Annotated in this window: 49 protein-coding genes, 2 tRNA genes and 1 pseudogene (1 of these 52 cut by a window edge); 18 read left to right on the forward strand and 34 right to left on the reverse strand. The window is 66.2% G+C overall.

All coding sequences use genetic code 11. From position 1 onward, the window contains the following. The 4 genes in view from BM052_RS02645 to BM052_RS02660 are tightly spaced (at most 46 nt apart) and all read left to right on the forward strand, a layout consistent with a single transcriptional unit that may run on beyond the window. On the forward strand, positions 1-316 hold the 3' portion of the coding sequence (locus tag BM052_RS02645) for a TonB-dependent receptor (RefSeq protein WP_177198292.1). It extends 1931 nt beyond the left edge of the window; only the last 316 of its 2247 coding nucleotides appear in the window; the start codon falls outside the window, past its left edge; its stop codon occupies positions 314-316. A 46-nt stretch (positions 317-362) separates the two neighbouring features. Continuing rightward, positions 363-1985 (forward strand): carboxylesterase/lipase family protein, encoded by a 1623-nt coding sequence (locus tag BM052_RS02650; protein WP_091142845.1) that lies wholly within the window; start codon positions 363-365, stop codon positions 1983-1985. A gap of 23 nt (positions 1986-2008) precedes the next feature. After that, positions 2009-3226, forward strand: a complete 1218-nt coding sequence (locus BM052_RS02655; RefSeq protein ID WP_143084727.1) for an MFS transporter — start codon at positions 2009-2011, stop codon at positions 3224-3226. Further along, entirely contained in the window at positions 3223-3999 is a 777-nt protein-coding gene (locus BM052_RS02660) for an N-acyl homoserine lactonase family protein (protein WP_091142852.1), read from the forward strand. Before BM052_RS02655 ends, BM052_RS02660 begins: the two co-directional genes overlap by 4 nt. A gap of 63 nt (positions 4000-4062) precedes the next feature. Here BM052_RS02660 and BM052_RS02665 read toward each other — a convergent pair whose 3' ends face one another. From BM052_RS02665 to BM052_RS02695, 7 genes are all read right to left on the reverse strand, one after another. Next, the gene (locus tag BM052_RS02665; RefSeq protein WP_008995147.1) at positions 4063-4710 is read right to left on the reverse strand and encodes a helix-turn-helix domain-containing protein; all 648 of its coding nucleotides are present in this window, start codon (positions 4708-4710) and stop codon (positions 4063-4065) included. 18 nt (positions 4711-4728) lie between these two features. After that, on the reverse strand, positions 4729-5247 hold the full coding sequence (locus BM052_RS02670) for a helix-turn-helix domain-containing protein (protein WP_177198293.1): 519 nt from the start codon (positions 5245-5247) through the stop codon (positions 4729-4731). An 11-nt stretch (positions 5248-5258) separates the two neighbouring features. Then, positions 5259-5334 (reverse strand) — tRNA-Val (locus BM052_RS02675). A 129-nt stretch (positions 5335-5463) separates the two neighbouring features. Next, positions 5464-6018, reverse strand: coding sequence for a dCTP deaminase (gene dcd, locus BM052_RS02680; protein WP_091142858.1), 555 nt, complete (start codon positions 6016-6018; stop codon positions 5464-5466). 89 nt (positions 6019-6107) lie between these two features. Continuing rightward, on the reverse strand, positions 6108-7901 hold the full coding sequence (locus tag BM052_RS02685; RefSeq protein ID WP_091142859.1) for a bifunctional metallophosphatase/5'-nucleotidase: 1794 nt from the start codon (positions 7899-7901) through the stop codon (positions 6108-6110). A gap of 66 nt (positions 7902-7967) precedes the next feature. Further along, positions 7968-8369 carry a metallopeptidase family protein gene (locus tag BM052_RS02690; RefSeq protein WP_091143056.1) on the reverse strand — a complete coding sequence of 134 codons (402 nt, stop codon included), beginning with the start codon at positions 8367-8369 and terminating at the stop codon, positions 7968-7970. Between the two features lie 209 nt (positions 8370-8578). Then, positions 8579-9187 (reverse strand): HNH endonuclease, encoded by a 609-nt coding sequence (locus tag BM052_RS02695; protein ID WP_091142862.1) that lies wholly within the window; start codon positions 9185-9187, stop codon positions 8579-8581. 230 nt (positions 9188-9417) lie between these two features. On the opposite strand from BM052_RS02695, the gene gluQRS reads away from it, so the two are divergent. From gluQRS to BM052_RS02715, 4 genes are read left to right on the forward strand one after another with little or no spacing between them, the layout of a single operon-like run. Beyond that, positions 9418-10278: a tRNA glutamyl-Q(34) synthetase GluQRS gene (gluQRS, locus tag BM052_RS02700; protein ID WP_091142864.1), complete on the forward strand. Its 861-nt coding sequence runs from the start codon at positions 9418-9420 to the stop codon at positions 10276-10278. Then, positions 10275-10508 (forward strand): HIG1 domain-containing protein, encoded by a 234-nt coding sequence (locus BM052_RS02705; RefSeq protein ID WP_091142867.1) that lies wholly within the window; start codon positions 10275-10277, stop codon positions 10506-10508. The genes gluQRS and BM052_RS02705 overlap by 4 nt, the downstream gene beginning before the upstream one ends. Positions 10509-10512: 4 nt before the next feature. Next, complete coding sequence (locus BM052_RS02710; protein WP_091142869.1) at positions 10513-11109, forward strand: cob(I)yrinic acid a,c-diamide adenosyltransferase; 597 nt, start codon at positions 10513-10515, stop codon at positions 11107-11109. Positions 11110-11125: 16 nt separating this feature from the next. Continuing rightward, entirely contained in the window at positions 11126-11995 is an 870-nt protein-coding gene (locus BM052_RS02715; RefSeq protein ID WP_091142871.1) for a 3-hydroxyacyl-CoA dehydrogenase family protein, read from the forward strand. A gap of 13 nt (positions 11996-12008) precedes the next feature. Here the strand turns inward: BM052_RS02715 and polA are convergent, their stop codons facing one another. Then, the gene (gene polA / locus BM052_RS02720; protein WP_091142874.1) at positions 12009-14864 is read right to left on the reverse strand and encodes a DNA polymerase I; all 2856 of its coding nucleotides are present in this window, start codon (positions 14862-14864) and stop codon (positions 12009-12011) included. Positions 14865-15090: 226 nt separating this feature from the next. Here polA and BM052_RS02725 point away from each other — a divergent pair, with 226 nt between their 5' ends. Beyond that, on the forward strand, positions 15091-15408 hold the full coding sequence (locus BM052_RS02725; protein ID WP_091142877.1) for a hypothetical protein: 318 nt from the start codon (positions 15091-15093) through the stop codon (positions 15406-15408). 216 nt (positions 15409-15624) lie between these two features. Here BM052_RS02725 and bla read toward each other — a convergent pair whose 3' ends face one another. From bla to BM052_RS02745, 4 genes are all read right to left on the reverse strand, one after another. Further along, positions 15625-16695 (reverse strand): class A beta-lactamase, encoded by a 1071-nt coding sequence (bla, locus tag BM052_RS02730; RefSeq protein ID WP_091142879.1) that lies wholly within the window; start codon positions 16693-16695, stop codon positions 15625-15627. Positions 16696-17192: 497 nt separating this feature from the next. Next, the gene (groL, locus tag BM052_RS02735) at positions 17193-18836 is read right to left on the reverse strand and encodes a chaperonin GroEL (protein WP_091142881.1); all 1644 of its coding nucleotides are present in this window, start codon (positions 18834-18836) and stop codon (positions 17193-17195) included. A gap of 59 nt (positions 18837-18895) precedes the next feature. Beyond that, positions 18896-19183 carry a co-chaperone GroES gene (groES, locus tag BM052_RS02740; protein WP_091142884.1) on the reverse strand — a complete coding sequence of 96 codons (288 nt, stop codon included), beginning with the start codon at positions 19181-19183 and terminating at the stop codon, positions 18896-18898. Positions 19184-19350: 167 nt separating this feature from the next. After that, positions 19351-20742, reverse strand: a complete 1392-nt coding sequence (locus tag BM052_RS02745) for an MATE family efflux transporter (protein ID WP_091142885.1) — start codon at positions 20740-20742, stop codon at positions 19351-19353. 136 nt (positions 20743-20878) lie between these two features. Between BM052_RS02745 and BM052_RS02750 the strand changes: the two genes are divergently transcribed. Next, a complete protein-coding gene (locus tag BM052_RS02750) occupies positions 20879-21382 on the forward strand; it encodes a c-type cytochrome (protein ID WP_091142888.1) in 504 nt (167 codons plus the stop codon). A gap of 65 nt (positions 21383-21447) precedes the next feature. On the opposite strand, the gene BM052_RS02755 is transcribed toward BM052_RS02750, so the two are convergent. From BM052_RS02755 to rplJ, 5 genes are all read right to left on the reverse strand, one after another. Further along, the gene (locus BM052_RS02755; RefSeq protein WP_091142889.1) at positions 21448-22470 is read right to left on the reverse strand and encodes a methyl-accepting chemotaxis protein; all 1023 of its coding nucleotides are present in this window, start codon (positions 22468-22470) and stop codon (positions 21448-21450) included. Positions 22471-22658: 188 nt separating this feature from the next. Next, positions 22659-23147 (reverse strand): CYTH domain-containing protein, encoded by a 489-nt coding sequence (locus tag BM052_RS02760; protein ID WP_091142892.1) that lies wholly within the window; start codon positions 23145-23147, stop codon positions 22659-22661. Further along, complete coding sequence (locus BM052_RS02765; RefSeq protein WP_091143059.1) at positions 23144-24079, reverse strand: CHAD domain-containing protein; 936 nt, start codon at positions 24077-24079, stop codon at positions 23144-23146. Before BM052_RS02765 ends, BM052_RS02760 begins: the two co-directional genes overlap by 4 nt. 135 nt (positions 24080-24214) lie before the next feature. Beyond that, a complete protein-coding gene (gene rplL, locus BM052_RS02770; RefSeq protein ID WP_091142893.1) occupies positions 24215-24592 on the reverse strand; it encodes a 50S ribosomal protein L7/L12 in 378 nt (125 codons plus the stop codon). 89 nt (positions 24593-24681) lie between these two features. Further along, complete coding sequence (gene rplJ / locus BM052_RS02775) at positions 24682-25197, reverse strand: 50S ribosomal protein L10 (protein ID WP_091142896.1); 516 nt, start codon at positions 25195-25197, stop codon at positions 24682-24684. A gap of 423 nt (positions 25198-25620) precedes the next feature. Here rplJ and BM052_RS02780 point away from each other — a divergent pair, with 423 nt between their 5' ends. After that, positions 25621-25926, forward strand: a complete 306-nt coding sequence (locus BM052_RS02780) for a hypothetical protein (protein ID WP_143084728.1) — start codon at positions 25621-25623, stop codon at positions 25924-25926. A 28-nt stretch (positions 25927-25954) separates the two neighbouring features. Here the strand turns inward: BM052_RS02780 and BM052_RS02785 are convergent, their stop codons facing one another. From BM052_RS02785 to BM052_RS02800, 4 genes are all read right to left on the reverse strand, one after another. Beyond that, positions 25955-26200 carry a helix-turn-helix domain-containing protein gene (locus BM052_RS02785; protein WP_091142901.1) on the reverse strand — a complete coding sequence of 82 codons (246 nt, stop codon included), beginning with the start codon at positions 26198-26200 and terminating at the stop codon, positions 25955-25957. Next, positions 26200-26742 (reverse strand): DUF2975 domain-containing protein, encoded by a 543-nt coding sequence (locus BM052_RS02790; RefSeq protein WP_091142903.1) that lies wholly within the window; start codon positions 26740-26742, stop codon positions 26200-26202. Before BM052_RS02790 ends, BM052_RS02785 begins: the two co-directional genes overlap by 1 nt. 21 nt (positions 26743-26763) lie before the next feature. Then, positions 26764-26940 carry a hypothetical protein gene (locus BM052_RS19795; RefSeq protein ID WP_177198294.1) on the reverse strand — a complete coding sequence of 59 codons (177 nt, stop codon included), beginning with the start codon at positions 26938-26940 and terminating at the stop codon, positions 26764-26766. Positions 26941-27174: 234 nt separating this feature from the next. Then, positions 27175-28224, reverse strand: coding sequence for a hypothetical protein (locus tag BM052_RS02800; RefSeq protein ID WP_091142907.1), 1050 nt, complete (start codon positions 28222-28224; stop codon positions 27175-27177). A 518-nt stretch (positions 28225-28742) separates the two neighbouring features. On the opposite strand from BM052_RS02800, the gene rpoB reads away from it, so the two are divergent. The 4 genes from rpoB to BM052_RS02815 all read left to right on the forward strand — a co-directional run bounded on the left by rpoB (position 28743) and on the right by BM052_RS02815 (position 38533). Next, positions 28743-32900, forward strand: coding sequence for a DNA-directed RNA polymerase subunit beta (rpoB, locus tag BM052_RS02805; RefSeq protein ID WP_091142909.1), 4158 nt, complete (start codon positions 28743-28745; stop codon positions 32898-32900). A gap of 3 nt (positions 32901-32903) precedes the next feature. Then, the gene (locus tag BM052_RS19800; RefSeq protein WP_177198295.1) at positions 32904-33074 is read left to right on the forward strand and encodes a hypothetical protein; all 171 of its coding nucleotides are present in this window, start codon (positions 32904-32906) and stop codon (positions 33072-33074) included. 26 nt (positions 33075-33100) lie between these two features. Then, positions 33101-37387: a DNA-directed RNA polymerase subunit beta' gene (gene rpoC / locus BM052_RS02810; protein ID WP_091142911.1), complete on the forward strand. Its 4287-nt coding sequence runs from the start codon at positions 33101-33103 to the stop codon at positions 37385-37387. Positions 37388-37579: 192 nt separating this feature from the next. After that, on the forward strand, positions 37580-38533 hold the full coding sequence (locus BM052_RS02815; RefSeq protein WP_091142913.1) for an SDR family NAD(P)-dependent oxidoreductase: 954 nt from the start codon (positions 37580-37582) through the stop codon (positions 38531-38533). 20 nt (positions 38534-38553) lie between these two features. Here BM052_RS02815 and ispG read toward each other — a convergent pair whose 3' ends face one another. From ispG to BM052_RS02865, 10 genes are all read right to left on the reverse strand, one after another. Next, the gene (gene ispG, locus BM052_RS02820; protein ID WP_091142915.1) at positions 38554-39681 is read right to left on the reverse strand and encodes a flavodoxin-dependent (E)-4-hydroxy-3-methylbut-2-enyl-diphosphate synthase; all 1128 of its coding nucleotides are present in this window, start codon (positions 39679-39681) and stop codon (positions 38554-38556) included. A 71-nt stretch (positions 39682-39752) separates the two neighbouring features. Next, positions 39753-40265: a GNAT family N-acetyltransferase gene (locus BM052_RS02825; RefSeq protein ID WP_091142918.1), complete on the reverse strand. Its 513-nt coding sequence runs from the start codon at positions 40263-40265 to the stop codon at positions 39753-39755. Next, positions 40265-40732, reverse strand: coding sequence for a GNAT family N-acetyltransferase (locus tag BM052_RS02830; RefSeq protein WP_091142919.1), 468 nt, complete (start codon positions 40730-40732; stop codon positions 40265-40267). The genes BM052_RS02825 and BM052_RS02830 overlap by 1 nt, the downstream gene beginning before the upstream one ends. Before the next feature lie 25 nt (positions 40733-40757). Further along, positions 40758-41678 (reverse strand): RDD family protein, encoded by a 921-nt coding sequence (locus tag BM052_RS02835; RefSeq protein WP_091142922.1) that lies wholly within the window; start codon positions 41676-41678, stop codon positions 40758-40760. After that, positions 41675-42730: a stage II sporulation protein M gene (locus tag BM052_RS02840; protein WP_091142925.1), complete on the reverse strand. Its 1056-nt coding sequence runs from the start codon at positions 42728-42730 to the stop codon at positions 41675-41677. The genes BM052_RS02835 and BM052_RS02840 overlap by 4 nt, the downstream gene beginning before the upstream one ends. Then, on the reverse strand, positions 42727-44055 hold the full coding sequence (locus BM052_RS02845) for a DUF58 domain-containing protein (protein WP_091142928.1): 1329 nt from the start codon (positions 44053-44055) through the stop codon (positions 42727-42729). Before BM052_RS02845 ends, BM052_RS02840 begins: the two co-directional genes overlap by 4 nt. A gap of 14 nt (positions 44056-44069) precedes the next feature. Continuing rightward, complete coding sequence (locus BM052_RS02850) at positions 44070-45044, reverse strand: AAA family ATPase (RefSeq protein ID WP_091142930.1); 975 nt, start codon at positions 45042-45044, stop codon at positions 44070-44072. Beyond that, positions 45041-46312, reverse strand: coding sequence for a hypothetical protein (locus BM052_RS02855; RefSeq protein WP_091142932.1), 1272 nt, complete (start codon positions 46310-46312; stop codon positions 45041-45043). The genes BM052_RS02850 and BM052_RS02855 overlap by 4 nt, the downstream gene beginning before the upstream one ends. After that, positions 46309-47019 (reverse strand): hypothetical protein, encoded by a 711-nt coding sequence (locus BM052_RS02860; protein WP_091142933.1) that lies wholly within the window; start codon positions 47017-47019, stop codon positions 46309-46311. Before BM052_RS02860 ends, BM052_RS02855 begins: the two co-directional genes overlap by 4 nt. Positions 47020-47078: 59 nt before the next feature. Then, a complete protein-coding gene (locus BM052_RS02865; RefSeq protein WP_091143061.1) occupies positions 47079-47987 on the reverse strand; it encodes a prephenate dehydratase in 909 nt (302 codons plus the stop codon). Positions 47988-48127: 140 nt separating this feature from the next. On the opposite strand from BM052_RS02865, the gene BM052_RS02870 reads away from it, so the two are divergent. After that, positions 48128-48742 carry a c-type cytochrome gene (locus BM052_RS02870; protein WP_091142935.1) on the forward strand — a complete coding sequence of 205 codons (615 nt, stop codon included), beginning with the start codon at positions 48128-48130 and terminating at the stop codon, positions 48740-48742. Between the two features lie 115 nt (positions 48743-48857). On the opposite strand, the gene BM052_RS20400 is transcribed toward BM052_RS02870, so the two are convergent. The 3 genes from BM052_RS20400 to BM052_RS02885 all read right to left on the reverse strand — a co-directional run bounded on the left by BM052_RS20400 (position 48858) and on the right by BM052_RS02885 (position 51099). Further along, positions 48858-49001 (reverse strand): cupin-like domain-containing protein, encoded by a 144-nt coding sequence (locus BM052_RS20400; protein WP_218151502.1) that lies wholly within the window; start codon positions 48999-49001, stop codon positions 48858-48860. Positions 49002-49117: 116 nt separating this feature from the next. Continuing rightward, positions 49118-49777 carry an RlmE family RNA methyltransferase gene (locus tag BM052_RS02880; protein WP_091142940.1) on the reverse strand — a complete coding sequence of 220 codons (660 nt, stop codon included), beginning with the start codon at positions 49775-49777 and terminating at the stop codon, positions 49118-49120. After that, positions 49774-51099: a Ppx/GppA phosphatase family protein gene (locus tag BM052_RS02885; RefSeq protein WP_091142943.1), complete on the reverse strand. Its 1326-nt coding sequence runs from the start codon at positions 51097-51099 to the stop codon at positions 49774-49776. Before BM052_RS02885 ends, BM052_RS02880 begins: the two co-directional genes overlap by 4 nt. 199 nt (positions 51100-51298) lie before the next feature. Between BM052_RS02885 and BM052_RS02890 the strand changes: the two are divergent. Then, positions 51299-52130, forward strand: a pseudogene (locus BM052_RS02890) (ISAs1 family transposase); the annotation flags it as partial. A gap of 41 nt (positions 52131-52171) precedes the next feature. Then, positions 52172-52245, forward strand: a tRNA-Gln gene (locus tag BM052_RS02895). The last annotated feature ends 652 nt before the right edge of the window (positions 52246-52897 follow it).

The raw sequence follows: 52897 nt of genomic DNA on the forward strand, positions 1-52897 counted from the left end.
GCAGGTAGACTTCCCCGTCACCCAGGAGGTGGACGCGTATTTCCGCGCCGACACCACGTTCCGCAGCCGCGGACCTGCACTCGATCCGAAAACCTACAGCTTCGACGCGGGGCTGACGCCCACCGAATCCAGCGCGGTTGTCTCGGCCAGGCTGGGCGCGAAGCTGGCGGCGTTCGATTTGTCGGTGTTCGCCAACAACATCTTCAACGACAGCAAGCCCTTGTCGCGTACGCACGACTTGGCCGGATCGTCGCTTTACTACGTCTACGTGAACCGACCGCGCACGATCGGCCTGACGCTGACCTATCGTCAGTAGAAGACGCACAAGTCCGGAACCGAAAACGAGCCACGACGGGAAGCCAATGAACAAACCGAAACTTACCCGTCGTGGCTTTGTCGCCAGTACCGCTGCTCTTGCGGTTGCATCGACTGTCCGCGCTGCCGGTTCCTCGCTCCTGGTGGAAACGGCGGCGGGGAAGGTCGCCGGTGACGTACTCCCCGGCAGCGGCGTTCGGCGCTGGCTGGGGATACCTTACGCGCAGCCGGCATCCGGCCCCTTGCGGTGGCGTCCACCGCAGGCCGTGATGCCGTGGAAAGGCACTTTGCGCGCGGATCGGTTTTCCGCCAGCCCCTGGGCCACGCCCGAGGCTGGCAAAAGCGCCTTCAGCGTGCGCGGCCCCCGTTCGATGGGGGAAGACTGCCTGTCGGTGAACGTGTGGTCCCCAGCGGAACCTTCCGAAAAGCCGTATCCAGTCATGGTGTGGATATACGGCGGGGCGTTCGTTGCCGGCTCGTCCGACAATCCGCTCTACGAAGGCGAAGCGCTTGCGCGGGAGGGCGTGGTCTTCGTCTCGATCAATTACCGCGTGGGTATCCTGGGGTTCTTCGCCCATCCCGAGCTGGCTGCGGAATCGCCTGACAGGATTTCGGGTAACTATGGCCTGATGGACCAGATCGCCGCCTTGCGCTGGGTGCAGCAGAACATCGCAGGGTTTGGCGGCGATCCCGGCAACGTGACGATCCTGGGCCAGTCGGCTGGGGCGTTCAGCGTCGGTTTTCACCTGGTGATGCCGCAATCGCGGGGGCTTTTCCACCGCGCCATCGCGCAGAGCGGCGCGCCGATGGGCAAGCCGTCCAGTTTCATCCTGCTCGGCGAGCGCGAGCCGATGGAGCGCGCCGGGCTGGATTTCGCCAAGGAAGTCGGCGCGTCCGGTATCGCCGACATGCGGGCGATGAAAGCGCCCGCGCTGGTCGAGGCCAATGCCAGTTCGTGGCGTTTCTACCCTCAGATCGACGGGCATCATGTGCCCGATCATCCTTTCGCCATGGTCATGGCGGGGCGCCATGCCGCCGTTCCCGTCATCGTCGGGCGCAATCGCGATGAAGGGACGCTGTTTCCCCCGCTGGGGGGCGGCACGGTCAAAGGCCTTCAAGCGGAAATCAGCGCGGAATACGCCGAACACGCAGCACAGGCCTTGCGGTTCTTCGATGCCGCCGATGATACCGCAGCTACGCGGCAAGGCCATGAGGCCATGGGCGACATCATCTTCAATTGGAATGCAGCCGCGCTTGCCATCGCCTTGGCGACGTCGGGGCGCTCTGCGGTCTATTCCTACCAGTTCGAATACGTCGGCACGGTCCCCGCCAGCGCCACTTTCAACGAAGGGTCGGGTGCCGATCTGGGGGCGTTCCACGGTTCGGAGATCGGCTTTGCCTTGCGCACCCAGTCCGTACGCGGGTTCGGTTTGAGCCGCGAGCAGAGCGGCCTGATGGACCGGATGAGCGGCTGGTGGGCCCAGTTCGCGCGGACCGGCGATCCCAATGCGGTTCCCGGCGCACATGGCAATTGGCCGCGCTACCTGCCCGGCAAGAAAACCGTATGGTACATCGGCGCCCAAGGCGGAAGGCGAGGCCCGGTGCCGCAACGCGATCGGCTTGCGGTGTTGGGTCGCGCCATGAATAACACCATTCTCGAACGCGCCTGAACGGCAAGGCCGTGGAGACCAAGATGGCAACTCTCTCCGAACCGCGCATCGGCGCCATGAATGCCGATACGCCGCAAATCGGCTGGCTGTTGATCGCGCTGACCTATCTCGCCACCGCCGCGAGCATGGGGATGGTGGGCGTAGCGGCTGCGCTGACGGCAGATTTGGGCGTGGCGATGCACGTTGCGCGCAACGACGTCGGCCTGGCGCTGGCGATGTTCTCGTTGCCCTCGGCGATCGGCGGGGTGTTTTGCGGCGGATTGGTGGATCGTGCCGGCGCCAAGCGGGTCATTGTCGTTTCCGCCTTCGTTTGTGCGCTGGGCGCCGGGTTAGCCGCATGGGGAGCAAGCCTCAGCTTGCTGATGCTGGCGCTCGCCGTCAGCGGTGTCGGTTTCACCGGGATTAGCGTGGCTGCACCGGCATTGTTGGTCGGCGCGACGGCAGGCAGGCGGCAGGTGCGGGCCATGTCGCTATGGTCGACGTATGCGCCTACCGGCTTTGCGATGGGACTGCTGCTGGCAGCGCCGTTTGCCGGGACGGGGCGGTGGCAGCCTGCGTTCTTGATCTATGGCGCGATCATGCTGGTGTTGTTCGCAGCTCTCATGGCACTGCCGCATGTGAAGACCGCCGCCGCACCCCATTGGAAAAAGCAACTCAGCAGCTTCGCCAGCGTCTTTCGCGAGCGCGATGTCATCCTGCTCACCGTGGCGGTAGCAGTGCCGTCCGCTCTTTCCTATGGCACCAGCCTGATCGCGCCGTTATACTTGGCGCAAGTGCATGGGACGTCGATGGGCGCTTCGGCAACCACGGTGGCAGCCATCAAGGGGGTGGCGATGGTGCTGTGCGGCCTCATGACCGGAGCGCTGCTGACCCGCCGTCTGAACCGCAAGCTGCTGTTCGCCGGCCTGGCGGGTCTGGGCATGGCCTCGCAGGCCTTGTTGTTCTGGCCCGGCTCGGGTTTTGCGTTGGCCTCGCTCGGGCTGTTCGGATGGCTTGTCGCGTTCAGCGGTATGGGCGCTGTGGCAATGGCGCAATTGCCCGTGGTTGTGGCCAGCCCGTCCCGAAGCGGCGCGGCCTCGGGTCTGATCGGGCAGGGCATCTCGGTGCTTTCGTTCCTGGCGCCTTCGATCTACTTCGGGATGAACGGGTGGATGGGCTTTGTGGCCATCGCCTGCGTCGGGCTGATAGTGGCCGGTCTTGCGCTGCCTATCGCGCGGGGCAGGAGGCCGATCTTATCATGACCGATATCAAACGCTTGTTCGTGCTGCTGTGCGGCTTTGAGATCCTGCCAAAGACGATCTCGACGCGAGACTTTGGCGGACGCTTCATTCTGAGCGAGCCGGTATGCGCCTACTTGCTGGATACGACTTCGGGCTGGGTCTTGCTCGACGCCGGGTTGAACCCCGACAACATCGACGATCCAGCGCGACGTGAGGCTTGCTTCACACGCCACGGCATGACGGCGCCGATCGTAAGAGCTGCGCACCGCATCGAGGCCCAGCTCGAACAGATCGGCATTGGGTTTCAGGACATAGACTGGGTGATCCTGTCGCACCTGCATTTCGATCATTGCGGCTACCTGGGGCGCCTGCAGCACGCCCGGATCAGCGTGCAGCAAGCCGAATACGACGTGGCGTTCGGAGGCGATCCGGGACTGGCCTACATCCGCTCCGACTACGACATGGCCGGGCTGCAATGGGATCTACGGCGTGGAGACTGGACGGCGATGCCCGGCCTGACTTTGCTCGATACGCGCGGACATACCGCAGGGCATCAGTCCGCAGTGGTGAAACTACCAGGCAGTGGACCGATTATCCTGCCGTTCGATGCCGGCGATCTGGCGGAAAATTTCGAGCATGAAGTCCTGCCCGGAGAATGCTGTGACGATGCCGCCGCCTTGCGCGCCATTCGCCGCCTGAATGCGCTGCAGCAAGATCTGGACGCCCGGATGCTGCTGTTCCACGATCCCGTCGCGATCCAGCACATGCGGCTCGCACCCGAATACTACGACTGAGCGCGCCGCTGCCGGAGGCGCGTTTTCCTATAGGAAAGTGCGCCTGGAGTTCCGGCGTGGTGATTAGCGGGTCGAGGGATGCATATAGGTCGATACCGGGCGTGCCTCTGCCGCGCTGGGATCGTAGGAAACCGACAGTACTCGCGCATCATCGTCGCCCACGGACACGTACAAGTGCTTCATGCTGCTATCGAAATACGCGCTTTCACCCTGGTTGAGGCGCAACGGCGTGTAATGTTCGGTGTGGATATCGATCGCACCGGCCAGCACGTAGACGAATTCTTCGCCATTGTGCTGGCTCCAATGGTCGAACTCGTCGACTGAACGCGCGCGGATCACCATTTCGAAGGGGATCATCGCCTTCTTCGAAATCTCGCTGGAATGGACGCGGTAATCGTACTGGTCGCTGGTGAACAGTTCGCCTTCGTTGGCCCGCGTCGTCGTCTTGCGGCCAGAAAGCTGGCTTTTTTCGCCAGATGAGACGATGTCCTCGATGCCGATGTCCAAAGCATCGCACACGCGCTTGAGGATGTCGTAAGAAACCGAAATCTGCGCATTCTCGATCTTGGAAAGCGCGGAGACGGAAATTCGTGCGCGCGCGCTGACGTCTGCCAGGGTGGAGTTACGCTCCCTGCGGATGACGCGCAGCCGCCGTCCCATCGTTTCGGCATCGTTGACTTGCTGGGTTCGCGCCACGAATTCGTCATCCATTCCTGGAAAATTTCTTTCCTAGAGGCTCATTGCACGGGTTTTCCGGTCGCGCAAAGACTCAATGCGGGCAAGTTCTTGGTCTGGGATGGCCGTCACGGCTGCCTTGTGGGCCTTCCAGTGCCTGGGCGAAACCGCATAGCTCTGTTTGAAAGCGCGGGAGAAATGGCTGGCTGAAGCGAAGCCGCACGCGAGGGCCACGGCGGTGACCGACTGCCCGGTCGATTTCAGGAGGTGGGCAGCATGGTCCAGGCGGATCGCCTCTCCCGCTTCCCGTACCGACATGCCCAGTTCGGCGCGGAACAACCGTTCGATCTGCCGCACGCAAACGCCAGCAGCATGGGCCAGTTCGCTGCGCGTGGGCGGCGTATCGATCGTGTCGTGAAGCAGCACCAGCACTTTCAGGACACGCGGGTTGTGGGTACCAAAGCGCTCGGCAAAGTCCTGTCGCTGCCGAGCGTCCGATTGCCTGGGCGCGCTACGGATGAACCATTCCGATACTTTGACGGCCAGCGGGTGGCCGTGATCCTTGGCGATCAACACCGAGGTCCTGGTGGGCGGTGAGGGGCTCGAACCCCCGACCCTCTCGGTGTAAACGAGATGCTCTACCAACTGAGCTAACCGCCCGGCACGCCGGAAACCGCGCATTTAGGGCAATTTTCGGCGCGGTCAACCTTCGCTTTCAAGGGGGACGGACGGGGTCCAACCGGGGTCTGGAGGGGGGACAACGGGGGGACAGATGAGCCCCCAGGCGGACTACAGCCGGGGCAATGTCACGCCGCGCTGGCCCATGTACTTGCCGGCGCGGTCGGCGTAGCTGATCTCGCAGGGTTCGTTGCCCTGCAGGAACAGGAACTGGCAGGCGCCCTCGTTGGCATAGATCTTTGCCGGCAGCGGCGTGGTATTCGAGAATTCGAGCGTGACATGCCCTTCCCAGCCCGGTTCGAGCGGCGTGACGTTCACGATGATCCCGCAGCGCGCATAAGTCGATTTGCCCAGGCAGATCACCAGCACGTCGCGCGGGACGCGAAAGTATTCGACCGTGCGGGCAAGCGCGAAGGAGTTCGGCGGGATCACGCAGATGTCGGTCTTGCGATCGACGAAGGAGTTGGACGCGAAATCCTTGGGATCGACCACCGCCGAATCGACATTGGTGAAGATCTTGAACTCGTCCGCCACCCTGGCGTCATAGCCGTAGGAGGACAGGCCGTAGGAAATGCACCCATCGCGGCGCTGGGCCTCCACGAAAGGTTCGATCATGCCGCTTTCCATCGCCTGGCCGCGGATCCACTTGTCGCTCAGAATCGCCATGCCTTGCGTGATTCCCCAGCCGCGCCGCAGGGGCAAGTGCGATCGCGCGATTTGTCCACCGGGCCGAGCAGGGGCGCGCGGGGCGCCCTCTACCCGCCGACTTTCGCCGCCCGCTGTTCCTGCGGCACCTGCCGCACCGGCACGCCGGCGATCCATTGCTGGAAGGCTTCGTTGTCGATCGGCCCGCGCACTTCGTCGGTTCCCTGGGTGAAGGTGGAGAAGCCGTCGCCCCCCTCGGCAAGGAAGTTGGCCACGGTCACGCGGTAGCTCGCCGCCGGATCGATCGGCTTGCCTTCCAGCGTCAGCAAGACCAGCCGGCTGCCCGAAGGGCGGCGCATGTCGAACGCGAACCGCAGCCCGGCCGAAGGCGCCAGCACCTGCCGCGTTCCCTGGTCGTCGAGCCCTTCCTCGATCACCGCGCGCACTTGCGCGCCGGTCAGGGTCATCGTCACCAGGCTGTTGTTGAACGGCTCCACCGCATAGACCTGCCCGAACGTCACCCCGCCGTCCGGCGCCGGATCGAGCGGGGCGCGAAGGCCGAGGGGGTTGACGAAGGCGATCCGCGCGCCCGCGTCCCTGCCGGCGTTCAGTTGCGAATCGGCGACCAGGTTGCCCAGCGTGCCCCCTTCCTCGCTTTCGGTCGAAGGCTTGGCCGCGGGGCCGGAGATCTTGCCCACCGGCCGCGCGATCAGCGCCGCCGCGCCCCGCACATAGCCGGCGACATAGGCGGCCACGTCGGCGCGCGGGTTGAACCGCGGGTAGAGCGCGGTGTTCGGCACATCTCCCCGGCCGCCGGAATAGCCGGGCGACTGCACGATCACGTTGTGCGCCTGCTTGGAAATGACGCGGTGCGTCGCCGGGTCGATTTTCAGCGTGATGTCGGTCACCAGCTTGCCATAGACCCCGGCGCTGGTGAGCAGGATCGGGGTGCCGTCGCCGCTCTGGCCGTAGTGGCACACATATTGCCAGTGGGTGTGGCCCGAAACCACGAGATCGACCCCGGGGCCGAGCCGGTCGAGGATCGGCCTGATCCCGTCGGTCAGGTCGTTGCAGCTGTCCGGATCGCCCTCCCTGGTCTTGCCGCCCTGGTGGATCAGCACCACGACCGCGTCGGCGCCTTCGGCCTTGAGCGCCGGCACCGCCTTGTTGATCGCCTCGGCCTCGTCGCCGAAAGTCAGGCCCGCGACCTGGTCGGGAGAGACCAGCATCGGCACGGCGCGCAGCGACAGGCCGACGAAACCGACCGTCACCTTGCCCGCGCCGGTGCCGAACGTCTTGAGGCCGGTCGCCGGGAACAGCGTGGAGCCGTCGGCCTTGAACGTGCTGGCAGACAGGTACTGGTAATTCGCGCCCTCGAACTGTTCGAGCTGGCAGGGCTGGAGCCGGGTATTCTTCTCGCAGCCGCCGTTCTGGAGGCGCAGCAGCTCCTTCCAGCCACGGTCGAACTCATGGTTGCCCACCGCGTTGAAATCCAGCCCGATGCGATTCATGACGCCCACCGCCGGCTCGTCCAGGTGAAGCGAGGAGGCGAGCTGCGAGGCGCTGGTAAGGTCGCCGGCGCCCACCACCACATGGTTGGGATGCCCGGCCTTGATCGTATCCACCGCCGAGGCCAGCCAGGCCGCGCCGCCCGCCGGCACGGGGATCGACCCGCCCTTGCCGTCGGGCGCCGACACCGATGCCCTGGGCGGTTCGAGCGTGCCGTGAAAATCGTTGATGGCGATGATCCCCACTTCGACGGGGGCCACGGGCGTGAGCGAAGCCCGATGCGCCACCTGCGGCGCGGCGCAGGCGGCGAGCAGGGAAAGGACGGCGAACGGAACGGTGCGAGTCAGGACGGTGCGAGGTGTGAGGGCGGTGCGAGTCAGGGCCGTGAAAGTCATGGCCCGCTCTATCGCATCGCATCATGACGCTCCAACGACCAATTTGCGCGCGGGGCGCGCGCTTTTTCAATGCACGCTGTCTTCCAGCCCATGCATCTGGTCGTCGCTCAGACCGAAGTGATGGCCGACCTCGTGGATCACGACATGGATCACCAGCTCTTCCAGCGTCACTTCGGTTTCGCACCATTCGGCAAGCAGCGGCTGGCGGTACAGCGTGATGCGGGGCGGCAGTTCGCCCGCGACCCAGACCGATTCCGCATCCATCGGCCGCCCCTGGTAGAGCCCGGTCAGTTCGAACGGATCCTCGATGCCGAGGTCGGCCAGCGTCTCCGCATCGGCGTATTCCTCGACATGGACGGTAATGCCCTGGAGATGATCGGCAAACGGCTGCGGGATGCGCGCGAAGGCGGCATGGGCAAGCGCCTCGAAATCGGCGGCGGCGGGGGGCTGGCCGAAAGTGCGGGTCATGCCGGACCTTGTGCCATCGATCGACGGCGATGCGAACTCCAAATTCGCCGGACCGCACCACATTGGGGGAAGAAACGGCAGATATGGATCATGCCGCCATGCGTTGCGCATGCCTGAAACGAGGTCCATCCCCCCTTTCGACAATTGCGAAGGGGGAGGGAGGCAGGAGGTCCAATCACCGCGGACTGGAGCAGAATATTCCCCGCACCCTACTCTTCCAGCTCGACATCCCAGTAGAGCCAGTCACGCCAGGTCTCGTGAAGGTGGTTGGGCGGGAAGCCCCGGCCGCGTTCCTGCAGCTGCCAGCTGGTGGGGCGGATCGGCGGGACCAGCGGGGGCATCCTGGCCTGCTTGGGGGTGCGCCCGCCCTTCTTGAGATTGCACGGCGAGCAGGCGGTCAGGATGTTTTCCCAGCTCGTCCGCCCGCCGAGGCGGCGCGGAATCACGTGGTCGAAGGTCAGGTTATGCGGGTTGCCGCAATACTGGCAGGAAAACCGATCGCGCAGGAACACGTTGAAGCGCGTGAAGGCGGGGAATTCGGAAGGCCGCACATATTGCCTGAGCGCGATCACCGAGGGGATCTGCATGGTCCAGCTGGGCGAGTGCACCGCGCGGTCATAGCTGGAGACGATGTCCACCCGTTCCAGCACCACCGCCTTGATCGCGGTCTGCCAGGGCCACAGGCTGAGCGGATAATAGGACAGCGGCGTGTAGTCCGCGTTCAGCACCAAGGCGGGACAGTCGGAAAGACTGCGGGAGGGGTCCCCCTCCGCGCTGCGGAACCGGGCCGCGCGCTCGATCAGCTCCGATCTGAGCATGGCCTCCTGTCGCAGGCCGTCATTGCGATTTGATGGCAATGCATGGGCGCATATGCAGCATTTGCGGGACTCGCCGTCAAGATGGCAAGAGACCGGCGCCGGCGGAGAATCCACAGGCGGCATCGCGGCGCGGACGCGCGCAGGCCGCACAGGCATCGCCGCGATCGCAGGGTGCGCCGGGATGACGATGACGATTCCCGTTTCGCCCCGTTCGCTCTACGAAGGCGGCGATGATCGTGACCCGCTTCGCTCCCGGCCCCAACGGTCCGCTGCACCTTGGCCATGCCTATGCCGCCGTTGTCGCGCACGATCTGGCGCGGGCGCGGGGCGGCCGGTTCGTGCTGCGTATCGAGGATATCGACGGCGAGCGCAGCCGGCCCGCGTTCGCCGAGGCGTTCCTGCGCGATCTCGAATGGCTGGGCCTCGCGTGGGATGGGGAGCCGGTGTTCCAGTCCCGGCGCCTTGCCAGCCATGCCGAGGCCGGCGCGCGGCTCAAGGCCATGGGCCTGCTCTACCCCTGCCGCTGCACCCGCGCCGAGATCGCCGCCGCCGCGACCGGGGCGGGACCCGACGGCCCGGTCTATCCTGGCACCTGCCGCGGCCGCAACGTCGATCCGCGGGGCGCCGCCTGGCGGCTGGACGTCGCCAGGGCCATGGAGATCGCCGGACCGCTCGAATGGATCGACGAGATCGCCGGCGCTCGACCGGCGACACCGGCGATATTCGGCGACGTGGTGCTGCTGCGGAAGGACCTGCCCGCCAGCTACCACCTTGCCGCCACGCTGGACGACGCGGCGGACGGGATCACCCTCGTCACCCGGGGCATGGACCTGTTCCCGGCCAGCCACGTCCACCGCCTGCTGCAGGCGCTGCTGCACCTGCCCGTGCCCATCTGGCACCATCACGGCCTGCTGGTCGAAGCGGACGGGCGCAAGCTTGCCAAGCGGCGCGGTTCGCCCTCCCTGGCGGACCGGCGGCGCGCCGGCGAGGACGGCCGGGCGATCGCGGAAGCCCTGCGCGAGCACCGCTTTCCCGCCGGCATTTCCCTATCTGGCAATTGGCCGTGGCAAGGCCTACAAGGGCAGGCATGAACTATCTGCTGGTCCCCATCATCGCCGTGCTGATGATCCTGGTCGTCGTCAGCCTGGTGCGCGGCATCGTCGCCTTCATCAACGGCACCAAGGAAGACCTCCACCGCGACCCGAGCGCGACCGGGCCGACGCCGAACCAGATCCTGCAGAACAAGATGATGTTCAACCGCATCAAGTACCAGGCGGCGGCGGTGCTCGTCTGCGCGCTGCTGCTGGCGATGGCGCGCTGAACCCTTGGTCCGGCTGAACAAGATCTACACGCGCACCGGCGATGACGGCACCACCGGCCTTGTCGACGGCTCGCGCCTGCCCAAGCATGCCGCGCGCATGGAAGCGATCGGCGCGATCGACGAGGCGAACAGCGCGATCGGCCTGGCCGTCTGCGCGCTTGCCGGCACGCCCCCGGCCGCCATTCACCCCGCCACCGGCCACGCAGCCACGCTTACGCGGATCCAGAACGACCTGTTCGACCTGGGCGCGGACCTGGCGACGCCTGGCGAGGATTTCACTCCGGGCGAGATGACGCTGCGCATGGTCGATGCGCAAGTCGAATGGCTGGAGGCGGCGATCGACGCGATCAACGAGCATCTCCAGCCGCTCCGGAGCTTCATCCTGCCCGGCGGCAGCGAGGCAGCGGCACGCATCCACCTCGCCCGCGCGTCCACCCGCGCCGCCGAACGCCGCGCCGTGGCGCTCGCCGCGACGGAGCCGGTGAACCCGGCCGCGCTGGCCTATGTCAATCGCCTCAGCGACTACCTCTTCGTCCTTGCCCGCGCGGTGAACGCCGGCGGCGCGGACGACGTGCTTTGGGTGCCGGGGCAGAATCGCTAGATCAAGGAGCGCGAGCGTGCAGACAGTCGGAATCATCGGTGCGGGCATCATGGGCTCGGGCATTGCCCAGACCGTGGCGGGCAAGGGCATGGACGTGATCCTGACCGACATCAGCCTGGAGAACGCCGAAAAGGGCAAGGCCGGGATCGGCAAGGGCCTGGCCAAGCTGGTCGCCAGGGACAAGCTGACCCAGGCCGACGCCGACGCGCTGCTGGCCCGCATCGCACCGGTGGCCGACTATTCCGCGATGTCCGGCTGCGACCTCATCATCGAAGCGGCGACCGAGCGCGAGGAAATCAAGCTCAGGATCTTCGAGGCCGCCGGCAAGGTGCTGGGCGAAACCGCGATCATGGCCTCCAACACCAGCTCGATCCCGATCACCCGCATGGCCGCCGGTTCGCCCGATCCGGCGCGCTTCTGCGGGCTGCACTTCTTCAATCCGGTGCCGGTGATGGGCCTGGTCGAGGTGATCCCCGGCCTCGCCACCGCGCCGGACACCGTCGATCGCATGAAGGCCTTCGGCGAGAAGCTCGGCAAGACCGTGGTACTGGCCGGCGACGAGCCGGGTTTCGTGGTCAACCGCATCCTGTGCCCGATGGTGAACGAGGCGATCTTCGTGCTCGGCGCCGGGATCGGATCCGTGGAGGATATCGACGCGGGCTGCCGGATCGGCCTCAACCACCCGATGGGCCCGCTCACCCTCGCCGATTTCGTCGGGCTCGACACGCTCTACCAGATCATGAAGGTGTTCCACTCGACCACTGGCGATCCCAAGTACCGCCCCGCCCCGCTGCTGCAGAAATACGTCGAGGCGGGCTGGTACGGCCGCAAGACCGGCCGCGGTTTCTACGACTATTCGGGCGAGAAACCTGTCCCCACGCGGTAACGCCGTCCCGGCATCAGTGCGCCGCGCCCCAGCTCGGCCCGAAGCCGATCTCCACCCCCAGCGGCACGTCCAGCTTCACCGCCGGCAGCGCGGCCTCGGCCATGACCCGCTGGATCACCGGAGAAGCGGCGGCGACGTCTCCCTCGGGCAGTTCGAACACCAGTTCGTCGTGCACTTGCAGCAGCATCCGCACGTGGCCCAGCCCCGCTTCGGCGAGCGCCGGGTCCATGCGGGCCATGGCGCGCTTGATGATGTCGGCGCAAGTGCCCTGGATCGGGGCGTTGATGGCGGCGCGCTCGCTGCCCTGGCGTTCGGCCTGGTTCTTCGCGTTGATGCGCGGGAACCAGGTCTTGCGGCCGAACAGCGTCTGCGAATAACCGCATGCCCGCACGCCTTCGAGCGTTTCGTGGATATAGCGCTGGATGCCGGGAAAGCGCTCGAAATAGCGATCGATCATCGCCTGCGCCTCGTCCGCCTCCACCCCCAGCCGCCCGCCGAGCCCCCAGCGCGAGATGCCGTAGAGGATCGCGAAGTTGATGGTCTTGGCCCGCCCGCGGGTGTCGCGATCGACCGTGCCGAACATCTCCATCGCGGTGCGCGCATGGATGTCCTCGCCATTGGCGAAGGCCTCCTTCAGGCTCGGCACGTCGGCCATGTGCGCGGCCAGGCGCAGCTCGATCTGCGAATAGTCGGCGGAGAGCAGGACATGGCCTGGCTCGGCCACGAAGCACTCGCGGATCTGCCGGCCGATCTCGGTGCGGATCGGGATGTTCTGCAGATTGGGCTCGGTGGAGGAAAGCCGCCCGGTCTGCGCGCCGACAAGGCTGTAGCTGGTATGGACGCGGCTGGTCCGCGGATTGATCGCCGCCTGCAGCGCCTCGGTATAAGTCGAGCGCAGCTTGGAAAGCTGGCGCCATTCAAGCACTTTGGTGGCGACTTCGGCGCCTTGCAGGGCGAGCCCCTCCAGAATCGCCTGGTCCGTCGAATACTGGCCCGACTTGCCCTTGCGCCCGCCCTTGTAGCCCAGCTTGTCGAACAGGATATCGCCCAGCTGCTTGGGGCTGCCGATGGTGAACACCTGGCCGGCCAGGCCATGGATCTCGCTTTCGAGCGCGCCGATGGCTTCCGCGAACTGGCTGGAGAGGCCGGCCAGCCTGTCGCGATCGACCTTGACGCCGTGCCGCTCCATCCGCGCCACCACCGGTATCAGCGGGCGGTCGACCCGCTGGTAGATCCGGGTGCCGCCTTCCTCGCTCAGGCGCGGCTTCAGCAATGCGTGCAGGCGCCAGGTGACGTCGGCGTCCTCGGCGGCATAGCGCGTCGCCTTGGCGAGCGGGACTTCGCCGAAGGGAATCGCCTTCTTGCCGGTGCCGCAGACCTCCTTGAAGGCTATCGGCGTGTGGCCGAGATGGCGCTCTGAGAGTTCGTCCATGCCGTGGCCGCCGCCGATGCCGTCGATCGAGCGCCCCGCGTCGAGGCAGAAGCTCTCGATCATGGTATCGTCGACCGGGGCCACCTCTATGCCATGGCGGGCAAGGACGTTGAGATCGTACTTGATGTTCTGCCCAACCTTGAGAACCGCGTCGCTTTCCAGCAGCGGCTTCAGCAGCGCGACGGCCTGTTCGAGCGGGACCTGCGCGGGCTTTTCGGCGAACATGTCGCTGCCGCCGTGGCCCAGCGGGATGTAGCAGGCCTGGTTGGGGCCCACCGCCAGGCTGACGCCGCAAAGCTCGGCCTGCATCGCGTCGAGCATCGAGGTTTCGGTATCCACCGCGACGAGGTGCGCCGCGTGGGCCCTGGCGATCCATGCCTCCAGCGCGGCGGGCGTCTGCACGCATTCGTAGGCGTCATAGTCCACGGCCGGCATTTCCGGCGGTGCCTGCCGCGCGGCACCCTCCAGCGGATTGGCCCCGGCGGTGACCGGCTTCGCGGGATTGAGCCGGGTCGCGCGCTCCGGGCTGCCGGCACCGGTATCGAGACGCTTCAGCAGGCTGGTGAAGCCGTGCCGGGCAAGGAAAGCGGCAAGCGGTTCCGGCGGCACCGCGTCCAGCTTGAACGCGTCGAGCGGCATCGGCAGCACGCAGTCTTCCTTGAGCGTGACCAGCACCTTGGACAGGCGCGCCTGGTCCGCCTGCTCGACCAGCCGTTCCTGCAACTTGGATTTCTTCATTTCCGGCGCGGCGGCGAGCGCGCTTTCGAGATCGCCGTAGTCCTGGATCAGCTTGGTCGCGGTCTTGGGACCGACGCCGAAGACCCCCGGCACGTTATCGACCGAATCGCCCATCAGCGCCAGCACGTCTCCCACCTTCTCGGGCGGCACGCCGAACTTCTCGACCACCTCCGCGATATCGATGCGCTGGTTTTTCATCGTATCGAGCATGTCGATGCAGCCGCCCTCGAAGCCATCGTCCGGCTCGGCGCACTTGCCGACAAGCTGCATCAGATCCTTGTCCGAAGATACGATGGTCACGTCCCAGCCGCGCCGCGCCGCCTCGCGGGCATAGGAGGCGATCAGGTCGTCCGCCTCGAATCCCTGCTCTTCTATGCAGGGGAGCGAGAAGGCGCGGGTGGCGTCGCGAATCAGCGGGAACTGCGGCACCAGATCCTCGGGCGGGGGCGGGCGATTGGCCTTGTAGGCGCCGTAGATCTCGTTGCGGAACGACTTGCTCCCGGCATCGAGGATCACCGCCAGGTGCGTCGGCCCGTCGGCCTTGTGGAGATCCTCGGCCAGTTTCCACAGCATCGTCGTATAGCCGTATACGGCGCCGACCGGGGTCCCCTCGGGGTCGGTCAGCGGCGGCAGGCGGTGATAGGCGCGGAATATGTAGGCCGAACCGTCGACGAGGTAGAGATGCTGCTTTGGCTCCATGGGCACAGTCCGTAGCAGCGCCGGAGCGAGGCGTCAGCATGCGAGTTCGGCTTTGGACGGGAACCCGATTCGATGAGCCGCGTTTTGACTGCCAATGCTTGAAACCGCACGGGTCCACACCTACTCCACGAAGCGAGTTCGGCCCGTGCGGTTTCAAGTACCGGCGCCGGACGTCGGACCCGGCGTTTCGCCGACGGACAACTTGAAAACGAGGGATTACTGGAAGATGCGCAAGATCTTGATCGCCGCCACTGCCGCCATTGGCGCACTGTCGCTGGCCGCCTGCTCGGAAAAGACCCAGGACGCCACCGAAGCCGCCGCCTCTTCGGCCAGCGACGACGTCGAAGCCGCCGCGACCGACATGGGCAGCGCCATGGACGCCGCCGGCGACAAGATCGGCGATGCGGCCAATGATGCCGCCGATGCCGCCAAGGACGCGGGGGCCGACGTCGCCGACGCCGCCAGCGACACCGCCGCCGATGCCGAACAGGCCGCCAAGGATGCCGAAGCGGCGCTGGACGACAACCCGCCTAAGAGCAACTGATACCAACCGTTCTTTGTCATGACCCGTCGTCCCAGGGCGCGAGCCCGGGATGACGGCAAGGCCATCGCATATGGGGTTTCCCTCCCTCGGTCGTCACCCTGGAACAAGTTCAGGGTGACGATGAAGGACAAGATCGGCGCATATGCGATTGTCCATCCCCGGGGATGGCGGGGTATTCAGATTTTCGCTTCGTCCCCGCGCGGCGGCTTCGGCTGGTCAGCGCGACGCAGTGCGGCGGTAGTTCGAGCTTTCGGTGAGGTAGCCGTCGTAGACGGTGCGGGCGATGCTGGCGATCCGCGCCTCGCGGCCGGGGCGGCTGCCCTGCCCCGTGACGTAGATGGCGACGGCGAAGACGCGGCCGTCGGGCGTCTGGACAATGCCGATGTCGCTCGAGGTGTTGTTCAGCGATCCGGTCTTGTGCGAAACGGAAACCCCCTCGGGCATTCCCGCCGCTATGCGATGCTTGCCGGTGACGCAGCGGCTCATCGCGCCCAGCAGGACGGCGCGGCTTTGCGGGCTCAGCCACTTGCCCTGGTAGACGCCGGCAAGCAGCTGAACCATCGCCACCGGCGTGGCGCTGTCGCGCTTGTCGATCACCACCGCCGGGTCGATCGCCCCATCGTCCCGCACCAGCGTGGCGATGTCGCGGTCCATGTGCCAGTTCTCGATGCCGGCGCGGCGGACCCAGGCATTGACCGCCGACGGACCGCCGACGACCTTCAGCAAGGCGTCGGTGGCGTAGTTGTTGGAACGGGTAATCATCAGTTCGATCAGGCGTTCGGCGGTCATGTATTCGCCGGCACGAACCGGCGCCACCGCGCTCGAGTAAGGCGCGGAACCGACCGGGATCATCAGCGGGAACTCGCTGGTGAGGCTCCACTTGCCCTGATCGACTCCTTCCAGGAAAGCCGCGGCGATGGCGACCTTGCTGGTGCTTGCCATGGGGAAACGCTGATCGCCCAGGACATCGATCATGCGGCCCGAGGCAAGATCCACGGCGGCGACGCCGATGCGCCCGCGCGAAGCCTCCGCCACCGCGGCCAGCTGCTGTTCGAAGGGGGTGGAAGATGTGCGCGGTCCGCGGAGTTGGGTGCCGAACACCGAATCGAACGTGTTCTGGACTTCGACGACCTGCTCGGAGCGCGGCTGCACGGCATCACCGGCCTGCACGTGCTGCGCCCGCGCCGCGCCGAGCGGCAGCACCGCCACCGCCGTCAAGGTCAGCAGTTCGATGACGCGTCTTGCGCCGCTACGGCACCGCGTGAAAAGGTCGCCTGCCCCGGTCATGCAGTTCCCACCCTATATTCGTCCATGTTCCCGGAACGTTAATGCACCGGCGACAAAACGCCAGCGGGACGCGATGAGTTGCAGGAAGCTTGCGGTAATTGCCGGAAACGGCACTTTCATGTCGTGTTAAAGAACGATTCGAACACCCCGCCGGATCAGGCACCGATCGCGCGCCGAATCGCCGGATAGTGCCACGTCACTTGGAGCGAGCCGCATCTTCTCCTTCTCTCTTCGTCTTTGCGAAGCGGCGAAGCCACGGAAGCCATCCTGGGCCGCGTAAAACCGCCCTGGAGTGCCGCGCCGCCTGCGGCGGCTCGCGATGACGAAGCCATGGGAAGCCAAGGCACTCGCATAGGGACCAAACTTGTCCTTCCTATGCGATTGCCCTGGATAGGGAACACGGGTTCCGATCGATGAAAGCAAAAGGGCCGGGAGATCGCTCTCCCGGCCCTTCGCATGTTGTTGCCTGGACGTGGTCGTCCGGGACCGGGCTGGGCTTAGAAGCCCATGTCGCCCATGCCGCCCATGCCGCCCGGCATCGCGGGCATGGCCGGCTTGTCGTCCGGCTTCTCGCAGATCGCCGCCTCGGTGGTGATGAGCAGGCCGGCGACCGAAGCCGCATCCTGCAGCGCGGTGCGAACGACCTTGGTCGGGTCGATCACGCCGGCGGCGACGAGGTTCTCGTAGACGTCGGTCGCGGCGTTGAAGCCCATGGTCTCGTCGTTCTCGCGCAGCAGGTTGCCCGAGACGACGGCGCCGTCGAAGCCGGCATTCTGCGCGATCTGGCGCAGCGGGGTCATGATCGACTGGCGCACGATGTCGACGCCGCGGGTCTGGTCGTCGTTCTCGCCGCGCAGGCCAACGAGGGCCTTGGTGGCATAGAGCAGCGCGGTGCCGCCGCCGGGGACGATGCCTTCCTCAACCGCGGCGCGGGTCGCGTGGAGAGCGTCGTCGACGCGGTCCTTGCGCTCCTTCACCTCGACTTCCGAAGCGCCGCCGACCTTGATGACGGCAACGCCGCCGGCCAGCTTGGCAAGACGCTCCTGCAGCTTCTCGCGGTCGTAGTCCGAAGTGGTGACTTCGATCTGCGAACGGATCTGCTCGACGCGGGCCTTGATCTCGTCCGGCGAGCCGGCGCCGTCGACGATCGTGGTGTTGTCCTTGTCGATCGAGACCTTCTTGGCCTGGCCGAGCATGCCGATGGTGACGTTCTCGAGCTTGATGCCGAGGTCCTCGGAGATCATCTCGCCCGCGGTCAGGGTGGCGATGTCGCCCAGCATGGCCTTGCGGCGATCGCCGAAGCCAGGAGCCTTGACGGCCGCGACCTTGAGGCCGCCGCGCAGCTTGTTGACGACGAGCGTGGCCAGGGCCTCGCCCTCGATGTCCTCGGCGATGATGAGGAGCGGACGGCCGGACTGCACCACGGCTTCGAGGATCGGCAGCATCGACTGCAGGTTCGAGAGCTTCTTCTCGTGGATCAGGATGTACGGGCTGTCGAGCTCGACGGTCATCTTGTCGGGGTTGGTGACGAAGTAGGGCGAAAGGTAGCCGCGGTCGAACTGCATGCCCTCGACGACGTCGAGTTCGAATTCGAGGCCCTTGGCCTCCTCGACGGTGATGACGCCTTCCTTGCCGACCTTCTCCATCGCCTCGGCGATCTTCTCACCGACTTCACGGTCGCCATTGGCCGAGATGATGCCGACCTGGGCGATCTCGGCCGAGCCGGAAACGTCCTTCGAACGACTCTTGAGGTTCTCGACCACCTTGGTGACAGCGAGATCGATGCCGCGCTTGAGGTCCATCGGGTTCATGCCGGCGGCGACCGACTTCATGCCTTCGCGCACGATCGCCTGGGCCAGGACGGTGGCGGTGGTGGTGCCGTCGCCCGCCGTGTCGTTGGCCTTCGAGGCCACTTCACGGATCATCTGGGCGCCCATGTTCTCGAACTTGTCCTTGAGTTCGATTTCCTTGGCGACGGTAACGCCGTCCTTGGTGATGCGCGGCGCGCCGAAGCTCTTTTCGATCACGACGTTGCGGCCCTTGGGGCCGAGCGTGACCTTCACTGCATTGGCCAGCGTATCGACACCGGCGAGGATGCGTTCGCGCGCGTCGCGCGAAAACTTCACGTCCTTGGCTGCCATTGTAGAATTCCTCTTTCGATAATCAGATGGCGATAATCAGATGAATGGATGCGGAGGGCTCAGGCGATCACGCCCAGGATGTCCGATTCCTTCATGATGAGCAGGTCTTCACCGTCGACCTTGACTTCGGTGCCGGACCACTTGCCGAACAGCACGCGGTCACCGATCTTGACGTCGAGCGGGGTCACGGTGCCGTTTTCAGCGCGGGCGCCATTGCCGGCAGCGACGATTTCACCCTCGGCGGGCTTTTCCTTGGCGCTGTCGGGAATGATGATGCCGCCGGCCGTCTTTTCCTCGGCCTCGACACGGCGCACGAGAACACGGTCGTGCAGCGGGCGAAAAGTCATGGGATACTCCCTTATCCAACGAACCATAAATTGGGGTTGGCACTCTCGGCAGGAGAGTGCCAACGGCCGGGGATATGGTCGCGGCGTGGGAAGCCGTCAAGCGCGTCCGCCAGAAAAAATTTGCCGGCGGTCCCGGTTTTCGGCGAACCGGTCCCGGGCAGGGACAATCAGGCGCGCGCCATACCCGGAACCAGCGAAATCCGGTCGCGCCAATGCCACCGGGCCACCAGGAGCGCCGCCGCGACCGTCAGCCCCACCGCAAGGCCGATCCACACGCCCACGCCGCCCAGCGGCGTGAACAGGCCCAGCACCACCGAAGTGGCGAAGCCGGCCAGCCAGTAGCCGAACACCGCGATCATCATCGGCACCCGCGTATCCTGGATACCGCGCAGGACGCCGGCGGCGACCGCCTGGAGCCCGTCGGTCAGCTGGAAGATCGCCGCGACGAACAGGTAGCTCAGCGCATAGTCGACAAGCACCGCGTTGGCCGGTGCCGAGACGTCCACATAGGCGGACAGGATCAGCCTGGGCATCAGCAGCATCGCCAGCGCCGAAGTGCACATGAACCCCAGGCCGACCGCGATCGCCGCCCAGCCCGCGCGGCCGATCCCCGCGCGGTTGCCGGCGCCGTAGTGATAGCCGACGCGGATCGTCGCCGCCTGACCGATGCCGAACGGGACCTGGAAGGCGAAGGCGGCGATCTGCAATGCCACGGTGTGCGCCGCCAGCTGCGCCTCGCCGACGCGCCCCATCAGGAAGGCGGCGCCGCTGAACAGCCCGCCTTCGGCCACCAGCGTCGCCGAGATCGGCAGGCCCAGCATCAGCAGCTGGCGCAGGCGCTGCCCTTCGGGGCGCCACCAGCGGCCGAACACATGGTAGCGGCGCAACTTGCGGTCGGCGCGGATCGCCAGCGCATAGGCGATGACGGTGGCGCAAGCGGTGATGATGCTCGAAATCGCCGAGCCGTTCAGCTCGAGACGAGGCGCACCGAAATGGCCGAACACGAAAGTGTAGTTGCCCAGCCCGTTCACCACGATCGCCAGGGCCGTGATGAGCGTGGCGAAGATCGGCCGGCCCAGCGCCGAAACGAAAGTACGCAGCACATTCGCCACCGCCATCGGCACCAGCGAGAACGAAAGGACGGCGATGAAACCGCCGGCACGGGCCGAGACCACCGGGTCCTGCCCGGTCGCCAGCATCAGCCGCTCACCCATCAGGCAGACGCCGATCGCCGCCGCGCCGAGCAGAACCGCCAGCCACAGCGCCATGCGTGCCGACCGGCGCACCTCGCGCACCGAATTGCCGCGCCGGCCGATCTCGGCGGCGATCAGCGGGGCGACCGCGCCGGTCACGCCGTTGAGGCCCATCAACAGCAGCGCCACGATCGCGACGGCCAGGCTCGACGCCGCCAGCGCCTCCTGGCCGAGGCGGGCGACGAACATCACGTCGGTGGCGAAGACCGCCATCTGCAGGAGATTGGCCAGCGCCAGCGGCCCCGCGATTCGCAGGGTGGCGCCCAGTTCGGCGCGGAACGGATGAGCTTCGACGCGGCCAGTCATGGTGGGGCGGCGCGATAGGCCCAAGGGCGCGCCAGCGGAAGCGAATTCCGCGCACCGGGGCCCGCTTTTGCGCTGGATCAGCCGCTTCCCTTGATGGTGCGGCTATATTACGCCTCCCGATCGAGGAGGAAGAACGATGGATCCCAGGAATTTGACCGTTGTCCTGCCGCTCGCCCTGCTGGCCGCCTGCGGCGGATCAGGGCCCGGCGAACAAGCTGGCGAGACCGCGAGTCCCGCCGCGACATCCGAAGCGGCGCCGGTGCAGGCGCCGGTGCAGGCTGAAGTCGCGGCCCCGCCTTCCCCCACCGATTCCTCTTCCCCTACCGAATCGGTTGCCGCCGCGACTTCGGCGACGCCGCCGCCCGCTTTCGCGACCTGCCGCGCGTGCCACTCGGTCGAACCGGCGAAGAACGGCGTCGGCCCGACCCTGTTCGGGATCGTCGGCAGCAAGGCCGGAGAGGTTCCGGGCTACGCGTTCAGCCCCGCGCTCAAGGCATCCGGCATAACCTGGGACCGGGCCAGCCTCGACACCTGGTTGCAGGGTCCGATGAAAATGGTGCCCGGGACCAGGATGGTGATCGCGGTTCCCAACGCCGAAGCGCGCAAGGCGATCATCAACTACCTCGAAACAGCGAAATAACCGCGCCGGACGATACCGGAAGGGAGGACTGTACCGCGCCCGAAAAGCGAATCGCCGAGCCGCGCCTAACGTCCCAGGGTCGCGGCACTTTCGATGCAGCCGAACCAGCCCAGTCCGCGATAGGTCTCATAGCCGGGGGTCAGTCCGTAGGCGACGATTTTGCCGTCCAGCAAGGAATGCCCCCAGGCGTCGGTCGGCCGGAGCGGATAAGTCTGGCCGAAGCTGCCCGGCGCGGTCGAAGCGATTACCCGGAAACGGGAATCGAGCAGCATGACTTTGCTGTTGCCGCGCTCTTCCGATGAAAGCGAGATACCCTCGACGATGGCCCGCGCCTGCGGCTCCCAGTCGAAGAAGATCCCCAGCACGCCAACCGCCTTGCCATTCACGGCGCCCTCGGCGCGAATCGCCGTCGAATAAGTCGCGACCTGGGATCCCCCCAGGCACGGCGAAGTTTCCACGTCGCACACCACGAAGCTGTCTCCATCGGCCGTTTCCAGGCCGCGTCGGAACCACTCTTCGCGGGATACGTCCGCCCCGACGACATCACGATAGCGCTGCGGACGGCCATTGGCGATCACCCGGCCGGAACGATCGGCAATCCACAGGTCAAGGTAGACGGTGTAGGAGCGCAGGATCGTCGCGAGGCGGTCCGTGGCATGGGCGAGGGCATCGGAGCCGGGCTGTTCCGCCGCGTTTACGACGGCGCTGTCGGTCGCCCACCACCGCACGTCGCAAGAACGCTCATAAAGATTCCGGTCCATGATCTCGACGGCGTTGCGGGCCAGGTCCGCATAGCGACTGCCCCTGAAGCCGATCGACATCTCGTGCCCCGCATCCTGGATACGGGCAGCGTTTTTCGCGATGACATCGTTCAGCGATGCCGCAAGGGTCGTAACCTCGTTGGATACGGATCCCATTTCCTGTGCGACGATGGCAAAACTCTTGCCCGCCTGTCCGGCCCGGGCCGCTTCCAGACGCGCGTTCATCGACAGGATTTGCGTGCGCAACATGATCTGGTCGAGATCGGCAATCTTTGCCTTGGTAACCTTCGTCAATTCAAGCGCGAGGTCGATGATCTGATCCTGCATAAAACTCCCACTCCGGCACGCAGACTACGTCCATGCCCGCAGGATCATCCTCGTTCAGAAATCTGTTCCACCCGGCGCCATGCCGCGACCGATCTTGTCCCTCCAAGGCCTATCGGCGCGTGGTTTAGCCCCGATGCACCGGCCAGCCCGGTGTTCCACGTAGCAGCCGTTTGGAAATTCGGCACCGATCAGCCGGGCAGCGCCAGCGCCTCGTTGCGGTATCGCGGATCATGGGTCACTTCGCGGCCGATCCATCCCGGCAACGCGACCTGCTCGTCCGCCGAATCCAGTTCGATCTCGGCCAGGACCAGGCCCTGGTGCTCGCCGGCGAAGACATCCACTTCCCAGGTCCGCCCGTTCGCCGCGGGAACCAGATAGCGGGTCTTGTCGATGATCCGCCCGGTACGCAGGCCGAGCATGGCAAGCCCATCCGCGAACGGCACCGTATATTCGAACTCGGAGCGGGACAGGGCAGCCCCGCCGCCCGCGCCGCGCCGCGACTTGACCGTCAGCTTCGCTTCCCGCCCATCGATCAGGCGGACCCGCACGCTCGCCGCCGTGCCGTTCGAGAGATAGGCTTGGCGGATGCGCCTGCTGCCGGTGGCCGCGCCGCGCCAGGCATCGCCTTCGACCAGGAACTTGCGTTCGATTTCGATTGTCGTGCGATCCGGCGTCATGCGACTTGGCCATTGGCGGTGCCGGCTTCACCCCCGCCGTGCTCCGCGCGCCAGATCCCCCACAGCGCCTGCCAATGATCGACCAGCGCGCGCGGCGCCTGCGCCAGCAAGCGGGCGACGAGCGGCCCGATCTCCCGCTCCAGCCGCGCCCGCCGCCGCAGGGCGAGCGCCAGCAGAGTCTCCACCACTTCGCGATATCCGCTTCCCTCCAGCCGGCCCGCGACCCGCTCCTCGAATACGCTGATATCGTGATGAAGCCCGAGCAGATCGGCGAGCCGGCTCAGCTCGGCCGCGCGCGGCTGCATCATCGCCGGCCAGACCGGCACCAGCAGGCGGGTATGATACCAGTGGTACTTCATCAGCTTGCGCAGTTCATGATAATGCCGCGCGGTCGGTTCGCGAGCAAGCGTCCGTGCCGCCTTGTTCGCCCGGCGCAGGATCTTGCGCAGCCCCGCGCCCTGCGCACCCCAATCGTGGCATTCCAGCGTCCAGCCGCCGATCCGCTCGCGAGCCGCCGCCAGCAGCGTGCGCGCATGTCCGAGCCTGGCTTCGGCGGTGGCGCCGCGGGCCGGGCGCGCGGGTTCATGCGCGAGTTGTCCCCGCAAAGGCCCGAACAGGGCGGGATCGGCCCGTTTCTGCGCATCGGCGGCCAGCAGGTCGAAAGTATCGAGCAGGACCTTGGCGTCGCGCGAGCCGGCAAGCCCCCGCGCGATGTCGCGAAACGCCTCGTTCTCCTGGACGTAGCCCGCGAAGCCCGGCCGGACCAGGCGGATGAGGGCGCGCACCTTCTTGCAGCACTTGCGCACCTCGTGCGTCGCCACGTGGGCGTTCTTGCCATCGATCGCGGCAAGCGCGCCATCGATCTGCTCGCGCGCGATCCGCCGCACCGCCCGTTCCACCGAATAATCGCCGGCCCTGAATCTGAAGGCCATCATCGTCCCCTTGCGCAGCCACATCCATGCGGGAGGACAATGCCTAGCCGTGCGGCAATGGAAAGGGGAAACGAAAAGGGCGGCCCCCCGGGGAGCCGCCCTTCCGTGTCTTTCGTCCGGCGAGCCGGAAGAAGATTACTTGATCTCGACGGTGCCGCCGGCTTCCTCGATCTTCTTCTTGATCTCTTCGGCTTCGGCCTTGTTCACGCCTTCCTTGACGGCCTTGGGCGCGCCTTCGACGAGGGCCTTGGCTTCGGCGAGACCGAGCTGGGTGATCGCGCGGACTTCCTTGATGACCTGGATCTTCTTGCCGCCGTCACCGGTCAGGATGACGTCGAATTCGGTCTTCTCTTCAACCGCCTCGGCGGCGGCGCCACCACCGGCGGGGGCAGCCACGGCCACGGCGGCGGCGGCGGAAACGCCCCACGCTTCTTCCAGGGCCTTGGCAAGGTCGGCCGCCTCGAGGACGGTCAGCTGCGACAGTTCTTCAACAAGCTTGGCGATATCGGCCATGATATTTCACTCCTGATCTGTGGTCCCGCCGGTGCCTGATGCGGCCGGCGGGATAAATCGTTTCGAAACGTGCTGTCCGCACTTGCGGCTCAGGCTGCGTCCTTCTCGGCATAAGCGGCAAAGACACGCGCCAGCTTGGCCGCCGGAGCGGTCGAGAGCTGGGCGATCTTGGTCGCCGGAGCCTGGACGAGGCCGATGAGCCTGGCACGCATTTCATCGAGCGAGGGCATCGAGGCGAGCGCCTTGACACCTTCGGGGGTCAGAACCTGCGTGCCCATCGCGCCGCCGACGATCTCGATCTTGTCGGTCGTCTTGGCGAATTCGACAACGGCCTTGGCGGCGGCGACGGGATCGACCGAAGTCGCGATGGCCGTCGGGCCGGTCAGGAAATCGCCGATACCGACATAGTCGGTGTCTTCGATGGCAAGCTTGGCAAGACGGTTCTTCGCAACCTTGTAAGTCGCGCCGGCATCACGCATCTTCGTTCGCAGGGCGGTGGACTGGGCCACCGTCATGCCAAGGTTGCGGGTGATGACCACCGCGCCAGCCTCGGTAAAGGTTGCGTTGAGCTGGGCGACCGATTCGGCTTTCTGCGAACGATCCATGCCTTACTCCTTCACATGTGACCGCTTGGGACTTGCAGTCCCGCACGGCCGGCTACGTTTGTCCATGGCGCATGAGGCACCACGGGCGAGTCCGTTCGATGGGGAAGGAGTTCGCGTATGATAACGCGAGAATGGCACCACGCTTCCCACGGGAGGCGAGGGGGCCGGAAATTTCCTGTTCCCCGTCTAGGCTGCGAATTAAGGGGGAAGCCCCCAGCAGCTGTCTCGGACGGATGAACGGCAGGCAGAACCCGCCGGTCGGGGCGGGCCAATGGCGCAAACCCCTGGGAAAGTCAAGCGCCGCGCGATTATCGTACAAGGCGATACGGGTATACACTGGTATCGATGCAAACCCTTTGTTAATCCGGGCGTGCCAGCCTCACAATTCGGCAGGGGGGCATGGACAGCCAGGAGGCGGTTCGCATGCAGTCGACCACGTACCGGCCCGTACCCTATGCGATCGGCGGGGTAGCCTACCCCAGGCCGGCGCCCGTCACCCATGATACTTCGGCTGATGCTTCGGCCTCGCCCCGGCACTTCGGCCCCGAGAACGCCGATGGCTTCCGGCCGATGTTCTTCACGCGCGAAGCCCAGGAAACCGACGCCGAGGCCCAGCTGCGCCTCGACTGGGAGCAAGCGGTGGGGAAAATCATTACGAGGGTCTATACGAGGGTCTATTCGGAACGGCCCGCGCGCGAAAAAGGGGCCCTCTTCGACCTGGCGGTCTGAGAGCCCCTCCTCGGCGGTTCCGTTGGACCTATCCGCCGGCCTCGGGCCGGTATCCCAGCAGATCGCCCGGCTGGCAGTCCAATTCGCGACAGATCGCCTCGAGCGTGGAGAAGCGGATCGCCTTCGCCTTGCCGGTCTTCAGGATCGACAGGTTGGCCAGCGTGATGCCGATACGCTCCGCCAGTTCGGTAAGCGTCATGCGACGGGCGTGGAGAAGATCGTCCAGCTTGACCACGATCAGGGTCCCTTCGGTTTCGGTACTTTCGGCGCCCATTACACGGTGCCTTCCAGTTCGGCGCGCATCTCTGCCCCCTTGCGGAACACGCGGGCGAGGATGAACAGGATCAGCATGAGCAGCAGGCCATTGCCGGACAGGCCGCCATCAACCTGGACCTCGCCGGAATGCCCGTCCGACACGCGGTCGAGCCACATGCCGATGCCGGTCAGCGGAATGGCGACCAGCTGCACGACGAGCGAGAGCCAGGCCATGCGGGTAAGCCGCAAGGCATTGTCGGGCACGAAGGGGTCCCCTTCGCCGACGGTATCGACGATACGCTTCAGCAGCAGCAGGATCAGGAACACCGTGGCCAGCAGTGCGATCGCCAGCAGCAGCACGCCGCAAAGCGCGGCGACGAGCGGTGCGGTGGGGGTCGACGGCATCGCGCTGGCAAGCTCCACGGTGACCTTCTCCCGCATGAAGAGAATCACCGGCAGGGCGATGGTGCAGGCCGCCGCCGCCAGCACCATCACGCCCATCAGGAAATAGAGCAGGCCCTTGGCGACGGCGAGCAAGGGGTCGGTGGACAGTCTGGACATGGCAAGCCTCCCGCGATCCGCTTACATCAGCACCGGGGCATAGGCCCCGGAGGCGGCCACGGCGGCGACGCTCTGCCCGGAACGGACCGCGTCCGGCGCCGGAGTGCTGACGGTGGGAAGCCAGAGGGTCGCCATCAGGACAAGCGCCAGGGCGACGGCGATGGGGCGCGGGGTGGCCCGGGTATCTTGGACAGTCATTGCACGTTCTCCGATATGTTCGATATCGATATTCAATAAGTCCGAGTCGGCTTATTGTCAAACGATAATATCGAAAAACGATATTCATCTGATCGTTTTGCGGAAAGTCGGTGCCGGAGCATCGATGCCGGCCACATCGGGCCGCAGATTCCCGACAAGCAGGTTCCCGACAAATAGACGGGGCGGCTTCGCGAAAAGCCGCCCCCATGCGTGACTGGAAAGGAGCCGGCCGAGTCAGGCCGTGACCGGCTCGGGGCTGGCGGGAGCGGGCGCTTTGATCGCCGGCCGATAAGGATAAGTGCGCCAGTCGAAGCGCTCGGCTTGCTCCTGTTGACGATGCCCGAGTTGACAGCGCTCGATGCGCTGCAGCTGGATACGCGCGCGGCGCATGCGGGCCTTGTGGGTCCGGAACGGGTTGCCGGCGTCGGGCGGCGCGGCGACCATCCGTTCGAGCAGGGCACGGCGTTCCCCAGGATCCGTGGGAACAGGACCATCACCGAGCGCCGCCGGCGATGCCACCGCGACCGAGGCCGCGAGATCCTCTTCCATGGTGGCTCCGACCGTGACGGCGGCCTGCGGCGGGGCGGACTCGGGCGCGAACGGTTCAGGCGAAGAGGCCCGCGGATCGGTTTCGTCCTCGGCCAGTTGCCTGCGGCGGCGGCGCGAAATCATCGCCGCGGCACCGGCGCCGGCGATGGCGAACGCGGCGATCAGGCCGGCGATTTCCCCGGCGGTCGGGCCGTCCCACTCGTTGGCCGCCTCGCTGGCGGGTGCCGTCGCGATCGGTTGGGCGGCTGGTCGGTCCATCGAAGCGGAGGTCGGAGCGGGGGCTTGAGCGGAAGCCGGAGCGGGGGGCGCGGCGACCGGCATCGGCAAGGAGCCGTCCGCCAGCGCGCCGTCGGTGGCCGTGCCGTTGGACTGGGCGGTCGGCACCGTCGGCGGAGCGGGTTCCTTCGCCTTCACCGAAGTGGGGGCGCGGGCGGGGGTGCCGGCCCCGCTGCGTTCGGCCTGCGGCACGGCACTGGCCGAAGCTTGAGGCGCCGGGCCGCCCTGCGCGGCGGTAACATCGGGCAGGACGATGGCCGGCGGCAGGGCGACCGTGGCAGGCGAACTGCCGGCGATGTCCGGCGGCGGCAGCGATATCGGCGATGACGGCGCCGCCGAGGATGCCGCCGGCGGCACGGATTGGGCCTCCTGCGCCAGGACGGGGGTTGCGGAGAGCGCGAGAACGGCGGCAATCGCCGTCAGGGCGCGGGGCGAGCGGGCGAAATTTGAGTGTTCCATGTCACAGCAATGCGACAGACGGTGACTTGTTACGGATCCATGCCGTGAATACGGGACAAGACGAGGCACTGAATGCGGCGAACCGATACTTGCTTTACTGAGTGAATATTCCTACCGGCAGTTCCGACTGTTTGACACTCTGCGCAAACGATCCTTTCCATTCCGCCGATCATGGGTCGCGGATGCAAGCGCGCACGTCGTGCCGACAATTTGAAGGCGCCGGTTTGACACCGGGTGGGTGCGGTCCTATATGGGGAGTTCGCTCGATCGCTTCGAGCAAGGCGGGTTCATGCGCGGGGACACGCCCGGGAAGGAAGCGGTCCGGGTTTCCATCCGACGTAGAAGGCTGACGGCCGCATCGGCTTCCCACCAGGGATTCCGCGCGCCGGGCGGCCTTTTCGCGTTGCGGGTGGTTCCGTCCCACGGGCGGAATATCACGTTCTCGCGATGACGACATTTTTCCGGGCCGATCCCCTCGCGAATCGGCCCCTTGAGAAGCGAAGAGGCAAGAACCCCACATGGCGACCAAGCCCCTCGAAACCCGCCGTTCCGCCAAGAAGCGGATCCGCAAGATCTTCGGCGACATCCACGAAGTCGTCCAGATGCCCAACCTCATCGAGGTCCAGCGCGAGAGCTACGAGCAGTTCCTGCGCTCCGATCCCTCGATCGGCTACGTCTCGGGCCTGGAAAAGACGCTGCGTTCGGTCTTCCCGATCCGCGACTTCGCCGGCACCAGCGAACTGGACTTCGTCCACTACGAGCTGGAAGAGCCGAAGTACGACGTGACCGAGTGCCGCCAGCGCGGCATCACTTACGCCGCGCCGATGAAGGTCACCCTGCGGCTGATCGTGTTCGAGGTCGACCAGGAAACCCAGACCCGCTCCGTCCTCGATATCAAGGAGCAGGACGTCTACATGGGCGACATGCCGCTCATGACCGAAAACGGCACTTTCTTCATCAACGGCACCGAGCGCGTGATCGTTTCGCAGATGCACCGTTCGCCGGGCGTGCTGTTCGACCACGACCGGGGCAAGACCCATTCCTCCGGCAAGTTCCTCTTCGCCGCCCGCGTGATCCCCTATCGTGGTTCGTGGCTGGACTTCGAGTTCGACGCCAAGGACATCGTCAACGTCCGCATCGACCGCAAGCGCAAGCTTCCGGTTACCGCGCTGCTCTATGCGCTCGGCCTCGATAGCGAGCAGATCCTCGACTATTTCTACGAGACCGTGACCTGGAAGCGCGGAGAGGGCGGCTGGCGCCTGCCTTACGTGCCCGAAGCCTGGCGCGGCGCGAAGCCGGCGTTCGACATCGTCGATGCCAAGTCGGGCGAAGTGATCTTCCCGGCCGGCCAGAAGATCTCCCCACGCGCCGCCAACAAGGCGCTGAAGGACGGCCTCGAGGAACTGCTCATCCCGACCGAGGAAATCTTCGGCCGCTATTCGGCCAGGGATCTGATCGACGAGAGCACCGGCCGCATCTGGATCGAAGCGGGCGATGAAGTCTCGCCCGAGAATCTCGAGGCGCTCGACAAGGCGGGCATCGACCAACTCGACCTGCTCGACATCGACGACGTCAACACCGGCCCGTGGATCCGCAACACCATGAAGGCCGACAAGGCCGAGAACCGCGAGATGGGCCTTGAAGCCATCTACAAGGTCATGCGCCCGGGCGAGCCGCCGACGAAGGAAACCGCCGAAGCGCTGTTCGACGGCCTGTTCTTCGATTCCGATCGCTACGACCTTTCCGCGGTCGGCCGCGTCAAGCTGAACATGCGCCTGGGCCTCGACGCCGAGGATACCGTCACCACCCTGCGCACCGAGGATATCCTCGCCGTGGTCAAGGAACTGGTGAACCTCAAGGACGGCAAGGGCGAGATCGACGACATCGACAACCTCGGCAACCGCCGCGTGCGTTCGGTGGGCGAACTGCTGGAAAACCAGTACCGCGTCGGCCTGCTGCGCATGGAGCGCGCCGTCAAGGAACGCATGAGCTCGGTCGACGTATCGACCGTGATGCCCAACGACCTCATCAACGCCAAGCCCGCCGTGGCGGCCGTTCGCGAGTTCTTCGGCTCCTCGCAGCTCTCGCAGTTCATGGACCAGACCAACCCGCTTTCCGAAGTCACGCACAAGCGGCGCGTCTCGGCCCTCGGGCCGGGCGGCCTTACCCGCGAGCGCGCCGGCTTCGAAGTCCGCGACGTCCATCCGACCCACTATGGCCGCATCTGCCCGATCGAAACGCCGGAAGGGCCGAACATCGGCCTTATCAACTCGCTTTCGACTTTCGCCCGCGTCAATAAGTACGGCTTCATCGAGACGCCCTACCGCAAGGTGCTGGACGGCAAGGTCAGCGGCGACGTCGTCTACCTTTCGGCGATGGAAGAGCAGAAGCACACCGTGGCGCAGGCTTCGGCCGAAACCAACGCCGAAGGCTCGTTCGTCGAGGAACTGGTTTCGGCCCGCCAGAACGGCGAGTTCGTGATGAGCCCGCGCGACCAGATCACGCTGATGGACGTTTCGCCCAAGCAGCTCGTCTCGGTCGCCGCCTCGCTCATTCCCTTCCTTGAGAACGACGACGCCAACCGCGCGCTGATGGGTTCGAACATGCAGCGCCAGGCGGTGCCGCTGGTCAAGGCCGACGCGCCGTTCGTGGGCACCGGCATGGAAGAAACCGTCGCACGCGATTCCGGCGCCGCCATCTCGGCGATCCGCGGGGGCGTGGTCGACCAGGTCGACGCGACGCGTATCGTCATCCGCGCCAGCGGCGACATCGAGCCGGGCAAGTCGGGCGTCGACATCTACCGCCTGCAGAAGTTCGAGCGCTCGAACCAGTCGACCTGCATCAACCAGCGTCCGCTGGTGAAGGTGGGTGACTTCGTCGAGGCCGGCGACATCATCGCCGACGGCCCCTCGACCGAGCTGGGCGAACTGGCGCTGGGCCGCAACAGCCTCGTCGCGTTCATGCCCTGGAACGGCTACAACTACGAGGACTCCATCCTCATCTCCGAACGGATCGTGAAGGACGACGTGTTCACGTCGATCCATATCGACGAATTCGAGGTGATGGCCCGCGACACCAAGCTGGGCCCGGAAGACATCACCCGCGACATCCCGAACGTCGGCGAGGAAGCACTGCGCAACCTCGACGAAGCGGGCATCGTCTACGTCGGCGCCGAAGTGCACCCGGGTGACATCCTCGTCGGCAAGATCACGCCGAAGGGCGAAAGCCCGATGACGCCGGAGGAAAAGCTCCTGCGCGCCATCTTCGGCGAGAAGGCCAGCGACGTGCGCGACACCTCGCTGCGCCTGCCGCCGGGCGTTTCGGGCACCATCGTCGACGTGCGGGTGTTCAACCGCCACGGCATCGAGATCGACGACCGTACCCGCGCGATCCAGAACGAGGAAATCGAACGCCTCGCCAAGGACCGCGAGGACGAGCGCGCGATCCTCAACCGCGCGACCTACAACCGCCTGCAGGAAATGCTGATCGGCCAAGTCGCCGCTTCGGCGCCCAAGGGCGTGAAGAAGGGCATCGAGATCACCGAGGAAGTCCTCGGCGAGGCCGAGCGGCACGAGTGGTGGAAATTCGCCGTCGCCGACGACCACATGCAGTCGCAGCTCGAAGCGGTGAAGGCGCAGTACGACGCTACCGTCAAGGCGATCCAGGAGAAGTTCGAGGACCGCAAGGAAAAGCTCGAGCGCGGTGACGAACTCGCCCCCGGCGTGCTCAAGATGGTCAAGGTCTTCGTCGCGGTGAAGCGCAAGCTCCAGCCCGGCGACAAGATGGCCGGCCGCCACGGCAACAAGGGCGTCATCAGCCGCATCCTGCCGATCGAGGACATGCCTTTCCTCGAAGACGGCACCCCGGTCGATCTCGTGCTCAACCCGCTGGGCGTGCCTTCGCGCATGAACGTCGGGCAGATCTTCGAGACCCACCTGGGCTGGGCCGCACGCGGGCTGGGCCAGCAGATCAAGCAGGCGCTCGAAGACTGGCGTCACGCCAATCCCGACCCGGAAGCCGGCGCCCCGCCGGAAGCCGTGCGCGAACGCCTCAAGACGATCTACGGCACCCACTATGCCGCCGACATCGACAGCCGCGACACGGCTTCGCTGCTCGAGCTGGCCGAAAACGTCACCAAGGGCGTGCCGATGGGCACTCCGGTGTTCGACGGCGCGGTGGAAGCCGACGTCGCCGACATGCTGGCGCTGGCCGGCCTCGACAAGTCGGGCCAGTCCGACCTCTACGACGGACGCACGGGCGACAAGTTCGACCGCAAGGTGACCGTGGGCATCATCTACATGCTGAAGCTCCACCACCTGGTCGACGACAAGATCCACGCCCGCTCGATCGGCCCCTACAGCCTCGTCACCCAGCAGCCGCTGGGCGGCAAGGCGCAGTTCGGCGGCCAGCGCTTCGGCGAAATGGAGGTCTGGGCGCTCCAGGCCTACGGCGCGGCCTATACCTTGCAGGAAATGCTGACGGTGAAGTCCGACGACGTGGTCGGCCGCACCAAGGTCTACGAAGCGATCGTCAAGGGCGACGACACTTTCGAGGCCGGCATTCCGGAGAGCTTCAACGTGCTCGTCAAGGAAATGCGCTCGCTGGGCCTCAACGTCGAATTGTCCTCGATCGATACGACCGACGATGACGACGGCGTGGCGATCGCGGCGGAGTAAACGATGCGCAAGTCGAGCAAGGCAGCGGCGATGGCCGGGATTTGCACGCTGGTAGGCGTGCTGGTCCTGGCGATTAGCCCCGGCGCCGGACGTATCCCTCTGGGTACGATGCTCGTCTTGTTCGGCGTGATCGGCGCGGTCTCAGCAATCCGCCTTCGCGCTGCCGCGAACTGAATTTCACCCTCTAGAGGGATAAAGCTATGAACGACCTGACCAAGTTCACGAACCAGATGGCGAAGCCCGAGACCTTCGATCAGATCCAGATCGGTCTCGCCAGCCCCGAGCGCATCCGCTCCTGGTCCTTCGGCGAGATCAAGAAGCCGGAAACCATCAACTACCGCACGTTCAAGCCCGAGCGTGACGGCCTGTTCTGCGCGCGCATCTTCGGCCCGGTGAAGGACTACGAGTGCCTTTGCGGCAAGTACAAGCGCATGAAGTACAAGGGCGTCGTCTGCGAGAAGTGCGGCGTCGAGGTCACCGTCACCAAGGTCCGCCGCGAGCGCATGGGCCACATCGAGCTGGCCGCGCCGGTGGCGCATATCTGGTTCCTGAAGTCGCTGCCGAGCCGCATCGGCCTGCTGCTCGACATGCAGCTCAAGCTGCTTGAGCGCGTGCTCTACTTCGAAAGCTACATCGTGACCGAGCCGGGCCTGACCCCGCTCGAGAAGTACCAGCTGCTCACCGAAGACGAGATGCTCGACGCCCAGGACGAGTACGGCGAGGACGCCTTCTCGGCCGGCATCGGCGCCGAGGCCGTCAAGCACATGCTGATGAACCTCGACCTTGAGCAGGAACGCGCCGACCTTCTCCAGGAGCTTGAGACCACCAAGTCGGAACTCAAGCCCAAGAAGATCATCAAGCGCCTCAAGGTGGTCGAATCCTTCATCGATTCGGGCAACCGCCCCGAGTGGATGATCCTTGACGTCGTGCCGGTCATCCCGCCCGAGCTGCGCCCGCTGGTGCCGCTGGACGGCGGCCGCTTCGCGACTTCCGACCTCAACGACCTCTATCGCCGCGTCATCAACCGCAACAATCGCCTCAAGCGCCTGATCGAACTGCGCGCGCCGGACATCATCGTGCGCAACGAAAAGCGCATGCTGCAGGAAGCGGTCGACGCGCTGTTCGACAACGGCCGCCGCGGCCGCGTCATCACCGGCGCCAACAAGCGCCCGCTCAAGTCGCTGTCCGACATGCTCAAGGGCAAGCAGGGCCGCTTCCGCCAGAACCTGCTTGGCAAGCGCGTCGACTATTCGGGCCGTTCGGTGATCGTCACCGGTCCGGAGCTGAAGCTGCACCAGTGCGGGTTGCCCAAGAAGATGGCGCTCGAGCTGTTCAAGCCCTTCATCTATGCCCGCCTCGACGCCAAGGGTCTTTCGATGACCCTCAAGCAGGCCAAGAAGTGGGTGGAGAAGGAGCGCAAGGAAGTCTGGGACATCCTGGACGAGGTGATCCGCGAGCACCCGGTGATGCTGAACCGCGCGCCGACGCTCCACCGCCTCGGCATCCAGGCCTTCGAACCCGTGCTGATCGAAGGCAAGGCGATCCAGCTGCACCCGCTCGTCTGCTCGGCCTTCAACGCCGACTTCGACGGTGACCAGATGGCCGTCCACGTGCCGCTTTCGCTGGAAGCCCAGCTCGAAGCGCGCGTGCTGATGATGTCGACCAACAACATCCTCTCGCCCGCCAACGGCAAGCCGATCATCGTTCCTTCGCAGGACATGGTGCTGGGCCTCTACTACCTGTCGATGGACCGCACCGGCGAGCCGGGCGAAGGCATGAAGTTCGGCGACATGGCCGAAGTGCACCAGGCGCTGCATGTCGGCGCGGTGACGCTGCACTCGCAGATCGAGGCCCGCGTGCCCCAGACCGACGAGCAGGGCCAGCAGTACATGAAGCGGTTCCAGACCACTCCTGGCCGCATGCTGATCGGCGAGTGCCTGCCCAAGAGCCACACGGTGCCCTTCGATGTGGTCAACCGTCTCCTCACCAAGAAGGAGATCGGCGACGTCATCGACCAAGTCTATCGCCACACCGGCCAGAAGGACACCGTGCTGTTCGCCGACGCCATCATGTCGCTGGGCTTCCGCCACGCCTTCAAGGCCGGCATCTCCTTCGGCAAGGATGACATGATTATCCCCGATTCGAAGGTGGCGCTGGTCGCCGAAACCAAGGAGCTGGTCGCCGACTACGAGCAGCAGTACCAGGACGGCCTCATCACCCAGCAGGAAAAGTACAACAAGGTGATCGACGCCTGGAGCCGCTGCGGCGACCAGGTGGCGAACGCCATGATGGACGAGATCCGGGCCCAGCCGATCGATCCGGAAACCGGCCGCATGGCGCAGATCAACTCGATCTACATGATGAGCCACTCCGGCGCCCGCGGCAGCCCGGCGCAGATGAAGCAGCTTGCCGGCATGCGCGGCCTGATGGCCAAGCCTTCGGGCGAGATCATCGAGACTCCGATCATCTCGAACTTCAAGGAAGGCCTGACCGTCCTTGAATACTTCAACTCGACCCACGGCGCCCGCAAGGGCCTGGCCGATACCGCGCTCAAGACGGCGAACTCGGGCTACCTGACCCGCCGCCTGGTCGACGTGTCGCAGGACTGCGTCGTCGTGATCGACGACTGCGGGACCGAACGCGCGCTCGAAATGCGCTCGATCGTGCAGGGCGGCTCGACCATCGCCTCGCTCGCCGAACGCATCCTCGGCCGCACCCTGGCCGAGGACATCGTCGACAAGGAAGGCAATGTCGTGGCCGCCAATGGCCAGCTCCTCGACGAACCGGCCGTGGCCGCGATCGAGGCGACCGGCATTCAGGCGGCGCGCATCCGCTCGCCACTGGTCTGCGAGGCGACGCAGGGCGTCTGCGGCAAGTGCTACGGGCGCGACCTCGCCCGCGGTACGCCGGTGAACATCGGCGAGGCTGTAGGCGTCATCGCCGCGCAGTCGATCGGTGAGCCGGGCACGCAGCTGACCATGCGTACCTTCCACATCGGCGGCGCCGCGCAGCTCAACGAAACCAGCCACCTGGAATCGATCTGCACCGGCAAGGTCGAGTACCGCGACATCCCGACGATCCTCGACAAGCGCGGGCGCCGGCTGTCGCTGGCCCGCAACGGCGAAGTCGTGGTGTTCGACAGCGAGGGCCGCGAGCGCGCGATTCACCGCGTGCCTTACGGCACCGTGCTGCTCCACACCGATGGCGCGGCGGTGAAGGAAGGCGAACGCCTGGCCGAGTGGGACCCGTTCACCCTGCCCATCATCACCGAAACCTCGGGCGTGGTGAAGTATCAGGACCTGATCGATTCGCGCACGCTGACCGAGCAGACCGACGATGCGACCGGCATGACCAGCCGCGTCGTCACCGAGGATCGCTCGTCCAGCCGCTCGAAGAAGAAGGAAGACCTGCGTCCGCGCATCACCCTTCTCGACGAGGCCTCGGGCGAGACCGCGCGCTACATGATGGCGCCGGGCACCACGCTCTCGGTCGAGGACGGCCAGCAGGTCGAGGCGGGCGACATCATCGCCCGCGCCAGCCGCGAAGCCGCCAAGACGCGCGACATCACCGGCGGTCTGCCGCGCGTCGCCGAACTGTTCGAGGCCCGCAAGCCGAAGGACAACTCGATCATCGCCAAGATCTCGGGCCGCATCGAGTTCGTGCGCGACTACAAGGCCAAGCGCAAGATCGCGATCATCCCGGAAGAAGGCGATCCGATCGAGTACCTGATCCCCAAGAGCCGCGTCATCGACGTCCAGGAAGGCGACTATGTCAAGAAGGGCGACAACCTGATCTCGGGCTCGCCCGACCCGCACGACATCCTGGAGGTCCTCGGCGTCGAGGCGCTCGCGGAATATCTCGTCGCGGAAATCCAGGAAGTCTATCGCTTGCAGGGCGTGAAGATCAACGACAAGCACATCGAGGTGATCGTTCGCCAGATGCTGCAGAAGGTCGAGATCACCGACGGCGGCGATACCACGCTGCTGGCCGGCGAGCAGGTCGACTACGAGGAGATGAACGAGTACAACGCCAAGCTGAAGCCGGACCAGAAGCCGGCCGAAGGCAAGCCGGTGCTGCTCGGCATCACCAAGGCCTCGTTGCAGACGCGCTCGTTCATCTCGGCGGCCTCGTTCCAGGAAACCACCCGGGTGCTCACCCAGGCGGCGGTCGAGGGCAAGAAGGACTCGCTGATCGGCCTGAAGGAAAACGTCATCGTCGGCCGGCTCATCCCGGCTGGCACCGGCGCCGGCATGAACCGCGTGCGCGTGGCGGCCTCCAGCCGCGACGCCGCCCTGCGCGCGTCCTATCGCCGCATGCAGGATGCGCTCGTCGCCGCCAATTCGGCGGAAGAAGAGCGCGAGGCCGAACGGCGCCGCGATCCGCTCGACGACCTGGGCGACGATCCGCTGGCGGCGGTCGAGGGCGAGACCCACGGCACCGACGCCGATGCGGGCGACTACCTCATCAAGGGCGACGAGGTCGAGTAAGCCTTTTCCCCTGACAGCCAGGAAAATGGCCCCGCCGGAGCGATCCGGCGGGGCTTTTTCCTGGGTGCCGACGCTGGTTGCCCTCGGCGCGGCTGGCCGCACCGCGCTCAAAGCCTTCCCGCGCGCGGCGAACCGTGCATAATCGTTTCCGGACAACAACACTTGCAACAACACTTGGGGAGGAAGAGAGCGATGGACAGGCTTCGGTTCGACGGACAAGTCGCCATCGTCACCGGGGCGGGCGGCAACCCCGGGCTCGGCCGGGCGCATGCCATGCTGCTGGCGGAGCGCGGCGCGCGCGTGGTGGTGAACGATCTCAGCAAGGAGCCGCTCGGCAGCGACCGCGTGCCCGCCAGCGCCGAAGCAGTGGCGGCCGAGATCGTCGCGGCCGGAGGCGAGGCCGTGGCCGACACCCACAGCGTCGCCGACGAGGCGAGCGCCGCCGCCGTGGTGCAGACCGCGCTCGATCGCTGGGGCCGGATCGACATCCTCGTCAACAACGCCGGCGTGGGCTTCCTCGCCGGGTTCGACGAAATCACCTCGGTCGATATCCGCACCATGGTCGAGGTCCACCTGATGGGCGCGATCTGGATGTCGCGCGCGGTGTGGAAACCGATGCAGGCCGCCGGCTATGGCCGCATCGTCAACACCACCTCGGGCGGGATGATGGGTATGAACGGCATGACCGTCTACGGCGCCGCCAAGTTCGGCATCTTCGGACTGACCCGCGGCCTCGCGGTCGAAGGCGCCAGCCGCGGCATCAAGGTCAACGCGCTGAGCCCGGGGGCGGCGACCCGCAACGGATCACGCCATTTCACCATCCCCGATCCCGAGAAGCGCCGCGCCTACGAGCACGATTTCCGCCCCGCCCTCGTCTCGCCGGCGGTCGCCTACCTCGCCCATGAGGCCTGCGAGGTGAGCGGCATGCTGTTTCACGCCGGCGGCGGCAAAGTCTCCTCACGCCAGATCTGCATGACCACGGGGATCGATGAGCCCGACCTTACCATCGAGCAGGTCCGCGACGGGCTCGACACGATCCTCGATCCCGCCACCCTCACCCCCGCCACCGACCCACGCGATCCTTCGGTGACCGGCAACAGCACCGCGGCCGCGCTGCTCGTACCCAAGGCCTACGAGCCCGGGTGAACCGCTTCGCGGCTGCCCCGTTACTCGGCCGCCTCTGCCTCCAGCGCTTCGGCTGCCTCGATCTCCGCCGCCTTGGCCTCGACCAGCGCGACGATGTGATCGAGCATGTTCTCGCTCTGCACATGATGGTCCGTCACGCCCGAGAGATAGACCATGTGCTTGCCGTTGCCGCCGCCGGTAATGCCGATGTCGGTTTCCCGCGCCTCGCCCGGGCCATTGACGACACAGCCGAGCACCGAGAGCGACAGCGGAGTCTTGATGTGTTGCAGGCGGGCTTCCAGCGCCTCCACGGTGCGGATCACGTCGAAGCCCTGCCGCGCGCAGGACGGGCACGAGACGACGCGCACGCCGCGCGTGCGCAGGCCAAGGCTCTTCAGGATCTCGAAACCGACGCGCACTTCCTCCTCCGGCTCGGCCGAGAGCGAAACGCGCAAGGTATCGCCGATGCCGGCCCAGAGCAGGTTGCCGATGCCGATCGAGGACTTGACGGTGCCGCCGATCAGCCCGCCCGCCTCGGTAATGCCGAGATGCAACGGGCAATCCACCGCATCGGCCAGCCCCTGGTAAGCGGCAACCGCGAGAAACACGTCGGAGGCCTTCACCGCCACTTTGTATTCGTGGAAATCGTGGTCCTGCAGCAGCCTGATATGGTCGAGCGCCGATTCCACCAGCGCCTCCGGGCAGGGCTCGCCGTACTTTTCGAGCAGGTCCTTCTCGAGGCTGCCGGCGTTGACGCCGATGCGGATCGCACAGCCATTGGCCTTGGCCGCGCGCACCACTTCGGCGACACGCTCGCCGGAGCCGATGTTGCCGGGATTGATGCGCAGGCACGCCGCGCCCGCGTCGGCGGCCTCGAGCGCGCGCTTGTAGTGGAAATGGATGTCGGCGATCAGCGGCACGCGCGCGGCGCGGGCGATCTCGCGGAAGGCGGCGGTGCTTTCGACATCGGGGCAGGAAACGCGGATGAGATCGGCCCCGGCATCCTCGCAGCGGCGGATCTGGTCGATCGTTGCCGCCGCGTCGGACGTGGGCGTGTTGGTCATCGTCTGCACGGTGATCGGCGCATCGCCGCCGACGGGCACGCTGCCGACCATGATCTGGCGGCTCTTGCGGCGCTCTATGTCGCGCCAGGGTCTGATCGAGGACATGGCGCTGCTATAGGCGCTCGGCGTGACCGTTTGAAGCCGGTTTGCGCAAGGCGGCGATTCTCACCATCTGGTCACACCATCCGGGCGAACAGGAACTCCTCGTCGCGCTGCTTGCCGACCATGAAGTGGATGTCTGCGGCTTTGTCGAAGCCGTAGCGATGGTAGAACTTCTGCGCGCCGAGGTTCCCACTGTAGACCGAGAGCTGGATCTCGTCGGCACCGAACCGGCGCGCCTCATCCAACGCCCAGTCCATCAGCCGCGCGCCGATGCCCTGCCCGGTGACCTCTGGATCGGTGTAGAGCTGCTTGAGTTCGATCGCGCGTCGCCCCCGCACATGCTCGGGCCAGCCGCAATCCATAACGAGCTTGCAGTAGCCCAGCAGCGCGCCATCCCGCTCGGCCAGCATCACGCGCATGGCCGGATCGGCGATCTCCCCGGCGACCTTGGCCTCGCTATGTGATTGCGCCAGAAACGCCGCCAGGTCTTCCGGCCGATAGAGCTGGCCGAACTTTTCCGTAAAGCTGCGCGCGCCCAATTCGGCGAGGGCACCGGCATCGGCGAGGATCGCGGGTCGCAAGTCCATCATATCACCTTGGTCATGCACATCGAAAAGTCATCCGAGAGGTAATCGCCGAATGGCGGGCATTCGACGAAGCCGTGGGCCTCATAGAGGCGCCGGGCCGGCTGGAACGGCTCCGGGCGCCCGGTCTCGAGGCTGACCCGCGTATAGCCGCGCGCACGGGCTTCCTCGATCAGGCGCAACAGGATCGCCTTGCCGACACCCTTGCCGCGATATTCCGGCGCGGCGCGCATCGACTTCAATTCACCGTGCCGGTCGCCCAGGTGCTTGATCGCGCCGCAGCCGGCCAGGCGCTCGCCGTCCCAGGCCGAAAAGAAGGTCACGTCGCTCTGCCGCAGCCGCTCTGCCGGCAGGGCGTGAACCTTGCAGGCCGGCGACCACCGATGCATCTCATCCAGGTGCAGTTGCAGCAGGGCAAGCACGTCCTTTCCGGTCAGGTCGTCAGCAATGATCCTCAGGTCATCGATCATCGGCGTCCCTTGAGAAAACCTGCCTTTACGAAAACTTGTCGGCCTTGCGCCGCCCCATCCGCATGCCGCTTTCCAGCCTTGCCCGCAACTGGGTATAATAGGCCTCCAGGAAGGCTTTCTCGTCGTTCCAGCCGTCGTTGCGGCCGATCTTTTCGGCAATGGTCTGGTAGACCGTCTCGATCGATTGCTGGCGATCCTCGCGCAGGACGCGTTCGAGCGCCTGGAGTTCGAATTCACCGTAGACCGCCAGTTCGGCTTCCTCGAACTGGTAGCCGCGGCGTGCCGCCTCGATCGCGGGACCGAGCGCGGCATCGCGGGCGACCGACATCGCCGCTTCCAGCTTCTGGCGCGGCCGTTCCAGCACCCAGCTTCCGGCGATCACGTCACCCGCGCGCAGGGCGTCGCGGTTGAACAGCGGGAACAGCATGAAGATCAGGAACCACGCGGTGGCCGCCAGCCATGCCCAGCCGCTGTCCACCCCGGCCGAGGCGATGAAGACGATCGGCAGGAACAGCTCGATATCGCGCAGAAGATTGCGGGCGATGACCATTTCCGCGGTCAGTCGCCCGCCATCGCGCGCGGCGATGCGAATGCCGGTCATCCGCTTGCCGGGCGTCGCGCCGCGCGGGCCGAGCTCGAAGAACAGGAAATAGGCGTTGCGGAACAGGAACATGATGACGATCCACACGATCACCAGGAATTGCAGCGCCTGGCCCGCCGCCGAGCCGCTGCGCAATTCCCGGCCAAGACCGGCCACGCCGCCGCCGATCGCCGCGAGCGCCAGCGTGGAACCGATCATCAGCACCACGATGAAGATCAGGTCCAGGATCAGTGCCCCCAGCCGCGCGCCCCGGCTGGCGACGGTGACCGGCAGCGCGATCCCCTCGGGCGTCACCAGGATGCGATCCTTGCCCCAGCGGCGCAGGCGGGTGGGAGCGGCGCTCATCGCCGCCGTTCCACGCGCGTCGCGGAATCGGCATTGCCCCGGAACGCGAAGAAGTAGGCGCTCCACAGCGCCAGCATGAAGCCCCCGATCACCAGGCGGCCGAAAGTCTGGTCCACCAGCTGGCGGGCGAAGCCTTCCAGCAGCGCGGCTATCACCAGCATCAAGACCACGCCGGTCATGACCAGCGCGGCGCGGCGCCCGGCTTCGGCGGCGGCCTGGAGCACCGGGCGATTGCCCGGAAACGCCAGCGAGCGGCCGATATGCAGCCCCGCCGCGCCCGCCAGCAGGATCGCGAAGAGTTCGGTGGTGCCATGAACGGCGATCCAGCCCGCGAAATCGAGCGTGAGCCCGGCGCCGTGGTAGAGCCAGGCCATCGCCCCCAGCACCGCCAGGTTCTGCACCAGCAGCAGCAGCGAGGGCACTCCGAAGGCAAAGCCGAGCGCGAAGGCGAGAATCGCGACCTGGGCGTTGTTGCTGAACAGCTGCGCGGCGAAAACGCTCATGCCGTTTTCCTTCGACAGGCCGAACAGCGTGCCGTGCAGCTCCTGGACGCTCGCGCCCGGTACACGGTCCCCCGCCATGCCGCGTCCGACCAGCGAGAAGTACCACTCCGGATCATGGCTGACGAGCAGCCAGCCGACCACCGTTCCCGCGACCATCACCGCCAGGGCGATCACCACGTCCAGCCAGATCGCGCGCACCGCCGCGCTCCAGCCGCCGCCGAGAAAACCACGCAGCCACTCCCAGAGCGAACTGCGCGGCCCATAGACGATGAACCAGGCGCGCTGCACCAACGCCTCCAGATAGGCCAGCGTCGCGGCATCGAGCGACGTTTCGCGGGCGATCGACAGGCTGGAGGCGACGGTGCGGTAAAGCCCCGGCAGCGCCAGCAGGTCCTCGTCCGAAACGCCGCGCAGGCGGCCTTTCTCCATGCGCGTGACGATTGCTTCGAGCCGCTTCCAGTCGGCCTCGCGGTCGAGCCGGAAGCGATCGGAACGCAGCGCGGCGGTTTCGATCGCGGACCAGGAAGAGCTGGAAACGGCGGCGTTCATCCGATCGCTCCCGATCGCTTGACCTCGAGATAGGCGTCGAGCAGGCGCGTGCCAATCCGGTCGAACGGGGCTTCCACCACGTCGACCCCGATCTGCTGCAAGCGCCGGGTTACAAGCGCGCGCTGGCGCAGCAGGAGATCGGCCGAAACCGCTTCCGACAGGGCCTCCAGATCGTCCGGCGGCGCCGCGGAAAGCGTCTCCAGTTCGTCGTCGGCCATGGTCACGAAGATCACGACATGGCGCGACACGAGCCGGCCGATGCTCTCGATCATCAGTTCGGCGCTGGTGGGATCGGTGAAGTCGGAGAACACCACGATCAGCGAACGGCGCTGCAGCCTGCCCGCCAGCGTGGCCAGCGCGAAGGTGAAGTTGGGCTCCTCCGCGCGGTATTCGAGGCTGGCGGCGGCGCGCTGGAGGCGGTGGAACGCGCTCGACGCGGTAACGAAGGGCGTCGAGACTTCCGGCCGCGAGGCGAACCCGAACAGCGCCACCCGGTCTCCCCCCTTGAGCGCGACATAGGCGGTCGCCAGGGCCGCCGAGACCGCCCGGTCGAGCCGGGGCATGCCCTGGATCGGCTCGCACATCGCCTGGCCGCAGTCGAAGGCGAGGACGATCTGGTTGTTGCGCTCCGTCTCGTATTCCTTGGCATAGAGGTGGACGTGCCGGGCCGAGGCTTTCCAGTCGATACGGCGACGGTCCATCCCCGGCTGGTATTCGGCCAGCGATTCGAACTGCGCGCCCTCGCCGCGCATGCGCCGGGCGATCAGGCCGAACTGGGCATCCTTGAGGAACGCCTGCAAGGCCGGGGAACGGACGGCGGCGATATTGGGCCAGACGCGTATTTCCTCGTCGAGATCGCCCAGCAGCTGCCGGGCGCCGAGCCCCAGCGGCCCGGTCCAGCGCAGCCATGCGCGGCTGACGCGGCCGGTTCCCCGACGTGCCGGCGTGAACGTGCCGGAACCGCGCCATTCGCCGGCTTCATGCGCGAGGCCGAACGTCATGCGTCCGCCCGGCGCCAGGCGCGGATCGCATTCGAGCGCGACTTGCAGGGCCGAGGGCCACCCGCCGCCCAGCCGCACCCATGCGCCCAGCGATTGTTCGGCCCCCACTTCGACATCGCCGGGCACCGTGACGCGCAGGTCCTCCAGCCGCCCGGCCATCAATGCATCGATCAGCAAGAGCGCGAACACCACGATTCCGGCCAGCGGCGCGATCACCCAGGCGTCCGGGCGAGTCGCCGCGATCACCAGCGCGACCGGTGCCGCCAGCGCCAGCAGCATGGCCGCGCGGGCGGTCGGGACGATCGGGGCGAGGCGAACGCTCATGCCTGCCTGGCGCCTTACCGGGGCGCCTCGGTCTGCTCGACCAGTTGTTCCACGAGCTGCTCCACCTGCTTGCCCTCGATCTCGGCGGCCGGACTGAGCAACAGCCGATGGCGCAGCACGCTGCCGGCCAGCGCCTTGACATCGTCGGGCACCACATAGTCCCTGCCTTCCAGCGCGGCGCGGGCCCGGGCCGCCCCGGCCAGCAGCACCGCCGCGCGGGGGCTGGCGCCGCTCGACAGGTCGGGGCTTTCGCGCGTCGCGCGCACCAGCCGCACGATATAGTCGGTGACGCTCTCGGCCAGGGTCACGCCCGCCACCGCCAGGGTCGCCGCTTCGAGCCGCGCCGGGGTGGTCACCGCGGCGACACCCATCTCGGCCGGGCTCGGCGCGCCGCGATTCTGGCCGTAGCGGGTAACGATGCGGCATTCCTCCTCGATGCTGGGATAGCCGACCAGCAGCTTGAACAGGAAGCGGTCCAACTGGGCCTCTGGCAGGGGATAGACGCCTTGGCTCTCGATCGGGTTCTGCGTCGCGACCACGGTGAAATGCGCGGGCAGCGGATGCGCGCTGCCGTCGAGCGTGACCCGGCGTTCCTGCATCGCCTCGAGCAGCGCCGCCTGGGTCTTGGGCGGGGTGCGGTTGATTTCGTCGGCCAGCAGCAGGTCGCAGAAGATCGGGCCGTGCGTCAGGGTGAACTGGCTGGTCTGGAAATTGAACAAGTTGGAACCCAGGATATCGCCCGGCATCAGGTCCGGCGTGAACTGGATGCGGCCGAAATCGAGCCCGAGCGTGGCCGCGAAGCATTGCGCCAGGAACGTCTTGGCGGTTCCCGGCGGGCCTTCGAGCAGCACGTGCCCGCGCGCCATCAGGGCGATCAGCAAGTGGTCGATGGTCTCGGCCTGGCCAACCACGGCCTTGGCGATCTGGCCGCGAATCGCATCGGCCAGGCTCGCCACGTCGGGCAGGCTGAGGGTTTCGGTCTCGGTCATCGGATCAGCATCCTTTCGAGCGCGTGAAGATCGCGCGCGGCTTTCAGGAGGTCGTGCGGCCGGCGCGCCGCCTTCAGGCGCGCGACGATCGCGGTAAAGGGTTCGGCCTCGGGACTGCGCGAGGCCAGCGCGCGGTCGATCGCCGCGCCGGCACGCTCCGAATCCAGCGTGCGCGGCAGTGCCAGGGCCTGGACCAGCCGATCGCGGGCACGGTCCGCATAAGGCCCGGCCAGCAGATGCAACCGGCGCGAACGGCGCACCAACCCGGCGGAATTGGCGACCAGCGCCCGCTTGCCGAAAGCGATCACCCGGTCCGGCGCGAGCGGCGGGCCGAACCGCAGGAAAGCGCGCCAGGCGGTGATTACCGTGGCCAGCAGCAGGCACAGCGTGGCGGCAAGGAACGGCGGCGTGAAAGCAAGCGTCAGCAGGTTGTCGGACCGGCCGAAGCCATTGAGCGTCAGGTCGAAAGTGACGGGTCCGCCCGGATCCACTTCCATCGCCGGGATCAGCAAGTCGAGCAGCCGCGCGCTGCCGCGATCGGCCATGCCATAGTTGTTGAGCAAGTCCGGCTCGAAGACGATCACCAGCGGGTAGAGGTCTTCATCAGTGCCGCCATCGTCGACCAGCGCGGCAAGGATCCGCCCGTCCTGCTCGTTGACGAGCGGAACAAGCCGGTCTCCCCTGCCCCACAACAGGTTTTCCCGATCCGGCAAGGTTCCCGCAAGGCCAAGGCCGCGCCATCTTGCCCGCTGGCCATTGGCGTCGACCTGGCCGACTTCGACCGTCACGTCATCCAGGAATCCCCGCCATTCCGGACCCTGGGTGCCGACCAGGCGCACCCAGCCGGTTTTCGCGCCCTCCTGGTCGCGACTGGGCTGCAGTGCCAGCCACTTCGGAGTTATCACCAAGGTCGGCCCCATGTAGCGGCGCGCGGAGACGATCTCTTCGATCTTCTCGCCCTCGGCATGGGCCGGCGGGGTCAGGATCAGCAGGCCGGGCTTGTCGAGCGCGCCCTCGTTGCGCGCGCGGCGCACGGCGAAGCCCCGCCGTTCAAGGTAGTCGGCCATCGCGGCGTAGCCGGTCAGCCCCTTGCCCCCCGCGTGGGCCTGCCCGTCATTGGTCGAACCCATGCCCGTCCCGGTGCCGATCATCCACAACAGCGCGACGAACAGTGCGCAGCCGATCAGCACGATCGCCACCACCGCGCCGCGCGAAAACGGGTTCGCGCCCACCGCGACAGCGCCGCTCCGGTCCAGTTCGGCGCTCATGCGGACAGCTCGATGCGGGCGAAATCGGCATAGGCGGCGCGGGCGGCGGACCAATCCGCCGCGTCAAGATCGCGCAGCGCGAAGCGGCAGCGTTCGACGCGCTCGGCGATCGTCGCGAAGGCACGGCGCCCGGCTTCGGGCAGCATCGGCAGCACCGCGATCTCGCGCGCGGTGGAAGCCGGTATCAGCCAATCCGGCCGGGCATCCGCGATATGCCCGATACTGCGCCGGAGCAGCAGGTGCGCCGCCTCGCCGAACCGGCCCTCACCGGCGAGCCGGTCGGCGTCCTCCAGCAGCGCCATGGCCTCGATGCGGCTGGGCGCCCAGCGTCCGGGCGCGTCGCCTTCATCCCCCTTGCGCCGGTTTTCCAGCATCGGACCGGCCAGGCGCCAGAGCAGGAACAGGACGAGAAGCACCGCCAGCGCGATCAGCACCCACTGGAATACCGGCCACGAAACACCCAGCAGCCGCCCGAGCGGTGCGAAGATCGCCTCCAGCGCGCGGCCCAGGGCCTTGAGCCACTCGGGCACCTGCTGCGGCACCTCGGGTGCCTTTGGCGGGGGTAGCGGGGAAAACTGGATATCGGAAGCGCGGCGCACGGCTTCCCAGTCGCCCGTGGCTTCGCTCGCAGCATCGCTGGCTGCGGCCGCATTCGCGATCTGACCCCCGGCAATCGTCACGGTGGGATGATTGGCACGCGGTGCCATCCCGCGCAAGCGCCTGGCACGATGAACTTGCCGCAACCGCATGCGGTTCCGGCCTGCCGTCAGCCGCGCGGCCGGGCCTGCCGATAGCTGCCGAGCGGGCGCACGTACTTGCAGTGGAAAGCCAGCTCCTGCATCGCCGTGTCCACGCGCGGGTCGCCGGGTGCCCCTTCGATATCGGCATAGAAGGTCGTCGCCGCGAAGCTGGCCCCGATCTGGTAGCTTTCCAGCTTGGTCATGTTGACGCCGTTGGTGGCGAAGCCGCCCAGCGCCTTGTAGAGCGCCGCCGGGATGTTCTTCACCTCGAAGATGAAGGTCGTCATCGTCGGCTGCCCTTCGAGCTCGCGGGGATCGAGCGGCTCCCGGGCCAGCACCACGAAACGGGTGGTGTTGTCGGCGGCGTCCTCCACGTTCTTCTCGATGACCTCGAGACCGTAGAGCTCGGCCGCCAGGATCGGGGCGATGGCGCAGGCGGCCGGGTCCCCCTGCTCGCGCACCAGGGCTGCGGCGCCCGCCGTATCGGCATAGGCCATCGGCACGATCCCGCGATCGCGCAAGTAGCGACGCGACTGGCCGAGCGCCTGGGGATGGCTGTACGCCGCCGAGAACGGGCCCAGCCCGCCATCGGCATTCCGCAATGCCATCAGCGCGTGATGAATCGGCATGAAATGCTCGCCGACGATCGACAGGCCGCTCTCGGGCAGCAGGAAATGAATGTCCGCGACGCGCCCGTGCTGCGAATTCTCGATCGGAATGATCGCCCGTTCGGCGCGCCCCTCCTTGACCGCGTCGAGTGCGTCCTCGAACGAAAAGCAAGGCAGCGGCAGGCAATCGGCATCGTGTTCAATCGCGGCCCGGTGCGAGTTGCAGCCTGGCGCGCCTTGCAGTGCGATCGCGCGCGCGGGATCGGCGGCCGCGGCCGCGGCCATGCGCGCGACCAGTTCCTGTGCGGGTTCGGGATAGGAATGCATGATGCCCGCGCGATTAGGCGGCATTGATCGTCTAGGCAATGGGGCGATATCCGCAATGGCTCTTGCGCTCGGGCCTGCCCGACACTAGAGCGCGTGCCAAATCGCATGAGCTAAACATTCTCCCGCGGGGCATTCTCGAAATGGATGATCGTTTCAATACCATCGCCGGCTGGACGCTTTTCGCCGGTATCGTCGGGCTCGGCCTGAGCATCGTCAGCTCGATGTATTTTCAGGCCGACAAGCATCACCGCCCGGAGAAGATGGGCTATGCCATCGAGGGTGTCGCGGAAGAAGGCGCGGGCGGCAAGGAAGTGCCGATCGAAACCCTGCTCGCCAGCGCCGATGTCGCCAAGGGCGAGGCGACTTTCGCCAAGTGCACCTCGTGCCACACGATCAACCAGGGCGGCGCCAACGGCATCGGCCCGAACCTGCACGGCATTGTCGGTGAGGGGATCGGCCAGGGTGCGGGCGGCTTTGCGTTCTCCGATGCGCTCAAGAGCAAGGGCGGCAACTGGGACTTCGCCAAGCTCAACGAATGGCTCAAGAGCCCCAAGGCCTTCGCGCCGGGCACCAAGATGACCTTCGCGGGCCTGTCCAAGCCTGAAGACCGCGCCAACCTGATCGCCTGGCTCAACACCCAGGGTTCGAACCTGCCGCTACCTGCCGCGCCAGCCGCCGGCGCCGCTCCCGCAGCAGCGGGCGATGCCGCCGCGCCCGAGGCAAGCCCCGAGGCAGACAAGGCCGCCGCGCACTGAGCACGCTATCCGGCAATGCCGGTCGAAAACGGTCCGCAGGCTCCACCGAGTTGCCTGCGGACCGTTTTCGCTTGTCCGGGCCCGCATTATCCACGCGCGGCCCACTCATCCGCCCTCATGGCCTCACGGGATGTTCACGATAGCCCTCGTCGGACCAAACAAAATTGGTATAGGTCATCGAGACGCTGAAATCGAGCGCTTCGACTTGGTGCCACCAGCCGATCGGGATGAACAGTACCTCGCCGGGCTCGATCACCACGTCGAGCGTGCGCAGCTTTGCGAGGCATCGCTGCCGAACAGCTTGATGTAACGATCGGCGACAGGGGCGTCGTGAAGATGGAACCCCGGCACATGGCTGCGGATCACGTCGGCACTCTAACCTTTGAAGCCCTGGGCGATCACATACCACTCCGAGGAATCCTTGCGGCTCGCGGGCGGCTTGGCGTGCTTGACGCTGGCGAAGTGGCGCTTGAGCAGCCCCAGCAGCGCGGTGTCGGTTCCCCCGGCAAGAACCTTGGCGACGAAAGTCCCGCCCGGCGCCAGCGTCTGAATCGCGAAATCCGCTGCCGTTTCGACCAACCCCATGGTCCGCAAATGGTCCGTCTGCTTGTGCCCGACCGTATTGGCCGCCATGTCGGACAGAATCAGGTCGGGCGGTCCGTCCAGAGCGCTCTGCAACGCCGCGGGGGCCTCGTCCGCCATGAAATCCATCTGGAAGATGGTGACACCCTCGATCGGATCGGTCGGCAGGAGATCGATGCCTACGATCTTCGCCTTCGGGCATTTGATCCGCAGCACCTGGCTCCAGCCGCCCGGCGCGATGCCAAGGTCCACGGCGCGGGCGACACCCTTGAAGAGGCCGAACTTCTCGCCCAGTTCGACCAGCTTGTAGGCGGCGCGGCTGCGGTAGCCGTCGACCTTGGCCTTCTTCACGTAAGGGTCGTTGATCTGGCGCGTCAGCCAGCGCGCCGAACTTGTCGAGCGCTTTTTGGCCGTGCGCAGCCGTTCGCCGGGATCGCGTCCGGACCGGCTCATCGCAGCGCCATGGCCTTGCGCACGCTTTCGCTCACCGCCCGCGTATCCCGGCCGCGTGCTTCCCCGTGGCGGGGGCCGCTTCGATGCGAGGCGATCAGGCTGCGCAGGATGCCTTCGCGGATGCCGCGATCGGCCACGCCCAGGCGTGCCGCCGGCCACAGATCCAGGATCGCCTCGAGGATCGCACAGCCGGCAACCACGAGGTCGGCCCGCTCGCGGCCGATGCAGTTGAGTTCGCGCCGCTCGTCGATCGTCATCGTGGACAGGCGCAAGCTGATCCCGCGCATCGAATCGGCGGGGACGATCAGCCCGTCGACAACGCGCCGATCGTATTGCGGAAGCTCAAGATGGAGGCTGGCCAGCGTGGTAACCGTGCCGCTGGTGCCAAGCAGGCGCAACAACCCCTGGTGTCCCGCACCGTCACGCGCCGATGTGACCCGCTTGGAAAAGGCCGCGAAGCTTTCCGAAACCAGGCCGTGCATGTGGCGATATCGCGCCAGCCGCTCTTCCCGGGAGTCTCCCTCCGGCCCGCAGGTCTCGGTCAGCGAGACGACGCCCCAGGGCACGCTCTGCCAATCGAGGATGCGCGGCACGGTGTCGGTGCTTTCGATCAGCACCAGTTCGGTGGAGCCGCCGCCGATATCGAAGATCATCGCCGGGCCCGGGCCCTGTTCCAGCAGGATGTGGCAGCCCAGCACGGCCAGCCGGGCTTCCTCGCGCGCGCTGATGATGTCCAGCGCAATGCCGGTCTCGCGGCGGACGCGCTCGATGAATTCGGGGCCGTTCTCCGCGCGGCGGCAGGCCTCGGTCGCCACCGAGCGGGCGAGGTAGACGTTGCGGCGCATCAGCTTGTCCGCGCAGACCCGCAGCGCGGCCAGCGTGCGCTCCATGGCCGCGTCGGACAGCCGGCCGGACTGCGCCAGTCCTTCGCCCAGCCGCACCACGCGGCTGAAGGCGTCGATCACCGTGAAATTCTCGCCGGAGGGCCGGGCGATCAGCAGGCGGCAGTTGTTGGTGCCAAGGTCGATGGCGGCGTAGGACTGGCGCGGCGAGCCCTGTCGCTGCGGTTCCAGCCCCGCCGGCTCCTGCCTGGCAGGTTCCTGTCCCGCCGATCCCAGACTCGCCGGGGTGGCATGACTGGAATCGCTATCATCGCGCGGCGCTATGCCCGCCTCTTGCGCCAGGGCGCCGCCTGGTGGGCGCGCCTTCGCCTTGGCTGTGCCGGCGGTCGGTGGGCACGGCTTGCCCTTCCGTCCCTTGCGCCGTCGTCCCGGACGGCCCGGTACATCGACTTTCGCTGCCGGCGGATCATACTCCGCCATCGTGTCAAATCTCGTTCATGTCATTCCGCCCCAGTTGAGCGGACACCTGAAAGCAATGCTAACCTTCCGCGAGGAAAGGGGCAAGAGCGGCCTCCATCAAGGCACGGCAATCGCTTGAAGGGTGGGTTGACGCTGAAGGGGATTTCAGAGGCGGGGTGAATTATGATTGATAGGGGCTCCTGGAGTTGGAGCATTGCCGATGGTCACGCCTTCGCCTGTATCGTTGATCGATCACTTTGCGGCGCTGGATGATCCGCGCCAGTCGGGCAAGGTGCTGTATCCGCTGACCGAGATTTTACTGGTGGTGCTGTGCGGGACGTTGGCGAGAGCCGAGGATTTCGTTGAGATGCAGCGGTGGGCTGGTGTCAACCAGGTGCTTTTGCGGCGTTTTCTACCGTATAAGGACGGTATCCCGAGCCATGATACGCTCAACGACGTGATCAACGCGATCGATGGCGATCTTTTCTCTCAATGCTTCAACGATTGGGTGGACGGCCTTCGCGAGGCAATGGCCGACGTGGATGGACCGGAGCTCGTAGCGATCGATGGCAAGACGTCGCGCCGAACCCATGATCGGGGCAAGGATCGTGGGCCGCTGCACATGGTTTCGGCCTGGGCGAGCCGGCAGCGTCTCGTCCCCGGCCAGCAGGCCTGCGAGGCCAAGTCCAACGAGATCACGGCCATTCCGCTATTGCTCGAGCGTCTGGCGCTCATCGGGGCCCTGGTCACGATCGATGCCATGGGCTGCCAGACCAGGATCGCTCGGAAGATCATCGATCGCGGCGGGGACTATCTCCTCGCCATCAAGGACAACCAACCCAGCCTTCACGATGAGATCGCACGCTATTTTCGAAGACACCGCGCCGGCCAGGCTCGATGATCTCCAGACAACCGATGGCGACCATGGCCGCGTCGAGGTGCGCCGGCATTCCGTCAGCCACGACGTGAACTGGCCCATCACCGATAGGCGCTTTCCCGGAGAGCCGCGATTTCCCGGCCTCAAGGCCTCCGTTCAACCAGCATCCAAGCCGCTTGACCCGAATCACAAGCATCTCTAGACGAGCGCCCTCACTGCCCCGTCGTCTAATGGTAAGACTACGGATTCTGATTCCGTCTATCGAGGTTCGAATCCTCGCGGGGCATCCAGTTTCCTGTCCTTTGACAGCTAAGATTGCCCGTTGTGACACGCGCCGTGTCCGGGCGTAGCTGTGCAGGATGCTTTCGCGACCCAGCGCTGACCAAGCGACCTCTTTTCAGGGACCCCGCTAGCGAGCCGCCAATATCGTGGCTGGTGGATTCCGGCCCGGCCGCTTTCGGGCATCAAGGTGGCATAAGCCGACGTTTGTTTAGGCAGCAAGAACCATGGCGGCTGCCGCCGACATTGCTGCCGTTCGACAGCCCTATACGACTCTCTGAAACCTGCATTCCATTCATCAGGCCAGGCGCCACCATCCCTATAATCGCTAAAATATAGGGATCGAGCCGCAGCCGACACAGCAGGCTACCCCCTGGGATCCCCCCAGAGTTATTCCACTAGGCCGGGATTCTAACCCTCGACCATCGCACCGATCATAAGCGCGACCATCAACACGACCATCGCTACATCATCGATAGGACCGTCACGCGACCATCGCGACGCTGAAGCAGCGCCCGGCAGGAGTCGACCGAGCCAATACTTATACGCTCGGCTTGATCAACTGACTCAGGAGGTCTTGCGGTAGGTTTCCGAGTGTGATTCGCTGTTTTCCTCGCAAGTGAGGAGGAAGCGATGGCTGCACCGATCAGGATTACGCGTGTT

The sequence above is a fragment of the Novosphingobium sp. CF614 genome, assembly GCF_900113255.1.
In the GTDB taxonomy this organism is placed as follows: domain Bacteria; phylum Pseudomonadota; class Alphaproteobacteria; order Sphingomonadales; family Sphingomonadaceae; genus Novosphingobium.

Bases quoted from the DNA above. Each gene is read 5' to 3' on its own strand.
- BM052_RS02650 (WP_091142845.1), top strand. From the start codon at position 363: ATGAACAAACCGAAACTTACCCGTCGTGGCTTTGTCGCCAGTACCGCT.
- BM052_RS02655 (WP_143084727.1), top strand. From the start codon at position 2,009: ATGGCAACTCTCTCCGAACCGCGCATCGGCGCCATGAATGCCGATACG.
- BM052_RS02660 (WP_091142852.1), top strand. From the start codon at position 3,223: ATGACCGATATCAAACGCTTGTTCGTGCTGCTGTGCGGCTTTGAGATC.
- BM052_RS02665 (WP_008995147.1), bottom strand. From the start codon at position 4,710: ATGGATGACGAATTCGTGGCGCGAACCCAGCAAGTCAACGATGCCGAA.
- dcd (WP_091142858.1), bottom strand. From the start codon at position 6,018: ATGGCGATTCTGAGCGACAAGTGGATCCGCGGCCAGGCGATGGAAAGC.
- BM052_RS02685 (WP_091142859.1), bottom strand. From the start codon at position 7,901: ATGACTTTCACGGCCCTGACTCGCACCGCCCTCACACCTCGCACCGTC.
- BM052_RS02690 (WP_091143056.1), bottom strand. From the start codon at position 8,369: ATGACCCGCACTTTCGGCCAGCCCCCCGCCGCCGCCGATTTCGAGGCG.
- BM052_RS02695 (WP_091142862.1), bottom strand. From the start codon at position 9,187: ATGCTCAGATCGGAGCTGATCGAGCGCGCGGCCCGGTTCCGCAGCGCG.
- gluQRS (WP_091142864.1), top strand. From the start codon at position 9,418: ATGATCGTGACCCGCTTCGCTCCCGGCCCCAACGGTCCGCTGCACCTT.
- BM052_RS02705 (WP_091142867.1), top strand. From the start codon at position 10,275: ATGAACTATCTGCTGGTCCCCATCATCGCCGTGCTGATGATCCTGGTC.
- polA (WP_091142874.1), bottom strand. From the start codon at position 14,864: ATGGAGCCAAAGCAGCATCTCTACCTCGTCGACGGTTCGGCCTACATA.
- BM052_RS02725 (WP_091142877.1), top strand. From the start codon at position 15,091: ATGCGCAAGATCTTGATCGCCGCCACTGCCGCCATTGGCGCACTGTCG.
- bla (WP_091142879.1), bottom strand. From the start codon at position 16,695: ATGACCGGGGCAGGCGACCTTTTCACGCGGTGCCGTAGCGGCGCAAGA.
- groL (WP_091142881.1), bottom strand. From the start codon at position 18,836: ATGGCAGCCAAGGACGTGAAGTTTTCGCGCGACGCGCGCGAACGCATC.
- groES (WP_091142884.1), bottom strand. From the start codon at position 19,183: ATGACTTTTCGCCCGCTGCACGACCGTGTTCTCGTGCGCCGTGTCGAG.
- BM052_RS02745 (WP_091142885.1), bottom strand. From the start codon at position 20,742: ATGACTGGCCGCGTCGAAGCTCATCCGTTCCGCGCCGAACTGGGCGCC.
- BM052_RS02750 (WP_091142888.1), top strand. From the start codon at position 20,879: ATGGATCCCAGGAATTTGACCGTTGTCCTGCCGCTCGCCCTGCTGGCC.
- BM052_RS02755 (WP_091142889.1), bottom strand. From the start codon at position 22,470: ATGCAGGATCAGATCATCGACCTCGCGCTTGAATTGACGAAGGTTACC.
- BM052_RS02760 (WP_091142892.1), bottom strand. From the start codon at position 23,147: ATGACGCCGGATCGCACGACAATCGAAATCGAACGCAAGTTCCTGGTC.
- BM052_RS02765 (WP_091143059.1), bottom strand. From the start codon at position 24,079: ATGGCCTTCAGATTCAGGGCCGGCGATTATTCGGTGGAACGGGCGGTG.
- rplL (WP_091142893.1), bottom strand. From the start codon at position 24,592: ATGGCCGATATCGCCAAGCTTGTTGAAGAACTGTCGCAGCTGACCGTC.
- rplJ (WP_091142896.1), bottom strand. From the start codon at position 25,197: ATGGATCGTTCGCAGAAAGCCGAATCGGTCGCCCAGCTCAACGCAACC.
- BM052_RS02780 (WP_143084728.1), top strand. From the start codon at position 25,621: ATGCAGTCGACCACGTACCGGCCCGTACCCTATGCGATCGGCGGGGTA.
- BM052_RS02785 (WP_091142901.1), bottom strand. From the start codon at position 26,200: ATGGGCGCCGAAAGTACCGAAACCGAAGGGACCCTGATCGTGGTCAAG.
- BM052_RS02790 (WP_091142903.1), bottom strand. From the start codon at position 26,742: ATGTCCAGACTGTCCACCGACCCCTTGCTCGCCGTCGCCAAGGGCCTG.
- BM052_RS19795 (WP_177198294.1), bottom strand. From the start codon at position 26,940: ATGACTGTCCAAGATACCCGGGCCACCCCGCGCCCCATCGCCGTCGCC.
- BM052_RS02800 (WP_091142907.1), bottom strand. From the start codon at position 28,224: ATGGAACACTCAAATTTCGCCCGCTCGCCCCGCGCCCTGACGGCGATT.
- rpoB (WP_091142909.1), top strand. From the start codon at position 28,743: ATGGCGACCAAGCCCCTCGAAACCCGCCGTTCCGCCAAGAAGCGGATC.
- BM052_RS19800 (WP_177198295.1), top strand. From the start codon at position 32,904: ATGCGCAAGTCGAGCAAGGCAGCGGCGATGGCCGGGATTTGCACGCTG.
- rpoC (WP_091142911.1), top strand. From the start codon at position 33,101: ATGAACGACCTGACCAAGTTCACGAACCAGATGGCGAAGCCCGAGACC.
- BM052_RS02815 (WP_091142913.1), top strand. From the start codon at position 37,580: ATGGACAGGCTTCGGTTCGACGGACAAGTCGCCATCGTCACCGGGGCG.
- ispG (WP_091142915.1), bottom strand. From the start codon at position 39,681: ATGTCCTCGATCAGACCCTGGCGCGACATAGAGCGCCGCAAGAGCCGC.
- BM052_RS02825 (WP_091142918.1), bottom strand. From the start codon at position 40,265: ATGGACTTGCGACCCGCGATCCTCGCCGATGCCGGTGCCCTCGCCGAA.
- BM052_RS02830 (WP_091142919.1), bottom strand. From the start codon at position 40,732: ATGATCGATGACCTGAGGATCATTGCTGACGACCTGACCGGAAAGGAC.
- BM052_RS02835 (WP_091142922.1), bottom strand. From the start codon at position 41,678: ATGAGCGCCGCTCCCACCCGCCTGCGCCGCTGGGGCAAGGATCGCATC.
- BM052_RS02840 (WP_091142925.1), bottom strand. From the start codon at position 42,730: ATGAACGCCGCCGTTTCCAGCTCTTCCTGGTCCGCGATCGAAACCGCC.
- BM052_RS02845 (WP_091142928.1), bottom strand. From the start codon at position 44,055: ATGAGCGTTCGCCTCGCCCCGATCGTCCCGACCGCCCGCGCGGCCATG.
- BM052_RS02850 (WP_091142930.1), bottom strand. From the start codon at position 45,044: ATGACCGAGACCGAAACCCTCAGCCTGCCCGACGTGGCGAGCCTGGCC.
- BM052_RS02855 (WP_091142932.1), bottom strand. From the start codon at position 46,312: ATGAGCGCCGAACTGGACCGGAGCGGCGCTGTCGCGGTGGGCGCGAAC.
- BM052_RS02860 (WP_091142933.1), bottom strand. From the start codon at position 47,019: ATGGCACCGCGTGCCAATCATCCCACCGTGACGATTGCCGGGGGTCAG.
- BM052_RS02865 (WP_091143061.1), bottom strand. From the start codon at position 47,987: ATGCATTCCTATCCCGAACCCGCACAGGAACTGGTCGCGCGCATGGCC.
- BM052_RS02870 (WP_091142935.1), top strand. From the start codon at position 48,128: ATGGATGATCGTTTCAATACCATCGCCGGCTGGACGCTTTTCGCCGGT.
- BM052_RS02880 (WP_091142940.1), bottom strand. From the start codon at position 49,777: ATGAGCCGGTCCGGACGCGATCCCGGCGAACGGCTGCGCACGGCCAAA.
- BM052_RS02885 (WP_091142943.1), bottom strand. From the start codon at position 51,099: ATGGCGGAGTATGATCCGCCGGCAGCGAAAGTCGATGTACCGGGCCGT.